Genomic DNA, 57,671 nt, shown 5'->3' with positions numbered 1-57,671 from the left:
TGAAAGGCTTCTAATGCGGTCTGGGATACCGTCTGTACAAATGTATCATTAATTTGCTGCTGTACGGCATTTGCGCCTTTTACGGTGACTTTTGGGGCAATTGCGTTTTCCTTTTCATTGATATAATATTTGATTTCAGGATGTGTTACATTGGATGTGAAAATACTCATCATGTCTTTACTGAAATCTTTTGGGATTACGATTGCTGCATAATATTTTCCGGATTTTACTCCTTCTTTCGCTTTCTTAGCACTTGTAAATGTCCAGTCAAGCTGCGAGTTACCTCTAAGAGTTGTAAGAACCTGATCTCCAAGGTTAAGGTTTACTGAGAGAAGTTCACCACTATAACCTTCATCAGAGCTTGCTACAGCAACTTTTAAGTTTCCTGTATTTCCGTATGGATCCCAGCTTGCAGCGATATTGAACCACGCGTAAAGAGTCGGAATAACAGTGATTCCCATAATAACGATCATGGCAATGACATTTTTATGGATCTTCATTAAATCATACTTAAAAATGCGAAGAATATTTTTCATGATTATTCCTCCTCCTTTCCACGGAATTTTTTCACCATCTCATCAAAAGACATACCAGCCAGCTGTTGTTGCTCGGCGAGTCTTGTGTGAATGAATTCTACAATAATAAGCCATGTTGCGATGGCAATGATAGATATGATCCAAAGAACCAAAAATACAATTTTCGATTCCAGACTGAACATCAGTATCAGGAAGATCAGCGGAATAATAGTGATCGCAAGGAAACCATAGCGAATCATTTTCCGATAATTCTGTTCAAAATTCTGAGCTTTCTCAGCGGTCTGTGTACGTAAGTCGTCTTGTGAAAGAGAGGCTTTTAAAAGCATAGACAACTGAGCGCTCCTGCTTAATTGATCATCTGGTTCTTCGCAGACCATAAATTCTGTTTCAGACAGCTTCAGGTCGAACAGGCGGTTCAGTCCTGCCAGAAGAGGTCTTATTCCCAGTCCGATTAAAAGTGCAATCGGAACGTAGCAGAGCAAGATGAAAAGGTTGTGGATATAAACACTTCCATACATACCTGCAATTGCTTCACGCATCGCAGCAACTCCATAAGTGAATGGAAGAAGCGGGTGTATTTTCTGGAAAAATACCGGTGTCATTTCAATCGGATAGGTTCCGGAAGATCCTGGAATCTGAAGAATGACAAAGATTACACATAACGCTTTTCCAATATGCTTAAATGTCAGTGACAGAGCATAAATAATGTTGACATATACAAAGGAGCATACAAGCCCGGTCAGTACCAGCGCAAATGGGTGACGGCACTGAACGCCTGGAAGAAATACATCTCCGACACATACGATCAGTCCCTGGACAAGACCTAGCAGCATGTATAAAAGCCAGCGCCCAAAATACATATTTGTGGCACTGTAAGAACGCATGGATCTGTCACGGTCTACTTCCATTTTGAAGATAGCAATCAGGACGATTCCTCCAACCCAGATTGCCAGGTTCGAATAGAATGGTGTCATGGAAGAACCGTAGTTTTTAACAGAATAGTAAGTTTCTGTATCCACATTTACCGGAGATGATACGAATTCAGCAATCGTATCGGAATCAATGCCTTCCAAAGAGGTAAGCTTCTGGAATGTCTCAGAACTTGTAATCGCATTGATGTCGGTACGGACGTTGTCCAGTCGGTTGATTACGGCATTCAGAGAGGACTGTGTTCCATTCAGTACGTTGTTCAGTTCTGTGAGGCTTGTGCCAAGCTGTGTCAGAATACTGTTTAACTGCTCAGTGGTAGCAGGTACACCGTTCAGTATTCCGTTCAGTTCACCTGTCAGACTGGAAAAAATATCCATAGTCTGATTCAACTGTGGAAATACGTTCTCATCAAGAGAGGTACGAAGACTCTGAATACCACTTAAGTTTGCTTTGTTGATTGTTTCCAACTGTGCAAGTGTATTGGTTGTTGTGGAAAGTGCGTTGCTGATACCATCGTTTCCGGCAGTCAGGCTGCTGATCAACTGTTGATTGCTCTGGTTCTGCTCAGAAAGTTTTGCGAGAGCAGAGTTGATTATATCGGACTGTGCCGGTAATTGTGAAGCAAGCTGCTGCAGTGTTGCAATAATTTCACCGTTTTTGGTATTGACTTCCTGGGCATTATTCAAAGCATTTCCCACTTTCTGATTAATATCAGAAGCCTGGCCAGACAGCTTGCCGAATCCTTCAGAAGCCTGGCCATAAGCCTGTTCAATAATACTCAGACCATTTGAAATAGACTGGGATAATGCGGAAGTGAAGTCTCCGGTAGCTGTTCGTGTCTCCTTTAATACGCTGTCTGCATCGGAAAGTGCATTTGCACCGGAAGTTGCTGCGTCGCCTAAAGCAGATGTGGCACTTTTTGCGTTATCGATCAAAGTCTGTGTACCACCGACACTGGAATTGAAGGAATCCAGAATCTTTTGGTACTCGGCAATATTATCATTTACTTTGTCAAGCATTGACACAAGATCAGAATTGACAGTATCGATAGTACCGGCCAGGTCAGTAACAGACTGCTTTAATACATTTGAAACCGATTCAGATGCAATGGATGAAAAGGTATTGTTGATTTGAAGCTGGATTGTGCTGGCACCACTGTCTGTGATTTTTGGTGCAATTGCATTGATTTTTTCATTAAGATAATAATCCAGTTTCGGAGTCTCCATCTTGCCGGAGAGGATACTCAGAAGAGAACTGCTAAAATCTTCCGGAATTACGATTGCCGCGTAATATTTTCCGGATTTGACTCCTTCAACAGCATTTTCTTCATCCGTAAAAGTCCATCCGAGTTGATCATTTTCTTTTAAATTTTTAATGATTTCATTCCCGGCATTGATTGTAAGATCATTGCTTGTTGCATCTTTGTCGTTATTGGCAATGGCTACTTTAATGCCGGAGGTGTTGCTGTATGGGTCAATATTGGCTGCAATATTGAACCAGGCATACAGAGAGGGGATAATACATACGCCGATCATGACCAGCACGGCAGCAGGACTGCGAAGCAGACGTTTCATGTCCCGGCGGAAAATCCGAAATGCGTTCCTCATAAGTAAAATGCTCCTTTTGTGTAAATATTTTTCTAGTAATAGATACGATGTTGATTATCTTATCAAAAAGTATTATATTAAGGAAGAAAGTGATTTACAACCGTTAAAAGGTTAAAAAGTGCTGATTAATAGACAGAAAATATTAAAAATGTTGCATTATATCAATATGTTATAAAAATTTAATATTATAATGAAAGAAAGAGCAGGAAACATATGCAGAAGAAGACAGACCGTCGGGTCCGCAAGACAAAGACCCAGCTTAGAAATGGGCTCGCCATGCTTATGAAGGAGAAAAGTGTAGGTGAGATTACAGTAAAAGAATTGGTAGATCAGGTAGATATTAACAGATCTACTTTTTATTTGCATTATCCAGATATATCAGGGCTGTTGCATGAGATTGAGAATGATCTGGCAGAGGAGATGGAACGTGCGATCAGAGAGCATCCAATTGAAAAGCGAGAGGATAATGGATTTTATTTTCTTCAGGACATATTTCAAGTGTTAGACAACAATCGAGAGATTGTTTCTGCTTTGGTCGGACCTTACGGAGATATGCGATTTATTCAGAAAGTGGAAGTTATTCTGGCAAGAAACAGCAGGGAGGTGTTAGAGCAGATGTTTCCGGAAAAAAGTAATCAGATGGATTACTTTTATGCATATTGCCTGAATGGCTGTCTTGGATTTGTAAAGACCTGGCTTGCCGATAAAAAGTCCTGTACACCAGAGTTCGCAGCAGATTTTATCTATCGAATGGTGGTCAGTTCTATGCGTGCTTTTTGTGAAACTCGTGAGGAAGTGTAGGAGTATGCCATGCACTCTTAGTGAAATGTAACAAAAGAGCTTTCCCTATTTTGGTACATTCTTTCATTGACGGGAAAGTGTCAAAAGGATATAATTAAACCATCTAATGTAAGAGCTTACAAGGACGGTAAATGCCTTACGGTTTTTTTTAAATTTAAAATGTAAGCGTTTACAATCCGTAAAGCATTTCAGTTCGAAAAGTTCTTCGTTGCGTTAGGAAGATGGCTGAAACAGGGGATCAGGAAAGCACAGGTTATCAGTCAGAGATCCTAGTTACAACAAAATATAGAAAGTGAGGACAAGCAATGAAAAAGAGGTTATTAGCAGTATTACTGACAGCGGCTATGGTACTCGGAATGACAGCTTGCGGATCTAAATCCAATAGCGGAAGCTCAGACAAAAAAGAAGAAGCTCAGTCAACCGATGATATCAAAGAGTGCACAATCAAGTTCCAGTATTGGGCAGATAACACAGATTATTCTTCCCTGATGCAGGACATCATCAAGAAGTTCAACGAGGAGAATGAGTACGGAATCACTGTTGAAGGTGAAGAAGTTCCTTGGGATGGTGGAGGATATTCCAACACACTGTTCAACGCAGCTATGGGTGGTGGAGCACCGGATGTAGCAACCTTTAAGCTTTCCGCAACACCGATGTTCACAAACAATAACCTGCTTGCAGACTTAACACCTTATGTTGATGCATGGGATAAGAAAGATGACATTTCTGACAACATCTACGACGTAATGAAAAAGGCAGGCGGATCTGACGATTCACTTTATCTGATGCCATGGAACATTCAGGTACTCTATGTATACTACAGACCATCAATCTTCAAAGAGGCTGGTATTACAGAGACACCTAAGACATACGATGAGTTCCTTGAGGACATTAAGAAATGTACAATGGATACAGATGGTGATGGAAAGACAGATGTATACGGATTTGGTATGCGTGGTGCTTCCGGTGGACAGGAGCCATGGGGAAGCTTCATCTATGGTGAAGGTGGAAGCTTTGATGATCTGACATCTGATGCATCTGTACAGGGTATGCAGGACTTCATCGATCTGTATAAGAACGGATATGTTCCAGAGTCAGCTACGAACGATGGATTCAACGAGACAGTTGCTAACTTCAAGTCTGGAAAGACAGCTATGTTCATACATCATATCGGATCTTCTAAAGGTATGGTAGAAGAACTTGGTGATGATGTTGATGCATTCATTATTCCGAAAGGAAAAGGACAGTGGACATCCATGGGAGATACAGAGACTGTAATGTTCGATTCTTGCGAGAACAAAGCAGCAGCATTCGAGTGGATGAAATATCTTGCAACAGAAGAAGGACAGGAAATGTGGTGCGAAGGAACAGGACAGGTTCCAGTAAGCCAGACTGTTCAGCAGGAAGACTACTTCCAGAATGACAAATTCATGAAAGTATCTATGGAAGGTGTTGATATCGCAGGTACAGTTCCGGTTAAAGATACAACAACTGAGTGGATCACAAACTGGCCGGCAACAATTTCTCAGGCTCTGACAGGCGAGATTACAGCGAAAGAGTGTATGGATAAGCTGGACAAAGCTCTTAATGAGTAGAAACTAGATTTTGTAACAACTAGATAATAATTGATTTATGAAACTGCCTTGTCAGGCAACTGGCAGGGCAGTATGATTGAAAGGGAAAGAACACGATGGTAAAAAAGAAAAGTATCTATCCATATTTATTGGTAGCACCTGCTCTGATTATCATTTTGTGCGTAGTATTCATTCCGGTTATTAATGCGATTGGAATGAGTTTCCAGAGTTATGATTTGAGAAGACCGAATGACATTGCGTTTGTCGGACTTGCAAATTACATCGCGGCATTTAAAGATGAGCTGTTCTGGAAAGCACTTTGGAAGACGATTCTCTGGGTGGTATTTGGCGTTGGATTTCAGTTTGTATTTGGTTTTATACTGGCATTGCTTCTTAACAAGAAGTTCAGAGGGCGCGGTGTTGTCCGTGCAGTCAGCCTGATTCCATGGGTCACACCTGGTATTTTGATCGGTCTTATGTGGAGATGGATGTATGACGGTAACTATGGTGTACTCAATGACATTCTTCAGAAATTACATATACTTAATAAGAGCATACCATTTTTAGCACAGACGAATACAGCATTTCCGGCAGTTGTAGTAACGATTATCTGGCAGGGAATTCCATTCTTTGCACTGATGATTCTTGCAGGGCTGCAGGGAATTCCAGGAGAACTTTATGAAGCAGCCGACATGGATGGCGCGACAGGATTCCAGAAGTTATTTAAGATTACAATTCCAAGTATTAAGAATACAATCTTTATCACAGGACTTCTGAGAATTATCTGGGTTGCAAACTCAGTCGATGTTATCTTCAACATGACGGAAGGTGGACCGGCTTATGCAACACAGACACTGAGTGTATATGTGTTTAATAAAGCTCAGGCATTGAACTTAGGATACTCATCAGCAATGGCAATCTTGCTTGCACTTGTACTTTGCCTGGTTGCAGTTCCGTATTTGATCTTTACATTTAGAGAGGAGGATAAGTAGTATGAAGAGGGAATCATTTTTAAAGAGATTTTTAACATTATATCTTCCACTGATCGTAATATTACTTTTCATCCTGTTCCCGTTTTATTGGACATTTATTACATCTATAAAACCGGACACAGAGTTATACGGAGCAGTTACATACTGGCCAAGACAAGTTCAATGGGAGAACTACACGAAACTGTTTACTACAACAGTAAATTTCCTGGCTGCCATGAAGAATAGCTTTATTGTTGCGGCAGTAACAACAGTTGTTTCTCTGACAGCATCAACATTAGCATCATATGCGTTTTCAAGATACAGATTTGCAGGACGTAGAGCGATGATGGCATTGTTTTTAAGCAATAATATGTTCCCTACGGTATTGCTTTTAATCCCATTATACTCTATAATGAGAAATCTGGGGTTACTTTATACTCCATGGGCTCTTGTACTCGCATATACAACGTTCACACTTCCATTTTCTGTATGGTTGCTGAATGGATTTTTTAACGACTTGCCACTATCACTTGAAGAAGCAGCATTGGTTGATGGATGTAATAGAAGGATGGCATTTTTCAAGATCATTTTACCTATATTAGGTCCTTGCCTTGTTGCCACCGGTGTATATATCTTCATGACATCATGGAACGAGTATACATTTGCGGTAATGTTTACGAACAATGCGACAAGAACAATACCTGTAGCACTGAAGAGTCTGATCGGTCAGCTTGGAGTTGACTGGGGTCTGTTAACAGCAGGTGGAATTATTACAATCATTCCAGTATGTATCATGTTCTTCTTTGCACAGAAGAGATTAGTTGAGGGATTAACAGCAGGAGCTGTTAAAGGTTAATATAAGGAGGAAGAAAAATGAATTACGAGAAAAAAGCAAAGGAATTGCGCCAAGAGATATTGAAGAGTTTATTTGCCTGCCAGTCAGGTCATCCGGGCGGATCATTATCATGTGTTGAGATTCTTATGGCTCTCTACTATGATGAGATGAAGAATCTTGATCCTAAGGATCCTAAGAAAGCAGACAGAGACCGTCTCGTATTAAGTAAGGGACATGCTTGCCCTACATTATATGCAATCCTGGCAGATCTGGGATATTTCCCGAAAGAGGATCTGGCACACCTTCGTCAGATTGACAGCCATCTTCAGGGACATCCGGACTGCAACAAGACTCCAGGTGTTGATATGAACACAGGATCTCTTGGACAGGGAATGTCTCTGGCAACAGGACTTGCTCTTGCAGCTAAGCATGCAAAAGCTGACTACAAAGTATATGCAGTAGTTGGTGATGGCGAGTGTCAGGAAGGTATTGTATGGGAGGCAGCTATGGCAGCAGCTCATTACAAACTTGATAACCTTTGCGTTTTACTTGACTATAACGGACTTCAGATCGATGGAACTAACGATCAGGTTATGGGACTTGGAAACATCGTTGAGAAGTTTAAAGCCTTCGGTTTCGAATGCTTTGAAGTAGATGGACATAACATTGAAGAAATTGACAAAGCAATTGAGGCTCCAGTATCTGGTAAGCCAAAATTCATTTGCTGCCACACAATCAAAGGTAAAGGTGTATCCTTCATGGAGAACCAGGTGGGATGGCACGGAAGACCGTTGAAACCAGAAGAGTTCGAGACAGCTATGAAAGAATTGGAGGCGTAAGAAGATGGGAAAATCATTAAGAGTTGCTTACGGAGAAGCATTAGTTAAATTAGGACAGAAGAACGATAAGATCGTTGCATTAGATGCAGACCTTGCACACGCAACAATGTCAGCTACATTTGCTGAGGCATTTCCAGATCGTTTCTTTAACGCAGGAATTGCAGAGTGTAATATGATGGGCATGGCAGCTGGATTTGCTCATACAGGATACATTCCATTTGCAAGCACATTTGCTCTTTTCGGATCAGGAAGAGCTTATGAGATCATTCGTAACTCTATTGCATACACAAACACAAATGTTAAATTTGGATTATCTCATTCCGGACTTTCAGTAGGAGAGGACGGAGGAAGTCATCAGTCTATCGAGGATGTTGCTCTTATGAGAGAGATGCCGAACATGACGGTATTTGTACCATGTGATCCTACAGAGATGGAGAAAGCTGTATTTGCAGCAGCAGAGATTGACGGACCAGTTTACATCCGTGTTGCAAGACCTGTTTGTGAGGATATCACAACAGAGGATACACCATTTATCCCGGGAAAAGCTAACATCTTAAAAGATGGTAACGATGTTTGCATCATCACAATGGGACTTATGGTACCAATCGCATTAAAAGCAGCTGAGATGCTTGAGGCAGAAGGAATTTCTGCAGCAGTTGTTAATATGCACACAGTAAAACCTATCGATGCTGAGACAATCCTTGCTATGAACGAGAAGTGCAAAGGTATCGTAACAGCTGAGGAGCATTCTGTGATCGGTGGACTTGGATCTGCTGTAGCAGAAGTTCTTGCAGGACATGCCGGAGCTAAATTCGAAAGAGTTGGTATCCAGGATAAATTCGGAAAATCCGGTAAACCAGCTGAACTGTTTGCAGCTTATGGACTTACAGCTGAGAATATCGTTGAAAAATGCAAAGCAACATTAGCATAAGAATCTGATTAAATTCATTTTATTATATAAAAGGGAGATAAGAATCATGGAAATTTTAAATTATTCATTTGACGGGGAAGGAATGCAGAGAGTCTTCGAGAACGAGAAATGGACAGTTGGTATCAAAAACTGGAAACCAGCTAACGACATCACAGGAATCAACAATCTGGAGCGTCACAACAAGACTGATGAGCTTTTCGTACTTGTTGCCGGATCTTGCACACTGATCTATGCAAATGAAGTAGAAGGCGGTCTTGATATCAAGGCAGTTAAGATGGAGCCAAACAAGGTTTACAATATCCCAGCTACACTGTGGCATAACACAGTAACATGCAAGGATACAAAGATGATCCTGATTGAGGACTCCAACACATCCATGGACAACAGCGATATTTTAGATCTGAATGAAGATCAGATTGCTGCTATCAAAGCTTTAGTATAGTATCTTACGTAATGCATTAGTTGCATCGCGACAATAAAACAGGCTCTCTACGACATAATTATGCGAGATTATGTGTTGAGAGCCTTTTTTGTAAAAAAATCCAGACAATTTTGCAATAAATAAGAATGTTTATGCATTTATCTGTATTTTATACAATAAGCTTGATGTGGACATTTACAGAAAATTATAAAGGAGGTCGGAAGAAGTGTACAATTTAAAATTTGGCTGTCAGTCCTATCCATGGAAGATGGGAAAACATTTTGGTCAGTTGCCGAGAATGCTTAAAGTGGCAGCAGAGGCAGGATTTCAGAGCATTGAGTGCGAAATAGACATGCTTGGAACATGGTTCCATGACCCGGAAGGTGTGAAAAAACAGCTTGAGAAATATAACATGGAATTTGCAGCACTTGTTCTTCATCAGGATTGGAATGGCATGGAGGAGACTGTGGAAGAAGCAGCGTTAAGCCGTGAAGCAATTGAATTCGTGAGACATTTTCCAAATGCCAAGATTATGCTGAGCCATCATGCAGGAAATGTACTTAGAGGCGAAGGCAGGGCACTGGCAGAAAGAAGAAAATGTCTGATCAGCTGCATGGCATCTGTAGCGGCTAAGGCAGCAGAGGCAGGAATCGTATGTTGTTTCCATCCGAACAGTGCAAAGAATTCGTTGTTTCGTACAGAAGAAGACTATGAAGCCATGTTTGAGTTGATTCAGCCGACTGCTATTGGCTGGGCTCCGGACGTAGGACATATTGAGAATGGTGGTATGAGTGCAATTGAACAGATGAAAGCACACAGAGATCTGATCCGCCACGTGCATTTTAAAGACCGTATTGCTCAGAATGAATGGGCTGTTATGGGAGAAGGAAAGATTGACTATCCTGCAATTATCAAATATCTGGCAGAGACAGGATACCTTGGCTGGATTATGGTGGAAGATGAAAGTCCGCGTGCAGAGACAGACAGTGACGGGGTTGTTGCTGAGGACGGAAAATATATGTGCCGGCAGATTCACAGGTAAGCAATCAGACAGAAGCAGACTTTGCTGGAAGAAGAGATATTTCAGTAAAGATACAAAAAAATTTTTTTCTCGGGAGGAAAAGAGGCTATGAGTATGCATACAGTTGCAGTAATGGGTCTCGGAGTCCGTGGTAAGATTCATCTTCACGGGCTTCTGGAAAATCCAGATTATTATAAAGTAGTAGGTCTTTGTGATATTGATGAGCCTAAGATGAAAGCAGTTGCTGAGGAATACCATCTGGACGATGTACCACTTTTTACAGATGCAGAAGAGATGTTAAAGGAGACAAGACCGGAAATATTTGTATTTGTTACATATCCAGATCTCCGGCTTTCTGTCATTCAATTGGCAGTAAAATACGGTGTAAAAGGAATTTCTTTTGAAAAACCGATGGCTGAGAGTCTTCAGGAGGCAAAGGAAATTGTAGAGTTGTGTCATGATAACGGAATCAAAGCAGTTGTTTGCCATCAACAGAAATATCTGTCCCAGATGCAGACACTAAAGAAACGTATCGAGGACGGCGAGATTGGCGAGATTACAAAGATACATGTAGAGTGTCAGGCCTGGTTCAGTCAGCTTGGAACACACTATGTGGACTATATTCTCTGGGCGAATGGCGGATATCGTGCAAAATGGGTATGTGGACATGTACACGGTCCGATTTGTCTGGATGATAACCATCCGGCACCGGATTACCTGCTTGGTACTATGGAACTGGAAAATGGAGTACATGCCTATGTAGAGTGTGGATATCTTGCAGAGGCTCACAACCCACCGGAGTATGGAAGCAGTGATAATCGTCTGACTGTTTATGGTAAAGAAGGTTATGTATATGCTGAGACAGACGGGTTCTGGGGAGCTTGCACAAAGGCTACAAATGGACGTCTGATAGAAGGAAAGGATTCAGGCTGGAGAAATCATCAGCAGATTCCGATTCAGACACCTTATTATACAGAGTTTGCAGAGTGGATGGAGGACGATTCAAAAGTTCACAGCTGCAATATTGATACAGCATATCACGGATATGAAATTCTGGAAGGAATGTGCCTGTCAGCACTGAACAATGTGCGTGTAGACCTGCCAATCCAGGATCTGGATTATGAGCCGGTATTTGACCGCATGAGAAAGGATCTTCCGGAGTGCGACAGCCGTAAGATGTACATTTATGATGGCAAGACACCACGTAAGGAGCGCGACTAGTCAAAAGGAGCATCCAAAGGTCGGTTAAAAGTAGAAAAAGCAGAAAGTGCAGAAAGTGCAGAAAGTGCAGGTTCATAAAAATGAATCAGAAAAAAGAATGTATGGATGTCCATGTAAATGGATTGAAATTTCATGTACAGACATTTGGCAGTGGTGTTCCTGTCATAATGATCATGGGACTTGGAGCACCGGGAGATAAATGGAAACATAATTATGAGCTTTTAAGTAGATGGTTTTGGTGTATTGTTCCAGATAACAGAGGAGCAGGCTTAAGTGACAAACCGGAAGTAGAGAGCTATACAACAGAGCAGATGGCAGATGATATTATCGGTATTATGGATGCATTAGACATCAAAAAAGCCCATGTTATAGGTGTCTCTATGGGAGGCGCCATTGCACAGCAGGTGGCACTGAAAGCGCCAAAACGGGTTATTAGTCTGATACTCACCAGTACATTTGCAAGTGTAAGTCCCGCATTTAAAAAGGCGCTGAATCTAATCTGTGACCTGAAAGAAGATACGGATCCGGCAGTATTAAAACAATTGAATCTTTGGATGACGTATGGACAATACACGCAGATACATCACCCTGAGAAGATTGAGAAATCTATTGAAGAAGATGCAGCGTACCCTTATCCAATGCCTGTATATGCCTATAAGGCGCAGTGTGGGGCATGCCTCAGCCACAATACGGCAGACAGGCTGCATGAGCTTAAAATGCCGGTACTGATCGCTGCAGGGGCAAAGGATTTGTTCATGAATATAGAGAAGACCATGGAATTAGTACATGGAATCCCACAGGCGGAATTCTATCTTGCACCAGAAGGCGGACATGTACATCAGTGGGAATATCCGGGGCCGTATGACAGTGTTGTAGTGGGATTTTTGATGAAACACACAGAGGAAACAAAATAATGTCTATAGATATGAATACGTTGATTAGTCAGATGATTATGTTTTTTGTCATTCTCGGTTGTGGTTTTATAGGAGCAAAATTAGGGCTTTTGAAAGCTGAAGTCATTCATGGGTTAAGCAGTCTGCTCATGGGCGTGATTTGTCCGTTGATGCTGATTGCAGTTTTTCCGTCAGCAGTGCAGGAGGAAAATGCATGGGATATTGCAAAATCTGTAATTCCCTATGCACTGATTACATATCCGCTGCTTACAGGGGCTGGATTCCTGACAGGAACGTTATTACATTTTCGGGGAGATAAAAGAAAAATCTTTACTGCCCAATGTCTTTTCGGAAATATGGCGTTCTTCGGACTGCCTCTTGTAAAAGAGATATTTGATCCGGTTGCAGTTGTAGCATTTTCTTTCTGCGTTGTAATAGATAATCTGTTCCTCTGGACAGAGGGAGTATTGCTTACTTCAAAGTCAGAAGGAGGACAGAAGCTGTCCTTGAAGCTGGTCATAAAGAAGCTGTCCAATCCAGTCATTGTAGGTGTGCTGATCGGACTGGTACTGATGATCTTGAAAGTGCCATCAGATTTACTGATTCTTCGGAGTTTTGATACAATAGGAAGCTGTGCGAAGCCACTGGCACTTTTGTATATCGGAGGAACGATTGCATTGATGGAGTCGGGGGCATTAAAGAAAGCCTGGCCGGTGGTATTTGTCATAATCATTAAGCTGATAGTTATGCCGGTTGTCATCTTCCATGTGATGACGTGGCTTGGTGTGAATGATCTTGCGAGAAATATATGGACGCTGATTATTGCGCTTCCAAGTATGGCAAGCATTCCGATTATGGCAGAGAGCTTTGGGTCAACAGAAGCTGACTATGCGGCACAGGGTGTATTTATTATTACACTGGCAAGTCTGGTAACAATACCGCTTGTGGTGATGCTTTGCAGGTAAGTAATAAGACCTTGCATTTAGAATACATAAGGTGAAAGCTTTTATGTATAAAGGAGAGCTTAAAAACATTAAATAAAAGAGCAATGATTTAATTACATTAGAAACAAAAATATTTCTAATTCGATATGAAAGGAGAAATTAAAATGGTAGATCAGAATTGTGCATATTGTGTAGAGGGAGAATTATTGGCAAAGTTTGGAATTAAGATTTGCGAACTGGAGAATTCTAAAGTATATCTTTTTAAGGAGCAGAGTCATCCAGGAAGAGTTGTAGTTGCTCATAAGAAACATGTCAGTGAGATTCTGGAGCTGACACCGCAGGAGAGAGCAGCATACTTAGAGGAGATTGCAAAGGTATCTGAGGCAATCCACAAAATCTTCAAACCTGCAAAAGTGAACTATGGTGCATATGGAGACACAGGACATCATCTGCATTTCCATCTTGTACCAAAATACACAGATGAGTATGAGTGGGGTGGCACATTTGAGATGAATCCGGGAAAGAAATTCTTAAGCGATGAAGAATATGCTCAGATGATTGAGAAGATTAAGGCTGAGCTGGTTTAGAAATCCCTGGAGATACTGATTCTCTAAGTAGATTCACACTCCCAGTGCAGAACATTACGATGAGCTATATAAGACGAGAAAAGTGTACGCATAGGCGTGCACTTTTCTTGATTGCCATGTATGTGGTAAAAGGTCTGATGGACTTTTTAGTTTGTGTATTCGGGGAAAGGCTGGGAGATGTCAGACCTTTAAGAACAAGAAGGAATCAAATCACCTGGCTTTAGTTTTATATACGAAAGAGATAATTTATAATCGGGTTTTTCGATTGGTCTTGAGGTATCATGGGATTATTGAATCTGTCTGAACGTAAAAATGCTGTATAATATTCGGTATAAAATATATTGAAAGAAGGAAAGAGGTCATGAAAAAAAACATGAAAAAATTGTATTCCTTATTGCTTGTATTGACATTGACTGTTTCAATGGCTGCAGGATGTGGAAAGACAGAAAAAAGTACAGCCAATAGTGACACAAAGAAAGAGGAAGAAGTAAAAAAAGAAGAGGAAAAAATTCCAGAGACAACGTATCCGCTGACAATAAAGGATCAGATTGGTAATGAAGTTACCATTAAGGAACAGCCAAAACGAATTGTTTCTGGATACTATATTTCTTCATCAACATGCCTTGCATTAGGATTGAAGGACAAACTTGTTGCGGTAGAAGAGAAGATTGACCAGAGGCCTATTTACAAGTATGCAGCAGCAGACATTATGGATTCAGTAGGAAATGTTGGATCAGCAAAGGCATTTGATCTGGAAGCATGTCTGGCGGCAGAGCCTGATTTAGTTATTTTGCCAAAGAAAGCACAGGATTATGCAAAGACTCTTACAGACATGGATATTCCAACAATTGTTGTTAGCCCGGAAAGTCATGATGAATTAGTAGAAATGATTAAATTAATAGGTGAAGTTACAAATAGTAATGATAAGGCAACTGCAATGACAGATAAGTATGATGAAATTTTAGACAAAATCAATGGTATGACCAAGAAGTTAAGTGATGATAAGAAACCAGTTGTCTATATGTGTGGAACAAACTCTTATTTGACAACGGCTCCAAAGGATATGTATCAGGCATCTTTAATTGCAACTGCAGGAGGAAAGAATGCAGGAGATGTATTGGATGGCGATTCATGGGTAGACGTTTCTTATGAGCAGATATTAGATATGAATCCGGATTATATTATTATTCCAACGAACAATATGGCAAACGGACAGCCGGATTATACAGCCGAAGATGTTATGGCTGATGCAAATCTTGCAGAGGTAACAGCGGTAAAGAATGGTGATGTTTACAATATGCCGGCGGGGTATGAGGCATGGGATTCACCGGTGCCATCAGGAGTATTAGGTATGCTTTGGATGACAGCTACATTACATCCGGATTTATATTCTATGGATGAATTTGCAGATGATGCGGCAGATTTTTATAAAACATTTTATAACTTTGACATTGATAAATCATCTATTACAAAATAAGATAGTAATATGAAGAATAAGGAACGAAGAAAATTAATAAGGTTATTTAGTGGAATTATTGTGGCGATTTTTATTGCCACAATAATTTCTATATGCATAGGGAAATATTCTATAGCTTTAACTGATATATGGAATATTATCTGTGGAAACGAAAACGTGTCACTTCTGAGCAGAAAAGTATTTTTTACATTGCGCCTTCCGAGAACATTTATGGCGATTATGGCAGGAGCCGGACTTGGACTTGCCGGAAGTGTATATCAGATTATTTTCAAAAATCCATTGGCCTCACCAGATATTATAGGAATAGCAGGAGGTGCAAATTTAGGAGCAGCATTGGCAATTGTAGTTTTGACTTCGTCAGGAATGATGGAAATTGCGATGGGATCTTTTATTGGAGGATTTCTTGCAGTTCTTGCAGTAATGTTTCTGGTACGGGCAACTCGGTCTCGTGCCACAGCGACTTATGTACTTGCGGGAATTGTAATAAATGCAGTTTCCAAAGCTGTCATTATGGGGCTGAAATATTTTGCAGATCCGGAAAATGAACTAGCGGCAATGGAATATTGGGAAATGGGTACATTAGGTAACACAACAGCTGCAAAAGTTATGACTGTGTTTCCGCTGTTTTGTGTCGGAGTAATTGGAATTATCCTGTTACGCAGACAAATAGAAATGCTAGCATTGAGTGATAACGAATGCCGGGCATTGGGGATGCGTATTGGAATTGTGCGTACCATTATATTATTATTATCAACACTTCTTGTTGCATCTATTATATGTGTTACAGGACTTATTTCATTTGTAGGACTGATCGCACCACATATCGCGAAATTAATATTGAAAAGAAATAATTTTAATACCATGGTATTAAGTGGATTTATTGGGGCAATTGTGATATTAGTGGCAGACATATTTGCAAGATTACTATATAGTGTCGAACTTCCGATTTCCATATTAACAACAGTGATTGGTGTTCCTATGCTGATATATTTTCTGTGTGAAAAAGGAAAGGAACAGCTGATATGATGACGGGGCTTAGATTACGGAACATTTCTATAAACTATGGAGAACGCAAGATTTTGAAGAACTTAAATCTTGATATTCCAAGAGGAGAGTTTTGCGGTCTTTTAGGTTTGAATGGAAGTGGAAAAACTACATTACTCCATGTAGCATGTGGGTTTTTACCCATGCAGGGGGAATGTTATGTAGATGGCGAAAATTGTAAAAATCTTAATGAACGACAGCGTGCAAGAAAAATCGCATTTATACCTCAGATTTGCAGCCTTGCCGGAGGCCGAGATGCTATAGATGTGGTATTGATGGGATATAATCCCTGGTTGAACATATTGGAATCACCGTCTGTAGAACAAAAAAAGCAGGCACGAGAAATAATGGATAAATTAGGGTGTCTGCATTTGGCAGATAAGGATTTTGGAGAACTTAGCCAGGGGCAAAAACAAATGGTTATACTAGCACGGTGTATTGCACAAAATGCACCTGTTATGCTTATGGATGAACCTGACAGTGCGCTGGATTTTCTGAATAAGCATATCGTACTTGAGAAAATCCGGACCGTAGTCAGAGATGGAAATAAGGCCGGTCTTATCACAATGCACGATCCCAATTTTGCAATGGAATATTGTGACAGACTGTTTTTGCTCAAAGATGGAAAAATCGTTACACAGATACATATGAAGACAGATTCGAAAGAAAAAATAAAAGAAAGTCTGTCCATGATTTATGGGGAAATTGAATTATTGAAAAACGGAAAAGAATATTTGATGGGGAAAAGGCAGAATGTATAAAAAGGATTTCGCAAAAGAAATCTGGAAGCTTGCGTATCCAGTTGCATTATTGACACTGACGCAGAGAATAGGCTCCATTTTTGAAGGAATTCTTCTCAGTGTACATAGTACAGAAGAACTTACCATATCTTCTATCTGTGGTCCATACATTTCGATTATTACAACAGTAAGTTATGGATTGGCAATTTCAGTTAATGTCGTCATGGCGAAGATTTTTAAGAATCCGGATAGAAAAAAGGATGCGGGGGATATATTCAAAGGGATATTATTGCTGACCTTTATATTGGGAATTTTGATATCTGTAGTTGTCAGCACGCGGCTGTATTTTGAGTTCGCGGATATGACAAATTTACGCAAAACAGCATATCTATATATGGTTCCGTATCTTCTTGGAAATCCTGTAATCCTTTTATACAGTATTCTGATTGCAGCATTCAGAGGACTGGGAGATTCTAAAACGGGAATGTGGATGACATTTATTGCAGTACCAATACAAGTAGGTACAGCATATTTATTGTATAAACTATTTGGTTTCATAGTTCTGGGATATGGAATGATTTTGTCCCGAATCACAGGGTGTGTGTATGGGATACTGCAATACAACAGATATAATTTAACTGTTTTTACTCATTCAAAAGTGAAGATATCCAGAGCCTTAATTCAGGAATTTGTAAAGCTGGCTGCGCCCATAAGCTTATCAAAAGTAATCAGTCCAATAGCAAATGTAGTATTGAATCAGATTATGCTGGCAATGGGAACTAATCTTGTGGCTGTTGCAGGATTAGGGAATCGATTGTCTTTGTTGTTTTATCTTCCGGCAACAGCTGTAGGAAGTGCTGCAGTAACTTTGATTGCCGGAAATAATGATTATAAGGAACGAAGACAGCTGATAAAGCAGTTGTGTGTGACGAGTGTATTGCCGACAATTGTCATTATCATTGTTGCATTTTTCGTGAGGGGGCAGCTTTCGCAAATGTTAACTGCGGATGCTGCAATGCAGCAGGCTGGAAAAGTATATTGGACAATTAGTCTTTGGGCATATCCGTTTGTAGCAATAGAAATGACAATGACTTCTGTTTTACAGGCACTTGGCTATGGATTCCCGACACTGGCAATTACAATAGTCAGACTGTTAGGTGTGCAGATACCATTGACATATTTGGCGAGGCATGCCAATCTGGGAGCAAAAGGAGTATGGGGAGCTTATGTAATCAGTAATGTAGTATCTATGAGTGTAAGTGTAGTTTGGGGAATCAAGAAAATGAAAGGAAGAAAATAAAATGAATGCAATAGATATTGTAAAAGAACAAGTAAAGGCATATGAAAAGGGAATTGCACATGCAGTTGTTACTATTGTACATTCCGATGGTTCTACACCACGTACAAATGGTAAAATGCTTGTATACTCAAATGGGGCAACGAAGGGAACCATTGGAGGCGGGAATGTAGAATGTATAGCAACATCAGATGCATTGCAATGCATTCGAGAAGGGTGTAACCGATTGAAGCAATATGATATGACTTCGGAAGCGTCAGAGACTGGAATGACCTGTGGGGGAAATATCAGTGTTATGATAGAAGTGTTTACGGTACGTCCTGTTTTGGTTATGTGTGGAGCGGGACATATAGGAGAAGCAGTTTTGCGTCTGGCTTCGTTTGTCGGGTTTGATACGATATTGGTGGACAATCGAGAAGAAAAAGATATTGCTGAAAAAATTGTTCTGGCAGACAGGTTTGTTAAGGTTCATGACTACGAAGAGGACTTAAAAAATGTTGACATACCTGATGGAGCGCATTATGTAATAGCGACACAGGGACATAGCTTTGACGGAGATGCATTAGTGGCTGTGCTGACAAAGAAATATGCATATGTGGGAATGATTGGAAGTTCTTTGAAGATTAAAGCTTTATTTGAAAAGATGGAAGAGAAAGGCATTTCGAAAGAGGAATTAAATAAGGTGTATACTCCGATTGGGCTGGATTTAGGAGGCGAGTCTCCAGAAGAAATTGCAGTATCTATTATCGCAGAAATTCTTATGATAAAAAATGGCCGTACAGGAACACACTGGACGGGAAAGGAAAAATAGTATGAATAAAATAGTGATTCTCGATACTGCGACTCAATCTGTACAATATCAGGATGATGATGGAACGGAATATGGACGTGGACTTGCGGTGAAATTGCTGAAGCAATATATGGCTGATAATGTGTTTGTGATAACTCCGGGGCTTTTGACAGGTACACCTGTGCCTTGTGCTACGAGGGCAACAATTGTTGGGAAAAGTAAAGAAGAACGGGAGATTTATGTCAGCAACATTTCAGGAGATTTTCCACAAAAACTGGCTTCTATGCATTTATCAGGTATTGTGATTAAAGGAAGCTGTAAAGATAAAAATACAATTATTCACATAGAAGAACAAAAAATTTCATTTTTTGATTTTCCAGAATTACAGGGGAAAAGTTGTAAAGAGATGGTATCCTGTATTCGTGAAAAATGGGGGAGGGAGTGTGCCATTATCGGGAGAGGACCAGCTTCTGATCACTATTATCCTATAAGTAGTCTGTTTGTTACTTATCCGTATGGGAAACCAGAATACAGTTGTCCTCGAAGTAGTACAGGGGCAGGACTTGCAAAAATAGGAATCCGGGCAATTGTGCTGGAACGGAATCAGTATTTTCGGGGAGCCTGTGAAAACAGGGAAGGACTTCAAAGCAGCGGTAAGCGGTTGGCAAAATATATTTTGGACGATCCAATCTGTGGAGGAGCATTGCCCGGACTGGGTTCTATTACATTGCTTCACCTTTTAAAAAATGAGAAGAATCTGGAAGAACTCTTACAGGAGAAGAGAAAAGAAGAGAAGGCAGAAATAGAAAAAAGTGGGGAAAGAATCAATTATTGCTGTGCGCCTATGTGTGTTATCGGATGTCTGAATCGACACAGCAAAGGGAATGGAAACATTTATTCATCACCAGAGGAATCCGAAATTAAGGCAGCAATTGAGCAATGTTTTGCACAGGATATGGAAAAGGAACAGTTAGAGTCATGTACTACATATTTATCTCAGAAAGCTATGGAATCAGGCTTGAATATGATAGAACTCGTATTTGCTATGAGGTTATATTTTGACGCTGAAAAAGAAAAACCTTCTTTGGAACAGATTCTTCAATTAGTTAGAGAAGTTGAGGCAGCTACTGTGTTGGGACGAGTTCTTGCAGGGGGAACCAGACGCGTGTGTGAAGTGTTTTCCGATGAAACACAAATCCAGGGAAGAGCGACGAAAAAAGCAGTGACGAAGGAACGAGATTATCAGTTAAAAATAGATCTGGAATTGTTGTACCAGGAAATATTTTTGTTTGAGAATCTGGGTATATGTATATTTAGCTCTTTTGCATTACTGAATAAAGAGGAACCATTACGGTTGCTGGCAGAACTATATAAGGACAAAACAGGCAGAGAGATTACAGTAGAAGAAATGCTTCAATATTCTGCGCAATGTTTAAAACAGGAAGAGGAACTATGGAAAGAACTTAATATAGGAAATAATATCAAAGCAATACCAGAATTTGTTAAGGTATTATATAATTATTTTGAAAATACAAAAAATTAGTGCCTGAATATGAATGAAATAGGATTAACATGAATAATTTAAATTTGAAACAATTGGAAACATTTGTAACAGTTGCGGAAAAAGGAAGCTTTACAAAGGCGGCAAATGCTCTTTATATGGCGCAGTCTACAGTCAGTAATCATATACAGCAATTAGAAGAATCGTTAGGATTGATTCTTTTTGTTCGAGATATGAAAAGAAATATAAGTCTGACTCCCGATGGGAATCGAATTTATCAATTTGCAAAAGAAATATTACTGCGCTGCTCTGAATTGGAAGAAACAATACTGGAAAATAAAAAAAGTCAGTTGATTATTGGAGCGTCCACAGTGCCAACAGAAAGTATATTGCCAGAATTAATACATAAATTTATAAAAACACATCCTAATTGTCGATTTGTTGTAAAAAACGGGGACAGTGACCAGATTCAGAGAATGTTGACTGATGGAGAAATATCAATAGGGTTTGTAGGGACATCTGATAATCGCCAGGAAATTATTTATGAAAAGATTACGGAGGACAGATTTGTAATGATTACTCCGAATACACCAGGTTATGTGAAAATGCATGAACAAGGTGTGTATGGAAAAGAATTATTAAATAAACCTTTGATATTTAGAGAAAATGGTTCGGGAACACAGAAACTTATTGATAATTATCTGGGGAGTATGGATGTGACAGAAGATAATTTAAATATTGTAGCATACGTATCCAGTTCTCAATTACAGAAAGATCTGGTGAAAATGGGGACAGGAGTGGCTATTCTTTCCGAATATTCTGCGAGAGATCTGGTGTCGTCAGGAAGAGTACTCAGATTTGAAATGGAGCGAAACTGCCTGAGCAGAAATATTTATATGGCAAAGGATAAAAAGGGAATCCTGAATTCTCTCGCATTGGAATTTGATAAATTTGTAAAATCTATTTTTAAATTAAATTAATAATGGCTATTGCTACTATTGGTTCACACATAATAGGAGTGGAATAAGTTTAGTTTAATTCAACACTTCTTTCAGGAAAGACAATTTACAGATATGGTATCAATGGTATTATAGAGGAAAGGATGAAAACAGATTGTGTGGAAGATGTAAAAGATATAGCAGGATTGAATGAAAAAATAGTCATAAAAAAATAAATATTATACTAAGAGAGGGTGCTATGGTTGTGTTACCAACTATAGCACCCTCTCTTCAGGGGGATTCAAGAATGCTAAAGCATTCTTGCAGCGAGGTGTGCGTCATGCATTGCATGACATATTTCTATTGTGCACCTCTGCAATCTTGCCGAGGCTATATCAGATGGAATGTGCATATACCGATAGTGGTGGGAGTCCAGTTTCCATCCGATATATAAAGTTATCGGCTATATTTTACAGGCAGGAAGCGTAAGCTGCTTCTGCACCTTCTTCGCGGATCTTCTTAAGATCAGCAACAATCAGTTCTTCCAGTCCTTTAATTTCTGTCAGATCCTGATCCCACATATCTTTGTTGGAAAGTACAGCTTTTACAAGTTCTTCTGCACTGTCATCTTTGTGTGCGTAGTAGAAGTCAAGTGCCCATGCATCGTCCTGCACTTTGTACTCATTTCCTTTTGGTCTCTTGCATACCAAAGCTGCATCTTCACGTCTCTGAATATCATTTGAGTAGAATGCAATGTAAGCTGCAAGGCTCATTGCCAGGCAAGCAGGAATCTCACCTTTTTCGTTGATATACTCAAGGAATGAAGGCATGTTACGAGCTTTCCACTTAGATGTTGAGTTCAGAGAAATACTCATAAGCTCATGATTTACAAATGGGTTGTTAAATCTGTCTGATACAGCAGCTGCAAAGTCAAGCAGATCCTGTTTGTCCAGTGGAAGCGTAGGGATGATCTCATCGTAAAGCATTTTGTTCATGAAGCCTTTGATTGTCTCATTGTGCATGCAGTCACGAACGATGTCCTGTCCGGAGAGGTAAGCACCAAGAACGAAACCTGTATGAGCACCGTTCAGGATACGAACTTTTCTCTTTTTGTATGGAGTAACATCCTCTACAACATGTACATTTAATCCGGCTTTCTTGAATGGAAGCTTATCTTCAAGACCTGCAGGTCCTTCGATGATCCATACACCAAAGATCTCGCCGACATCGATCAATTCATCGTGATATCCGTTTGCTTCTTCCATTTTCTTAACTTCTTCTGCATCACGTACACGTCCTGGAACGATACGGTCTACCAGTGTAGAACAGAATGTGTTCTTCTCATTGATCCATGTTTTGAATTCTTCTTCAAGTCCCCAGTCATCAATGTACTCGTTGACACATTTCTGGAGTTCTTTACCATTGTTGTCGATCAGCTCACAGCTTAAAACTACAACTCCATCTTTACCTGCTTTGTAACGCTCATAAAGTACACGTGTCAGTTTGGCAGGGAAGCTGATTGGAGGACACTGGTCAAATTTGCTTTCTGACTCGTGTACGATACCGGCTTCTGTTGTGTTGGATACGATATACTCAAGGTCGTCACTCTTGGCAAGCTCAAGAACTGCGTCGAAATCATCATATGGATTGATACATCTGCTTACAGAAGAGATGACACGTTTTAAGTCAACTTTCTCCCCTTTTTCACTTCCGCGAAGGTACAGTGTGTAAAGTCCTTCCTGGTCGTTGATGAGTTTTGTAAGTCCCTGTGCGATTGGCTGAACTAATACAACTTTTCCGTTCCAGTCAGCTTTTTCATTTGCACAGTCAAAGAAATAATCTACAAATGCACGAAGGAAGTTTCCTTCTCCGAACTGCATAACTTTCTCTGGTGCGGATTCTTTGATATATCCGTTATAACCTGATTTCTTAAGAACTTCGTAATTTAATGTTTCCATGATTGAGTTTCTTCCTTTCTTAATTGATGAGATATGATTTTTACAATGTTACACCCTGTTTAAAGATTGCCATATCGTGGAATCCGGCGATTTCGGATTTTACTTCTTTACCGGAAGCAACTGCGATAACTTCATCGAACAGTTTTTCTGCCAGTTCAGGAAGAGTATCCCCTTCTACCAGGGTTCCACAGTTAAAGTCGATCCAATTCTGTTTTCTGTTATTTAATGAAGAATTGGTAGAAATCTTCATAGTTGGTACAGGACATGCGAACGGTGTTCCACGACCTGTAGTAAACAGCACAATGTGTGCACCGGAAGCAGCCAGTGCAGTAGAAGCAACCAAGTCATTTCCAGGAGCACTTAAGAGGTTCAGACCTTTTGTCTGAACCTGTTCTGCATAAGACAGTACGTCCATGACCGGAGCGCTTCCGGATTTCTGAGTACAGCCAAGAGACTTGTCCTCAAGAGTGGAGATACCACCTTTTTTATTTCCAGGAGACGGGTTTTCATAAATTGTCTGATTGTGACTCTGGAAATATTGTTTAAAGTTATTGATCAGATCAACTGTCTTTTCAAATAATACTTCGTCTTCACAACGGTTCATTAGCTGAGTCTCAGCACCGAACATCTCAGGTACTTCTGTAAGAACAGTACTTCCGCCTTTGGAGATAAGAAGATCGGAAAATGCTCCTACGACCGGGTTGGCTGTGATACCGGAAAGTCCGTCAGAGCCACCGCATTTCATACCAATGACCAGTTCGCTGCAGTCAATGTCTTCACGTTCAAAGCTTCCAACATAAGCGGACAAATCTTCGAGAATGTTAAGTGCATCAGCAATCTCATCTTCACTTTCCTGAGCAACAAGGAAACGGACACGTTTCGGATCATAGTCGCCGATGTAATTCTTCAGTACATCAATATTACTGTTCTCGCAGCCGAGTCCAAGAACAAGGACACCGCCGGCATTCGGATGATTGATCAGATCAGACAGAATCTTGCGGGTATTCTCCTGATCATCTCCCATCTGAGAGCATCCATAAGGATGTGGGAATGCAAAAATTCCTTCTACAGATCCCTGTACATACTTCTGAGCCTTGCGTTCGATCGCAGTAGCAACGTTATTTACACAGCCTACAGTCGGAATGATCCAGATTTCATTACGGATGCCGACTTTTCCGTTCGGTCTGCGGTATCCTCTGAAAGTGCGAGGAGCTGTCGGGGTAAGTTCTGTAACAGAACGATCATAGGTGTAAGTAAGCAGATCTCCAAGTCCAGTCCGAATATTATGTGTGTGAATCCAGCTTCCGCAGCTGATGTTCTCCTTTGCAATACCAATTGGACAGCCATACTTGATAACCTGAGCATCAGCAGGAATATCAGTCAGAGCAAACTTGTGTCCCTGGGGAATGTCCTCACGGAGAGGAACCTCTGTACCGTCCACATCTAATGTACGATTTGCAGATAAAGGAGTAAGTGCAACTGCAACGTTATCATTCTGGTGAATTTTGATAAATTCTTTCATGATCAAATCCTTTCTCTTAAAAAATGATGTTAGTACTAGTAAATGATGAAGGAGACATTAAAAATTCTAATCATCATGAACTCACGATGAAAGGTATATCTCCGACATCTGAATTTGTTATAAAATAAACGTGTAAGCGCTTACACTAAAAATACATCATTTTGATGTTTAGGTCAATAAAAATGACAAATCAATTTTGCCCAAAAAGCATTTTTGGAAAAATGCACAAAAACAAGATAACAAATTTGTCGAAAAGATTGCTTAAAAACCATTGATTTCATATGTGTAGTTGGGGTAAAATGTAATAAATGTAAGCGTTTACAATACAGACGATGCAAGCATAGAACACAGGAGGAAAGAAAAATGAAGAAATTTATGGACGAGGATTTTCTATTAACAAGTGATGCGGCAAAAAAACTTTATCATGATTATGCAGAGAACATGCCGATTGTAGATTATCATTGCCATATTAACCCACAGGAGATCTGTGAAGATAGAAAGTTTGAAAATATCACACAGGTATGGCTCGGAGGAGACCACTACAAGTGGCGTCAGATGCGTTCCAATGGTGTAGATGAGAAATATATCACAGGTGATGCTACAGATCGTGAAAAATTCCAGAAATGGGCTGAGACTCTTGAAAAACTGATCGGTAATCCACTGTATCACTGGAGTCATCTGGAGTTAAAGAGATACTTCGGATATGAAGGATACTTAAACGGTGAGACAGCAGAGGAAGTATGGAATCTTTGCAATGAGAAGCTTGCACAGGATGATATGACCGTAAGAAATATCATTAAAAAGTCAAATGTAAAATTAATCTGTACAACAGATGATCCGATTGACACTCTTGAATATCATGAGAAACTTGCAAAAGACGATACATTTGATGTAAAGGTACTTCCGGCATGGAGACCAGATAAGGCTATGAATCTGGAGAAACCAGAGTATCTTGATTACCTTAAAAAGTTAAGTGAAGTCAGTGGAATTGAAGTAAAGAGCTTCAAGACTCTGATCGAGGCGCTTGTAAAACGTATGGACTATTTCCAGGAGAGAGGCTGCTCTGTATCAGATCATGCTCTTGAGTATGTAATGTACGCACCGGCTTCCGAGGAAGAAATCGAGGCAATCTACAGCAAACGTCTTGCAGGTGGAGAAATCACAAAAGAAGAGGAACGGAAAGTAAAGACAGCCTTTATTCTTGCAGTTGGAAAAGAGTATCATAAACGTGACTGGGTAATGCAGCTTCATTATGGTTGCAAACGTGACAATAATGTAGTACGTTATAAACAGCTTGGACCAGATACAGGATATGACTGCATCAACAACTATGCACCATCTTCAGAAATGGCAGATATGTTAAATGCACTGTCTGATACAGATGCACTTCCAAAGACAATTCTGTACTCTCTGAATCCGAACGACAATGAGTCTATCGGAACAATCATCGGATGCTTCCAGAATGAGAAGACCGTTGGAAGAATCCAGCAGGGTAGTGCATGGTGGTTCAATGATCACAAAGTTGGAATGACAGCTCAGATGACATCACTTGCAAACCTTGGTATTTTAAGTAACTTTGTAGGAATGCTTACAGATTCCAGAAGTTTCTTATCTTACACACGTCATGAATATTTCAGACGTATCCTTTGCGAGCTGATTGGAGGATGGGTAGATAATGGAGAGTATCCGGATGATTACAAGACACTGGAGAAGATTGTAAAGGGAATTTCTTACAACAATGCAGTGGAGTACTTTAAATTTGACGTATAGGAATTAGAAGCTTAGTAGGAGTTTTTGCATATGGCAGTGAATATTTATGATGTCGCAAAATTATCGGGAGTGTCCATTGCGACTGTTTCAAGAGTGGTAAATGGAAGTACAAAGGTCAGTGAGAAGACCAGAAGAAAGGTTCTTGATGTGATGGAACAGTGTGGCTATACGCCAAATGTGTTTGCAAGGGGACTTGGACTGGATTCTATGAAGACCATCGGGATTTTGTGCCCGGATATATCGGATGCATTTATTGCACAGGCAGTGGCATTCCTTGAAGAACGTCTGCATCAGTATGAATATGACTGTATTTTGGGATGCAGTGGTTATGACCTGGAAGCGAAAGAGACACATACGAAAATGTTACTGTCGAAACGGATTGATGCGCTTATTCTGGTAAGTTCTACTTATGCAGGTCGGGAAGGACACCCGGAAGATGTGGAATACATAAAAGAAGCTGCAAAGCAGACACCGGTATTTCTGATCAATGGATTCGTAGAAGGAAAGAATATCTACTGTTCTTTTTGTGATGATTTTAAGGCAACATATGATGTGACGAGTGGATTTATCCGTCGAGGAAAGAAGAAAATCTTATTCTTGTGTGATTCCTATTCATACAGCGCATCGAAGAAGATGGCGGGGTATGAGGCCGCTCTTCGCGATGCCGGATATCCGATTCGCGGAGAATTAAAGTTCTATACAAAGAACAGGATTCATCATGTCAGGGATATGCTTCTTTCACATAAGAATCTGGAGTTTGACAGTGTTGTTGCAACGGATGACGGACTCGCGATTGGAGCACTTAAGTATGCGAATGTGAAAGGACTTAAAGTACCAGATGATATTGAAATTGCAGGATATAATAATTCGCAGCTTTCGGTAGGCTGTGAACCGGAATTAACTTCTGTGGACAATCATCTGGAGAAGATGTGTAATGACACTGTAGATTATATGTTACGGGTTCTGCAGGGAGATACTGATGTGCCACCGCAGAATGAAGTTGTATGCGAAATCAAAAAGAGATGTACGACGGATTTTTAAAGCGTGAAACTTAAAAATTAATTAGGAAAGTTTTTAAATTAAAAAGAAATAAAATAATTGCCAGATAACGATTCTAGGAAATAGATCGTTATCTGGCATTTCTTATTCTCTACAATGATTCATGATAAAAAGCTATTTATAATTCGCTCTGTTCAATTAAAATGTTACTGTCCCAATTCAGCAAGTAACTGCTTTTTAGTATTTAATAGAAGCTTTTTATATTGGGTAATTTGCTTATCTTTCATGCGGTCCTTTGGAGCAGAGATGCTGATAGCATATGGCAATTTGTGGTGTACACAGCCAAGGGATACAGCAATGCACCGGACTCCGATTTCCATCTCCTCATTATCCATGGAATATCCGTTGTTACGAATTGCAGCGATGACCTCTAAAAAGGTATTGTAGTCAGTAACAGTATTGGCTGTATAAGTGTGTAATTCGCTCTGTTCCCAAATCTGACGGATCTGGTCATCATCCATATCAGCAAGAATTGCCTTACCGACACCGGAACAGTAAAGAGGGATTGTTTTTCCGACCATAGATACCATACGAACAGAATTATGTGGTGCTTCTACTTTATCGATATATACAGCGTTGATTCCTTCCATCTGTACGAGGTGAACAGTTTCGCCGGTCTGTTCAGCAAGATCCTGAATGTAAGGCCTTGCAATATCAATGAGACTGTTATGTGAAAGGACCTGATTAGAAAGACTGCAGATCTTAAAGGTAAGACTGTACTTGGAAGTATCCGGATCTTGTTTTACATAGTCCATGCAAATTAAGGAATTTAAAATGCGATGGACAGTACTTTTATTTAATTCCAGTTCATTACTGATATCAAGAAGACCGGAAGGTCCGGATCTGGCAAGCAGTTCAATAGTCCGGAAAATTCGGTCAGAGACCTGGATTGGATTTTTCTCACTCAATGTTATAACTCCTTAGATAAAACTATTTACAGTGGGATAACAGAGTTCCTCACTGTCTGTCATCTATTGTAGCATGATATAGAAGAAAGAGCAAAAAAAACTTGACTTTTTTATGAGTTCGTGTATAATTCATAGTAAAGAAAGGTTCACGATATGAAAATAGATTTCATAATGTGAAACCAAACATATAACCCCATAAGTAATTATATATCATCATCAGAACAGGCAGTCCAAAAGGACTGCCTGTTCACTTTCAAGAATGCTGTTTATTCAAAATAAGACTGCTTAAATTGCCTTCATGGGTTGTTATCTGTCAGTGTTCTGCATAGATAAAATCTGGTCGATAATGTGGAATGCAACCTCTTCTTTGTTCATAATTGGAAGTTTCAGAACTTCTGTATCTGTAATCATTGTGACAACATTGGTGTCCGTCTCAAATCCAGCTCCGGCAACTTTCAGATTATTTGCAACAACCATGTCAAGGTTCTTTTTTGCCAGCTTCTTTCTGGAATTCTCCAGCATATTTTCCGTTTCCATAGAGAAGCCGCAGAGGAATTGGCCGGGAACTTTATGTTCTCCAAGATATTTTAAAATATCATCTGTACGTTCCAGCTCAATGGAAGTGGAAGAATTCGATTTTTTGATTTTCTCATCAGCTATGTGGACTGGCCGGTAATCAGCAACAGCGGCAGCTTTGAAGATCATGTCCATACCGGCACTTCTTGCAGTAACCTCTTCGTACATATCTTTAGCAGAGATGACAGGGACGGTCGTTATAAATGGCGGTGGAGTAAGAGCAGTTTTACCTGTGACTAAAGTTACATCTGCACCGCGAAGCATACACGCTTTCGCGAGGCTGTAGCCCATTTTCCCGGAGGAATGGTTGGTGATATAACGCACTGGATCGATTGCCTCCTGAGTAGGACCGGCGGTGACCAGTACTTTTTTCCCACGCAAGTCTTTTTTACATGCTATACATTTTAAAATATATTCGAATAAATCTTCTGGTTCCGGCATCTTTCCGGCACCGACATCACCACAGGCAAGCCAGCCATTAGCCGGAGTGATGACCTCCATACCATATTTTTTAAGAAGCTTTAGATTGTCCTGAGTGACAGGATTCTCATACATTCCTGTATTCATGGCAGGAGCAATGATCTTAGGAGCTTTGCTTGCGAGAATAGTTGTAGTGAGCATATCATCAGCCAGTCCGTGTGCAAGTTTTGCAATTACATTTGCAGTTGCCGGAGCAACCATGATGACGTCTGCTTTCTGAGCAAGAGCAACGTGTTCTACTTTGAATTCAAAATTGCGGTCGAAAGTATCTACAATACATTTATTGCGCGTCAACGTTTCAAATGTGATTGGATTAATAAAATTAGTGGCATTCTGGGTCATAATAACATGAACACAGGCACCGGTCTTTACAAGACGGCTGGCAAGCATGGCACTTTTATATGCAGCAATCCCACCGGTAACACCTAATAGAATGGTTTTATCTTTTAACATCATAGAAATAAACCTCTTTCTCTTTGTATGATTTATATTGATGTTGGGGGCAAAAGCCCCAACTATGATGCCTACGGATTGTTCCGTGCTTTGCACTCCCACAATCCTCCCAATTATTCGCATATCGTGGGATTGCCATCCCACTTTTAGGCTCATATTGGGGCGGGTCCCAAGGTCTTTCATCCACTTATGAGCAAGCTCATGTGGATTTAGACCTTTTGACCCTGGCATCTTTATATTTCAACTATAGCGTGTTTGGCAGTCTCTTGCAAGATGAGGAGACACAAAGGGATGACTTTTTTTTGAGAAAATGTTAAAATTAGTGAAACAGTTCTGGAATATCAGGATATTTAGAGAGAGGAGAAAAGAATATGAAAAAAGCAGCGGTATTTTTGATGATATTAACGATAAGTGTTTCTAGCGCAGCGTGTGGCAATAAAGAAAAGGATGATAATCAGGCAGATGCGAAGACGGAACGAAGCCAGAATGCAGACAATTCTAAAGATAATGATAAAAGTGATACTCAGACGAAAGCGGCAGACAATAAGATGTACGAGTTATCTTCGGAGGACGATGTATGGACTATAAAAGTATCTGCACCAAAAGGATGTTCAGAGACAGACTTTTCTTCGGACACGGCAAGAGCATTTGAACGTATTGGAAATGTAGATGGAAGCAGTCTGCAATATGTGATGACTCTTAGGAATGCAGATATTTCCACTGTAGAAAGTGATATGAAGGAAGAAGTACAATATCTGTATACTGCAAATTCTGATGATACGATTCCGGCAATGGATACACAGAGCAGTGAATACAATGGGAAAAGGTGGAATTATTTTTCCTATAATATGGAAGAGTTGAGTGGTTATCGTGTTTGGGTAGAATTGTCAGATGGTGATGTGTTTGCCTGTACAGTTGAGTGGATTGGAGAAGAGGAGACACCGGATGATATTGATACGGTCATCAAGACATTGTCTTCCTGTATTGCCGACTATGATGTATAGATTCTTCTTGAAAAGAAATGTACTTAATTTAATACTTGTATCTATAGTAGAACAGATGTTATAATTACTCGGTAATTGTATTGTATCCTGCATGGCAGGAATGATAACAAGGAGGTAATTGAATAATGAAAACAAAAAAACACGACACTCAGTGGATGGTCAGTGTTGCACTTATGGCAGCAATTGTCATTCTTCTGGCGAACACACCGCTTGGAATGATCCAGCTTCCAATTATTAAGGCGACAACCGTACACATCCCGGTAATCATCGGAGCAATTCTGTTGGGACCGTCAGCAGGGGCAATTCTTGGATTTGTGTTTGGTGTATGTTCATTGGTGAGCAACACAATGGCACCAACCCTTTTGTCTTTTGCGTTTTCTCCGTTCATGAGCACTACTGGAATTCCGGGAGCAATCAAGGCAATCTGGATTTCTGTAGGATGCCGTATGTTGATTGGAATCGCAGCCGGATGGTTATGGATTCTCTTTAACAAACTGAAAGTGAATCAGATCATTGCACTTCCAATCGTTGGATTCGTCGGATCTATGGTGAATACGATCACAGTTATGGGAAGTATTTATCTGTTATTTGCACAGCAGTATGCACAGGCAAAGGATGTAGCAATAAGCGCTGTATGGGGACTTGTTATGGGAACTGTTACAGCATCTGGTATTCCGGAAGCAATTGCAGCAGCAGTACTGGTGCTTGCAATCGGAAAAGTGCTGATCCAGGTATTAAAAAGAATGAATTTTTCATTTATTGACGCACAGACAGCAAAATAAACACTTAAATAGGCACGAATACGCCCCGCGGAAATTACCGTGGGGCGTTTGTATAATTTTCAATATTGTTAGAATTACGGATCTGGTAATGGTCTGTGATGGTATTACAGGAAGGGATATTCAAAATATTGCACAAAAAAATTAAAAAAGAGGACAGGACAATGGATAGTTTGGCTTTATAAATAAAAGCTATAACTATCCATTGTCTATCTGTATAATTTAAAGTGTTGACGAAAGTATCATCTTTTGGTAATATCCTACTTAACCGATAGGAAAGAGAGGATATAAAGGAGAGAAGATATGAGTAGTATAACAATGAATCAGAATGTAAAGAAAACTGTACATAATGAAGTATTTGTATCAGAAGGAAAAACAAAGCTATCAGATTTATGGAAGAAAGAAGACTGGCTTGCGGTATGGATTGGATTTATTTTAATTTCAGTCAGTGCGGTTTCCATTCTGATAGGAGGATTTGATTTTTCGGCAGCAAAATTTGATACATGGGGAAATGGAATCAGTGTGTTTGACCAGCTTTCAAAAATAGGCTTCTGGGCTGCACTGGTTAGAACATTTCTTGTACTGGGTATTTTGTTTACTGTTGGTGTAAAGCTTAGAGGCGAATCGGTGAATCAATATGTTCCTGCATATATCGGATTATTTATTTTATCTGTATTTGTAAGATTTATCAGCGCACAGTTTACCTTAAACAGATATCTGGAATGGGCTTTTTGGGCATTGATCGTAGGTCTTGTTGTATCGAATACAGTAGGGGTTCCAAAATGGTTAAAACCTGCCGTACAGACAGAGTATTATATAAAAGCAGGACTGGTTGTTATGGGATTTTCGGTACTTTTTAGCAACATTGTTAATTTTGGATTATATGGACTTGGAATTGCCTGGATTGTCACACCGATCGTTATTATTTTTATGTGGTTCTTTGGAACAAGAGTTTTAAAAATGGATAACAAGCCATTGGTTATTACAGTTGCAACGGCAACATCTGTATGTGGTACATCAGCTGCAATCGCAACAGGAGCAGCTTCAAAAGCAAAGAAGACAGATCTTTCACTTGCTGTTTCAATTTCTATTATTTTTACAGTGATCATGATGGTATTTGAGCCAATTATTATTAAAGCAACAGGAATGAGTGAATTAATGGGAGGTGCTCTGATTGGAGGAACAGTTGATTCTACAGGAGCAGTTACTATAGCAGGTACAGCACTTGGGGCAACTGCACAGACATCAGCAGTCCTTGTTAAATCAATTCAGAATATTCTGATTGGATTTATTGCATTTGCAGTAGCAGTATTTTTTACCACTCGTGTGGAATCAGATGCAAGTGGTAAAGCAACAGAAAATCATGTGACTGCAGCAGAAATCTGGTATAGACTTCCGAAGTTCATTCTTGGATTTTTTGCCGCATCCTTAGCTGCATCATTCATCTTTGTGCCATTGGCAGGGGCAGAGACAGTTTCACAGATTAATACTGTATTGGATCAGTATAAGAACTGGGTTTTTGTACTTGCATTTGTAAGCATTGGTCTGGATACGAATTTTAAAGAGATTAAAGAACAGTTCCAGGGAGGAAAGCCATTAGTTCTTTATGTTGTAGGGCAGCTGTTTAATATAGTACTTACATTTGCTGCAGTATATATTTTATTATCAGGAAAATTCTTCCCACTGCCACATCTTGTATAGAAAGAAGGAATTGCAATGATCAGACATACCGCAAAATTTATATTTCAAATAGTTTTTTATGCTGCACTTGCAGCAGTCGTTATATATATTATGGGAAATGGGCTTGGACTGGTGAATGGACTGGACTTCGGGGCAGGGGCATACTATTATGCCGATATTCCGCAGTTTGGAAAATATGTAAATGGAAGCCATTTTCATACACAGTTTCCAATGTGGTTTCATATAGCACTGTTTCTGATATGGGGCGGTGTTATGTATAAATTTTGGATATGGCTGGATAAAAAATTAAAATAAAGAACAGGAAACGTCTGGAAATCTGGAAAAAATATTTGAAAATAAAGCACCGGGATTTTGTTACACAAGAGTTGCGAACCCGACAGTCACAGCATTTGAGAACAGAATTACAAAGCTGGAAGGTGGAATTGCTTCGGTCGCATGTGCCTCCGGTATGGCAGCGCTTACGAATGCATTTTTAAATATTTTGCAAAGTGGTGATGAGATTGTATCAAGTGCCGGATTTTACGGAGGGAGTATTGATCTGTTCCGTGATCTGGAAACTTTTGGAATTACAACAAAAATGGACCGATGGCTTTTGTAGCAAAACTTCGGAATGGGATTTTTAGAAATACAGGGGCATGCCTTTCTCCGGTCAATGCATATCTGAATCTGATCGGTATTGAAACACTTGGACTTAGAATGGAACGTGAGTGCCAAAATGCACTGGAACTTGCACACTGGATTGCAGAGAATTATTCTGATATAATAGTAAATTATCCGGGACTGGAAAGTAGTTCCTGGCATCATGTTGCAAAAGAACAGTTTGAACATGGATATGGCGCAATTCTTACACTTCGCGTAGGAAGTAAAGAAAAGGCATTTAAATTTATTGACAGTCTTACAATCCCGTATATCATTTCCAACATAGGAGATACAAAGACGCTTAAAAATCAGAGACTAATCAGGAACAAGGTACAGGAGGAGAATGAAAATGGCAGAAAAGGTTGATTATGCTGCATTAAAAAAAGGTGGATTTATGAGACAAAAGCAGAAAGGTTGTTTTTCCTTAAGACTTGCAGTTGTGGGAGGAAATCTGACTGCTGAAAATATAAAGACAGTTGCAGAGGTGGCTGAAAAGTATGGACATGGATATGTGCATATGACTTCCAGGCAGGGAATTGAGATTCCATTTATAAAAGTAGAAGATATCAATGAAGTAAAAGAAGAGCTTGCAAAAGGAGGAGTCGGAACAGGTGTCTGTGGACCGAGAGTCCGTACGATCACAGCCTGTCAGGGCGCAGCTATCTGTCCAAGTGGCTGCATTGATACTTATACACTGGCAAAGGAATTAGATGCAAGATATTTTGGAAGAGAACTTCCTCATAAATTCAAATTTGGTGTTACAGGCTGCCAGAACAACTGCTTGAAAGCAGAGGAGAACGATGTTGGAATCAAAGGAGGCATGACAGTTGAGTGCAATCATGATGACTGTATCCAGTGTGGCGTGTGTGTAAAAGCCTGTCGCGAAGGAGCACTTCGCATGGAAGATGGAAAAATCGTCATCGATAGAGAAAAATGTAATAACTGTGCACGATGTGTAAAGAGCTGTCCAACAGACGCGTGGGTCGGCGAGCCGGGTTATATTGTTTCCTTTGGTGGATTGTTTGGAAATAAGATTTATAAAGGTGAACAGATTGTTCCGATCATCCGTGATAAAGAAACTCTTTTCAGAGTCACAGATGCGGCTATTTCATTTTTTGAAAAGCATGCAAATGCAGGTGAGCGTTTCCGACTGACACTTGAGAGAATCGGAAAGGAAGAATTCAAAAAAGAGGTTCGGGCTGCTTACGAAGGCAGATAGGTGTACTGACAAACAAAATGAAGATAAGAATCGAAAAGGAGAGAAAGAGCATGGCAGAAATACAATTTGACGACCAGGTAGATATTACAGATAAGGTTTGCCCACTCACATTTGTAAAAGCTAAAGTAGCAATTGAAGAGCTGGATGATGGTGAAGTCCTTGCAATTCGAATGAATGACGGAGAGCCTGTTCAGAATGTTCCAAGAAGTATGAAAGAAGAAGGACATAAAATCTTAAAGCTTGAGGATAATGCGGACGGAACTTATACACTGTATGTCAGAAAGGTAGAAGAATAATATGGCAGTACGGATCAACAAGGCTGATTTTGAAGAGAAAGTTTTAAAGAGCGATCTTCCGGTCATCGTAGATTTTTATTCTGATTCTTGCATAGCGTGTAAAAAGCTTGCGCCGGTATTGGGAGATGTAGAAGATGATTATGAAGGAAAATTATATGTATATAAGGTGAATACCAATTTTGATAAAGAGCTGGCAAAAGAATATCAGATAGCAGCGAATCCAACCCTTCTCTTTGTAAAAAATGCAGAAGTATTAGATCGAAAAATAGGAGCACACACTCTGGCAGAGCTTAAGACCTGGGTGGAAGCTTTACTGTAATAATATGGGTCAGGAGGAAGACATTATGATAATCGTAGTTTCAGGAGAAAAGAAAGAAGTAAAGGATAATCTGACATTACCGGAGTTGATCGAGCAGGAAAATGTAGAGATGCCAGAGTATGTAACGGTATCTATTAATGAAGAGTTTGTTCCTTCAGATGAGAAAGAGACAACCGTATTAAAAGAAGGAGACGTTGTAGAATTTCTTTATTTCATGGGAGGTGGATGTTAATGGCAATGACAGATGAACAGATTGAACGTTATTCCCGCCATATTATTCTAAAAGAAGTAGGCGCAAAAGGTCAGAAGAAGTTGCTGAAAGGGAAAGTTCTGATTATTGGAGCCGGTGGTCTTGGGGCTCCGGCAGCTATGTACCTTGCAGCAGCAGGAGTTGGAACAATCGGAATTGTAGATGCAGATGAAGTTGATCTGTCCAATCTTCAGAGACAGATTATCCATACAACAGCAGATGTAGGAAAAGCAAAGGTCAGATCGGCAAAAGAGACAATGAATGCCATGAATCCGGACGTTACAGTCAATACATACCGCATGTTCGTGGATTCTGCGAATATCAGGGAACTGATCCGGGATTATGATTTTATTATTGACGGAACAGATAATTTTCCGGCAAAATTCCTGATCAACGATGCATGTGTACTGGAGAAGAAACCATTTTCACATGCAGGAATTATCCGTTTTAAAGGTCAGCTTATGACATATGTTCCGGGAGAAGGGCCATGTTACAGATGTGTATTTAAAAATCCACCACCGAAGGATGCAGTTCCAACCTGCAAGCAGGCAGGTGTCATTGGAGCTATGGGTGGAGTCATTGGTTCCCTTCAAGCTATGGAAGCAATCAAATATTTGCTGGGAGTTGGAGATTTATTGACAGGTGCGCTGCTTACTTTTGACGCTCTGACGATGGAATTTCATAAAATTAAGCTTCCAAAAGATACTCATAACTGTGCAGTGTGCGGAGATCACCCGACAATTCTTGAGCCGATTGATTACGAACAGGAAGTATGTGAGGAGACAGCAGGCAGATTTGATGCACCAAGAAAAGAAGAGTAATTTGTAATCAGTGAAGAGGTATAAGTATGGCAATTATAAGAATGAAATATACACTTCTTGATGAAATTGCCCGGTATGCAACCGGGCATCTTCCAGAAGAAGCCTGCGGACTGATCGCAGGAAGCGAAGATGAAAATGGTCGTTTAATTGAAAAAGTTTATTACCTGACAAATGTTGATCATGCAGAGGATCATTTTACACTGGATCCGAAAGAACAACTGTCAGCAATCAAAGATATGAGGGCGAATGGATTAAAACCACTTGGTAACTGGCATTCACATCCATCCAGTCCGTCCAGACCGTCGCAGGAGGATATCAAACTTGCATTTGATTCCAATGCCAGCTATATGATCATATCATTTATGGCAGAAAATCCAGTGTTGAATTCTTTCCATATAGAAAAGGGTCAGGTGGAAAAAGAGGATTTGCGAATTTATTCAGATGAATATTATTTCTAAGTATAGTAAAAAGGAATAAAAAATGAAATTAAAAACGAAAGAATTGACAACCTGTGCACTGTTTGCAGCTTTGATCGCAATCGGTGCATTTATAAAAGTTGATATACCATTGCCAATGTACACCATGCACTTTACATTTCAATGGTTTTTTGTGTTGATGGCAGGTTTTCTGCTTGGTGCAAAACTTGCAACGGTTAGTGTGATCGTGTATCTTAGCATTGGCCTTGTCGGAGTTCCGGTATTTGCTGCCGGAGGTGGACCTGCATACATTTTCAGACCAGGATTTGGATTCTTACTTGGTTTTGTATTGGCAGCATTTGTCATTGGTACTATTACAGAAAAAGTAGGAAAAAATCATAAGGGAATGTTCTTAATGGCATCAGTTGCGGGACTGGTGACTTATTATACGATTGGAGCAATTTACTTTTATTGTATAAATAATTTTTATGCAGCAACTCCTGTGAGCTGGAGCGTTGTAGTTGTGGAATATTGTCTGATTACGATTGCACCGGATTTTATATTATGTGTATTGGCGACAGCATTTTCCTTAAAGCTCCGTCCAGTATTTCTTGGGATGATGCATGAGTATAGTATGGATCGGAAAGTGGTGTAATATGGCGTATTTTCCTATGTTTGTGAACTTGAAGGATCAGCCGTGCCTGGTGGTCGGCGGAGGGATGGTGGCATACCGGAAAGTGAAAGTACTTCTGGATTTTGAAGCCAGAGTGGTTGTAGTCGGAGAGAATATCTGCGATAAAATCAATGAAATTGTAAAAAAAAGTAATCAGTTAGAATTACAAAAAAAGTGTTTTGAAGATGCAGATTGTGATAATATGTTTATGGTGATCGCTGCAACAGATGATAAAGAATTGAATCACCATATTGCGGGAATCTGTAATTCAAAAGGAATTATGGTAAATGCTGTGGACCAGAAAGAGGACTGCAGCTTTATCTTTTCTTCATATATAAAAGAAAAAAATCTTATTGCAGCATTTTCGAGTGGTGGAAACAGCCCTGTGCTGGCACAATATTTAAAAAGTCAGGAAAAGGAGATCCTGACACCATTTCTTGGAGAATTGAATGAATATATGGGGAAGATCAGAAAGCGTGTGATAGAAAAGTATGACACAGAAGAAAAACGAAAAGAAATATTTAAAGAAATAGTAAATACAGCCATTGAAAATGGAGAATTGCCACAGGAGTAGATATGAGATACCGGGTAGGAACAAGAGGATCAAAGCTGGCGCTTGCCCAGACAAAGCAGGTTATTGAAAAATTAAAAAGTGCATTTCCGGAAGATGAATTTGATGTAGTAATCATAAAAACGACCGGAGATATGGATCAGAAAAGCCAGCTTGACCAGATTGGATCAAAGGGCATATTTGTAAAAGAAATTGAGGAAGAACTTTTGGAAGAGAAGATTCATCTTGCAGTACACTCTATGAAAGACATGCCAGATACAACGGCAGATGGACTAATATTTACAAAGGCATGGAAGCGGGAAGATCCAAGAGATGTTCTGATCTTGAGAGAGGCAGTGTCTGTGGACGACCTTCCGAAAGGAGCTGTGATCGGAACGGGAAGCAAGCGTAGAAAGTATCAGCTTCTGAAAATCCGCCCTGATCTTAACATAGTTGGGATCCGTGGAAATGTAGATACAAGGATTCGAAAAATGCAGGAAGAAGAGATGGATGGAATTGTACTTGCCGCAGCAGGTATTAACAGACTAGGAAGAGAGCAAGAGATTACCTGCTATCTTGAGCCGGATCAGATGATTCCGGCCCCGGCCCAGGGGACACTTGCTCTGGAAGTAAAAGCAGATAATATACAATTAATCAGAAAACTAAATAGATTGTCTGATCAGGAAACAGATATATGTGTAAAAGCAGAAAGACAATTTTTGAAACAAATTGGAGGAAGCTGTCATCTTCCGGTAGGAGCATATTGCAAGATACAGGATGAAAAACTAGTATTAAGAGCAATGTTTGGAACGGAGAATGGAAAAAAAATGGCATATACAAAGGTGGAATCTGCAGTTTTAAATAAAATAGAGGATTCATCACAGATAGATGAAATCTGCAGACAGATTGCCAGAGAAGCAGTAGAAAAAATTCAAATACAATTAAGTCATGAAGAATAAAATGGGTAAAGTTATATTAGTTGGAGCAGGGGCAGGAGATACCGGTCTGCTCACGATAAAAGGGAAAAAATATATAGAAGAGGCAGACTGTATCATCTATGACAGACTTGCATCGCCGGAACTGCTTGGAATGGCAAAGCATGGCTGTGAGTGCATTTATGTCGGAAAAGAAAATCACAAGCATATCATGAAGCAAGATACGATCAATGAATTATTATATAAAAAATCCAGAGAATACAGTCTGGTCGTACGGCTAAAAGGTGGTGATCCCTACGTCTTTGGAAGAGGCGGTGAAGAAGCATTATATCTTCGGAAAAAAAAGATTGATGTAGAAGTCGTACCAGGAGTTAGTTCTGTCGTTGCAGCATTGGCAGACGCAGGAATTCCAATTACGCACAGAGGGATTGCAAAAGGGTTTCAGGTCATTACAGCTCACAGTAAAAAAGACGAAGAAGCGCAGATTGATTATACGCTGCTTACCGATGAATCCATGACTTGTGTATTTCTGATGGGACTTGCACATGTAGAACATATTGCAGAAGAACTGATAAGAGCTGGAAGAAGACCGGATACTCCGGCAGCAGTGATATCCAACGGAACACTGGCTACGCAGAAAAAATGTATCGGAACATTGGAGAGTATCGGATATAAAGTAAAATGTGCAAAACTGGAATCTCCGGCAATCATCGTTGTGGGGAATGTTGTTTCATTGAATGACCAATTGGATTTTTTTGAAAAACGTCCATTATTCGGGAGAAAAATAACCGTACCATATATTGAAGCTATGGGAGAACGAACACATTTCAATAAGCTGATTACAGATTTGCAACAGCTCGGAGCAGATGTTGATACAATCATGGTTGGAAAGATTCTACCAATCCCAATTTCAGATTTTGAAAAAGAAATTAGCAGCTCCGACTGGATTCTCTTTACAAGCAGAAATGGTGTCAGGGCTTTTTTTTATAATATGAAATTCAATGACACAGATATCCGATGCCTTGCAAAAATTCGTTTTGGAGTTGTAGGAAAAGCAACAGAGCAGGAGTTAAAGAACTATCAGATAAAAGCAGATTTAGTTCCAGATGAGCAGACAGGAGCAGGGCTTGCCAAAGCTTTAAAAAAACAGATCAGTGACCAGACGAAAGTCTGTATATTTTCTGCAAAAGAGGCCTCCGAAGACTTGGAGAGAGAACTTCAGAAATTTTGCCATGTCATAAAAACAGATGCATATGAAAATGTAAATGTATCAGAGCAAGATTATATATTAAAGCCTGTAGATACAGTTATTTCAGAAGCTGTATTTACAAGTGCGTCCAATGTGGAACGTTTTTTTCAGATGCTGCCAGAGGAGATAATGGTAGAACGAGCTTATTCTATTGGCAAAAAGACGACAGAAGCACTTAAGAAAAAGAATGTAATGAATATTTGCGAGTCGGAAGAAAGTACTTATGAGTCAGTTGTTTCTTTGATAACAAAAAATAAGTCGGTTGTTTCTTTCATACAATTGGGGTATAATGGTAGCCAAAATAAATAGAGATGAAGGAGACAGATGAATGGAACTTGTAAAATCAATCATCATTCTTGTGATAGGATTTACACTTTTGATGAAAGGAGCAGATTATTTCGTAGAAGGAAGTTCATCAGTGGCAAAACGACTCTACATTCCTTCCATGATTATCGGTATGACAATTGTAGCAATGGGAACGAGCCTTCCGGAATGTGCGGTCAGTGTAACAGCATCACTTGCCGGGAATAATACACTTGCGGTCAGCAATGTTGTCGGATCGAACATTTTTAATCTTATGGTCGTATGTGGAGCATGTGCTTTATTTGCCCCACTTACAATAAAAAAAGATACGCTTGTAAAAGAATTTCCATTATCGATTATCTGTTCAGTTTTGCTGATCGCACTAGGATATGTGGGAATGAAGTTGGGACACATCGATGGAATTGCCTTTTTAATTCTTTTCGCAGGTTACCTTGTCTGGATGATCAATTCCGTAAAGAAAGCAAGATCAGTGCACAAAGAGGACGAGCTGATGAAAGAATCCGGAGAGTATGTAGAAGATGAAATCAGAATTATTCCAATGTGGAAAAGCATACTCTTTATTGTTGGAGGGATGATCGCAATTAAATTCGGAGGTGATTTTGTTGTTGACAGTGCATCAGATATTGCATTGTCATTCGGACTTAGCCAGACACTGATCGGACTTACAATCGTTGCACTTGGAACAAGTCTTCCAGAGCTTGTGACCTCCATTGTTGCAGCGAGAAAGAACGAAGTTGATATGGCGCTTGGAAATGTAATAGGTTCTAACATTTTTAACATTTTACTTGTGCTTGGAATTGCAGCAGCAATCAGTCCGGTAGGATTTCTGATGGACAATATTGTGGACACTCTTATACTGATCATAATGAGTAGTGCAGTTCTTGTATTTGCGTGGACTTCAAAAGTCATTAACCGAAAAGAAGGCATTGCTATGTTATGCATGTATGCAGTATATATGGTATATATATGTATGCGATAAAACTTGCAGGTAAAGTTGCAAAGAGAAGAATCAAGCAGAATTAAAAGGTTAACAGAATAAATGAATGGCAGATGTCTCAGATGTGTGAATGTCTGGGACATTTTCTCTATAAACTAGAAAGCATACAGAAAGTACAGAAAGAATAATATTTTTTACAGATAGGGCTGTGATTGAAAAATCGTGTTGTAGAGCAGGCAGAATTTATGATCGTAAAGAGGAGTGAAAATGTATGAATATTTATCATGTACATGATTTTAAAGAAGATGAGTACAGTTGGAATGAAGTGGGGAGAAGAAAGGCGAAAAAGAACAGCTATATCCGATGGCTGATTATGATAGTGAGCTTCGTAATTCTTTTTATAGCAGCATATCTGGAGTTTCGTTATGATTTGCTGGAAATAAATGGATTTTTGTGCTGGTTACTGGCAATTTTGGTTTTTTCCTGGGGTTTTACCATATGCTATGCGTCTTATGTCAGAAAGCACGCATGTAAAATGTCTCTGGAAGAACGACATGACTTTAACCTGTATCTGTACCATCACAAATACTGGAAAAATCCGATTCTGGCAAATCAGGCGCTTCTGAATAATGCAATTATTCTTGTCAAGATGAAGCAGTATGAACAAGCAGCACAGGCATTAGATGCAATGCATATCGAAAAATGTAAAGCGAAAGAAATGAAACTAATTTATTTCTTAAGAATCATTATAGCTTCTTTTAAAGACGATGAAGAGGAAATAGAAAAAGCAAAGATACGGTATACAGGCATCAAAGATGATGCAGGAAATTACCCGGCTTCCGAATTGGTGGAAAACTGGATTCAGATGAATGATCTGGAGCAGATGACAGCGTGTCTGGAACAAATGAAACCTGTCAAAAAAGAATACCCAGGTCTTGCTTTCGTAGTTACGATCTTCCTGGCATACACATTTTGGTTCTTAGGAACTGCATATGGAATTAACCGGGGTGCAGGATATGAAATTCGATATGTATTTTCTGCAATTTCGCTTATAGTTGTAAATATGGGACTGTTTGTAATGTTAATTTTGGGAATTATCTGGCTGCACAGACACCTGAATATTACATCGCCTGTATGGATCCAAAAAGTTGTGAAATTTATCATATGTGCAGTAATTGCAATTGCAGGGCTGATATTGCTATTTATTAATTTTCTGGATGTATTTCTGGGACTGGATGATAAGGAAACCGTCACGAGAAAAGAAAATGGATACACCTATCTGGAAGTCAGCTGGAGTAATATGGGGTATAATGTTTATACAGCAGAGTATGTAACGAATAATCCATTCATTATGAAAAAAATATATGTACCGACAAAAGATGATACATTTACAAATGAACAGCCAGACGCTTCCAATCCGGAAAATACAGAAAATAATGACCAGACAGACAACGATGCAGACAGCGCGGATTCTGATACAGGAAATAGTGATTCACAGGATAATGCAGAACCATATGAAAGTGATGAATGGTTAAGAATGAGAAATGGAATGCAGGCAGTCTATAATTATCTGATTGAGACAAATGCATTAGAAAATCCGGAATTCACTTACAGCAGTAATGCAAAAGGAGAGACGTATGTTATTGTCAGTACAGGACAGGAGACGAAGGATGGAAATCAGGTAAGTGTCGAATACGGTCTGTATTACAATAGAGAAAAGACAGATGACAACGGAACATACTGTGACGAGTATGTTTTGGAGAAAAAGTATCCGGGTGGAACATACGATACACAGTTAGTTGATTTTTATCTGGTAAATCCTGATACACTGGAAGTGACAGATGAACACAAGACGACTTGGTAAGTGTGAGAGGATAAAAGATAATAGAAAAGAAGGAGATTAGAATGATGAGTAGTATTTTCCTTATTTGCGATGGGATATCCGGCAGAGGAAAGATCACAGCAGGATAGATTTGATCCGGAGCGAATACATTTTATGACACCAGAGAAAGTCTAAGAGAATGGTATGACGGGTATCATACAGCAGCAGGAGAACGGTTATATAATCCACGTTCAGTTGTGTGTGCATTGACAGATAATCAATTGTTGAATTACTGGGTGAGTTCCGGAAAGTATGATTCCATTTTTACTTATATTCAGTATAATGTGGATCAGATTCAGAATGATCTTACGCTGATGTTTGCCGGAGAAAGGATACCGTCCGGTATACAGGAGTATGCAGCCACAGCACAGGAATTAAAGACGAAAGAAGAGATTTATTCAGCAATGGTTGTATATGAACTTTTAACATATGATAATGGAATGGTTTTTATTCCGAATAAAGAACTCATGGAAGTCTTGAAGTGGGAATTAGTTATGATAAAGAAACAAAAGAACACTCCTGTAAAGTAGAAGAGTTATAGAGTGAATAAAATGATGAGGGTCTGGCGAAAGCCATATCCTTTATTAAAAATCATCAGAGAATAGGATTTAAGGTGAATAGAATGATTTTTACAAGCGCTTCAGCATCAGGATATGATGAAAATATTACTCTTATAGGGATTACTGCAGAAAAGGGAGAAGTCATAAGAGTTGGGGATACTATTACGATTCCAATGAACGACCACACTTTTGAACAACGTGAGATTATTGACATGTATAGAGATTGGAAGAAGTGGAAAAAGGGCAAGGACTTATTTTCTGAAATAAAAGAAGGGGAATGGGCAGAATGTGTCATTCATAATATTCCTGCCGGACGTATTCATACAATCAATTCCCCTTACGATGAAGAAATATTGGAACATTTAGAAGATTGGGTTTGTTCGTAAGGATATTTATTTCCCAATATGTTCATTTGTGTGGATATAATAGTTGCAAAATGGGAGATAAAGGATTCGTAGATTGACAAAGCAGTCTGTTTTCCCTATGCTGAGACTATAAAAACGCTTTGCACACCTTAAAATAGCGGAGCGGGAACAGCAGGAGGAAGTGACAAGACGTGGAGGCGAAACAGTTCGGGCAGTTCATTGCCGGGATAAGAAAAGAGAAAAAAATGACGCAGGCGGAGCTTGCAGAAAAGATTCATGTGACGGATAAAGCAATCAGCCGGTGGGAGCGTGGACTTGGATTTCCGGATATCCAGACATTAGAACCACTGGCACAGGTACTTGGAATTTCGGTACTGGAATTGATGCGTTCTGAAAAAAAGAAACCGACAGGTGATATGGATACGACAGAAACTCAGTATACCCAGAAGGAGGTGGCTGAGATGCTTCAAAATGCAGATGACATTTCAAAGCAACTGAAAAAGCAGGATAAGAACGCTAATATCATTGCCGGAATTCTGGTGATTGGCGTGGGTACATTAGCGTGGGCAACAAAAATTGCCAGTCTTGGAGGCGGTCTTGTGCTCGGCGGACTCTCAGCAGCCGTGTTTGTTTCTCTGTGGTATTTTTTTCAGAATATTGATGATGAAGAAAGCCGGAGAATTTATGGTGTGGCATCGATTTTGTCTATTGGAATATTGGTATCACTGGTTAATTATATTTGGGGTGACCGTATTGCAGAATGGATTCCGGGTGGAATAGAACGAACAGAACAGATTTTCTGGACATTGTGGTATCTGTTCATGATTGCGATGATGATGGTTGGAACAATCCGGTGTGTCCGTCGGCAAAGACAGAAAAAAGAAAAGAAGTATAAAACGGTTCTTTTTACAGGAATTATGGCAGCTATTATGTTTGCTGCACTCTGGCAGTATCAGAATACCATGCAGGGACAGCGCCGGAATATGGGAATCTGGAGCGGGGCACAGCAATATGCTGAGACATTACTGAAAAAGGATAAAAATCTTGAAAACGACTGGCTGATCGGTGATGAATCATGGCGGGACGGGAAAAATACGTATCAGGTCCGTCTTACCTACTATGCCGATGCTGATGCCGAAAAAGAAGGTAGAGAGAGTGAATATCAGTACACCATTCATTTTGATGAAATAGAAGGGTATCTAATCAAATCTGAAGGTGTGCCGGAGAAAGAATAGAAAAAGTAGCTTTTATTTGGGAGAAATGATAATATAATAACAAAGGAGTTTAAATACATATATGAAGGAGAGATAAATGATGTACCAGGCAGACGAAAAACGATATGAAACTATGCAGTATAATCGATGTGGGAAAAGTGGGTTATTATTACCAAAAGTTTCGTTGGGACTTTGGCATAACTTTGGATCAAATGGTGATTATGATAATATGAAAGCAATGTGCTTTACAGCATTTGATCACGGGATCACACACTTTGACCTTGCCAATAACTATGGTCCGGAGCCGGGAAGTGCAGAGATTAATTTTGGGAGAATCCTAAAAGAGGATCTCGGAGCTTATCGTGATGAGATGTTGATAAGTACAAAAGCCGGTTTTGATATGTGGGATGGTCCTTATGGAAACTGGGGAAGTAAAAAATATCTAACAGCAAGTCTGGATCAGAGTCTGAAAAGAATGGGACTGGAGTATGTCGATATCTTCTATCATCACCGTATGGATTCGGAAACTCCATTAGAGGAAACAATGGAAACACTGGCGCAGATTGTCCGAAGCGGAAAAGCACTGTATGTTGGGATTTCTAATTATGATGGAGTACATATGGAGAAGGCAGCTACAATTCTGAAAGAGCTGCATTGTCCATTTATAATTAATCAGAACCGCTATTCTATTTTTGACCGCACAATCGAAAAAAATGGATTGAAGGAAGCGGCAGTAGAGTCTGGAAAAGGAATCATTGCATTCAGCCCACTGGCACAGGGAACATTAACAAACCGCTATCTGAACGGAATTCCGTCAGACAGCCGTATTGCAACAGATGGACGATTCCTTAAGGCAAGTCAGTTGACAGAAGAAAAAATCACAAGTATCCGTGGTTTAAATGAAATTGCCAAAGGAAGAGGTGAAAGCCTGGCGCAGATGGCATTGAACTGGGTATTAAAAGATGGCATAGTGACAAGTGTTCTGGTAGGAGCATCAAAACCAGAGCAGATTCTCGATAATCTGAAGGTTCTTGAAAGTGCACCTTTTACAGATGAAGAGCTGAAAAAAATTGATGCATTGAGTCTTGTGCACGCAAAATAATTAGCAAGTCAGGTGTGGACAGAAACGATAATTCATAAGTGAAGAAAGTGATAGACAAAGCTTCGGTTTTGTCTATTTTTTCTGGGAAGAAATGGGGGTAAGATAAAAATAAATAAGTAAACAGCGTTCATACAATAAATAGTATAGAATGAAATGTGGAGTGATGATTATGAATCAGAGAGATAAGTGGAAAAAATTTATTCCGGTTATGGCAATTCTAGCAATAGCGGTGATACTTGTTTTGATCGTGAAAATATCAGGGGAACCATTATCCGTTGATACAATTGTAAAATATACACCGAAAAATGTGGTGCTTGCGGTGATAATGCTACTTCTGTTATTTGGATTAAAGAGCTTGACGATAGTTCTGCCGCTTTCTATTTTATATCTTGCCAGTGGAATATTGTTTTCGCCGGTGGCAGCTGTGTTCATTAGTACAGTTGGTCTGTCTGTCTCCATTACAATTCCGTATTGTCTTGGAAAATGTAGTGGAAAACAGATTACAGAAGAAATATTTCAGAAATATCCGAAGGCAAAGAAGTTATCAGAATATCAAAAACAAAATACATTTTTTACTTGCTTTATAACGAGAATCGTTGGGTTCCTGCCAGGAGATATTGTCAGCTTGTATTTTGGTGCATGTGATGTGAATTATCTGATTTATCTTGTGGCAGGAATCAGTGGTTCATTACTTAGCATTGTGACGACGACCTTATTAGGAGAAAAGCTAAATAATCCGTTTTCAATAGAATTTGTTTTAGTAGCTTTTTGTAGACTTCTAGTATCTATAGGTTCCATAATGTTAAAAATATTATTTACAAAGAAACAAAAAAATATCTAAACAAAATTACCAAAGGTGCATAATATGTTGCATAGTCAGACTGACAATGGTGATTCCAATCCAGCAGGAAGCACCGAGAAGAAGTGGCTTTCCGCCAGATTTTATTAATTTTATAACATTACTGTTCAGACCAATGGCAGCCATAGCCATAATGATGAAGAATTTGGACAGTTCTTTCAGCGGTGCGAATACATCAGCACTAATTCCCATACTCATACATGCAGTAGTGATAATTGCTGCAATGATGAAGTATAAAATAAACATCGGAAATGCTCTCTTTATGCTAAAATTCCCTGTTTTTTCACCATTTACAGATGCGGATTTTGCGTGGATCAGAGACAATACAAGTGTAATTGGAATGATTGCAAGTGTACGAGTCAGCTTAACGGTAACAGCATTATTCAATGTTTCATTTCCAAGATTCCACATGCTGTCCCAGGTGGATGCAGCTGCGGTTACAGAAGAAGTGTCGTTAATTGCTGTTCCGGCGAACAGTCCGAAGGAAGAACCGCTCGTTGTGTCAAAGCCGAGGACATGCCCAAGTACAGGGAATAGTACAGCAGCAATGACGTTGAAGAAAAAGATTACAGAAATTGCCTGGGCAACTTCCGTATCGTCGGCGTCAATAACCGGAGCAGTAGCTGCGATAGCAGAACCTCCACAGATGGAAGAACCAACACCAACCAGAATCGCAGTGTTGGACGGAACATTGATAATCCTGCGAAGCAGCCATGCGATGATTAGGGAAGTACTGATTGTACAGATAATAATTGGCAGTGATTGTTTCCCGGTCTGCAGGATTACACCGAGGTTCATTCCGAATCCTAATAGTACGACAGCAGTCTGGAGAATAATTTTGGAAGTCCATTTAATGCCAGATTCTGCTTTCCCTTTATCTGTCCAAATCAATGTGATGAGCATTCCGGCGAGAATTGCAATGACCGGACCGCCGATGACCGGAAAAGCTTTTCCAAGAAGCCAGGCAGGTACAGCAATTATAAAACAAACCAAAATACCAGATAAGTTCTTTTTGATAAAATCCATAATTTTTTTACCTCTCGTTTAAATTTAATAATTTTTATTTTTCTAATTGATTATAACACTGGAAAACAATAATAAAAAATTATATAATATTATTGAAATATAAGAAATCCTTATTGATAAAATAGCAAACCAGAAGGGAAAAATACTATGTTAGATTTTAGGACGAATACCTTTCTCACAGTGTGTGAAACCATGAATTTTACAGAGGCAGCAAAGAGATTAAATATTACACAACCGGCTGTTTCGCAACATATTCGTTTCCTTGAAAACGAATATAATACCCAGCTATTCTTGTATCACAATAAACAATTGTACATTACCCAGACCGGAAAGATACTTAAAAAGCGTCTGATGACTATGAGAAATGATCAGCTCTCGATTTTAGAAGAAATGAAAAGTGTCAGTGGAGATATCGAATTATTATCTATCGGAGTTACAATGACGATTGGAGAATATGCAGTTGTTGACAGGATTGCGGATTTTATGAATCATCATCCAGATATGAATTTACATATTCATTTTGGGAATACGTCACAGTTGCTTTTGTTATTAGATGAAGGGAAGATTAATCTTGCTTTAGTGGAAGGAAATTATCCGAAAGATAGTTACGGACACATGAATTATAGTACAGAAGATTACATTGGGGTCTGCGAGGTTTCCCATACATTTCTGAAAAAGAATCCAAAGACTATGAATGATCTGAAAAACGAACGTTTGATTGTACGGGAGAGTGGCTCGGGGACAAGGAATATACTGGAAGAGTTGCTTTTGGCACGAGGAATGGAAATTTCTGACTTTGAGCGTTATATAGAAGTGGAAAATATGCACACGATTATAGGTCTGTTAAAACGGGATTGTGGAATTTCATTTATGTATAAGATTGCAGTCGCGGATGAATTAGAGTCGGGAGTGTTGAAAGAAATAAAGCTTTCGGATTTTAAGATGCAGCATGATTTTGATTTTATCTGGGAAAAAGACAGTATTTATACGGATAAATATGTAGAAATATGTAAGGAGCTATCCATTTTTAAATAGAACTTCAATACACAAATAAGGTAAATCTAAATAAACGTTAAGTCATGCTAAATAAATGAGCAACAGTATTTGCCATAATATTCATCTACCATTATAATAATGATGTTGGGGCGGATCCCAAGGTCTTTCATCCACTTATGAGCAAGCTCATGTGGATTTAGACTTTTTGACCCTGGCATCATAATAATATTATTAATGACTGAAAAGCTGATTGTAAAAGTAGTAAGGAGCTTGTTAAGAAGAGAATGATTGACAGAGAAGATATGCTGGCGCTTACAAGGCGCATGACAGTTAAGCGAACATCAATGACAAGGATAGCCGGGGGATACATGAATTCAGACGGTTGCATTGACGGGACATTTAATATTGCATTTTTGAAATTAAGTCCGTCGGATCGAGAGAAAAACTTGCAGATTGCAAAGAAAGTTCCGTTTGCAGAAACGAATCAAAACTTGCAAGAATACAAATTTTTGCAGGAAAATATGCAAAATGACAGCTTGTGGAAGCTTTTGATGGGAATGCGGGCATGCGGACTGAAAAATGACGCATTAATGGAGACATTTTATGAGATTGTAGGAGCAAATTATAAATCAAAAGGTGATTATGCTGTTTACGTGTTTCACGACCGTTATGATATTCCGATGAAGGGAACGGATCATGAGCGTCAGGGAGAATCCGAGAAAATGTATGAATATCTAATCTGCGTGATTTGCCCGGTGAGTGGTGATTATGAACCGGGAGAACCCGAGTGTGGATTTTTGTTTCCGGCATTTATGGATGAAAGCGCGGCATTAAATTATATAGATATATATCAGGCTGACATGAACCATCCTCATATAGAATTGCTGGAAATGCTTGGAATATGATGAACAAAAGAAAAAAGCTATAATTAAGAAAGACAAGAATGTGGGGGATAGCCTCACATAGAAGAAAGAGAGGAAAATGTATGAACGAATTATACGAAGCAATTGAGAAAAAAATTAAGGATGCAGGATATCCAAGAAATATTTCCGGAGCAGATGTGTATGATGATATCTGTGATCAGATTGACGGAAAGGATAATGGAGAGTATATTCTGTTGTCTAAATTTGAAGATGACGTAGTTTTTGAATATCACATTACAATTCAAGAAGAGGATTTTAATCTTGGAATCCTAAAAATGAAAACACCGGAAGGTGAATTTGTGGCTGATTTTGATGCATAGGCCTTTTAACAAAAATGTAGCAATAATATATAGCAGATGGTTCCTCCTGCAATTGATACCAGCATGCCGAAAACTGCGGATGGAAGAAAATTTCCAACATATTGAATGAACTTAGGAGTTTCCCGGTTTTCACGAAATACAAGAAAAGGCAGGAAACGTGTAGTCATTGTACCAAGTACACAAAGTTCGATAGTGATGATTTGTTGAGCTAATGTCATGTTAGCAAACCTCCTGTGTTTTTTATCGCTACTTCATTTTTTCAGAAGCACATTTGTCGAAATGATGTCGCGAGTAGTTTTTTTGATCCGGGATATCAAGCTTTTTGCGTAATAATGTCAATGAGACGATAATCAAAATCATGGTCGGAATCATAAAAGAGTCCGGTCCGAATACAAGGAGACAGAGAAAAGAAATTCCAAGTCCAAGTAATGAAGATGTATGATTCTTTTCTTTCAGCCACTGATCCATGAAGATAACGACAAACATAGCAGTCATGACAAAGCTGATGCCTTCTGTATTAATGGGGAGTAAAGAACCGATGACGCCACCGAAAGTTACAGAAGCGCCCCAGTAAATATGAAAGAAAATCCAGATGCATTCATATATATTCATATATATTCCGTAAGCCATTCCTAAAAACATAAATCCTGTCATAATTGGAATTGTATGTGGAAAAGGCCGATAAAAATTGAATATTTGCCATAATTTAAAGTTATAACAAACAGATATTTTTAGCTATTATACAAAACATTTGAAATAAATTACAATAAATCTATCGCAACACAAGTTTAAAATTACGATAGGTTTATTAAAATTTGGGAGATAATAATTATGAAGACACCATTTCGATATGATTTTGTAGGAAGTTTTTTAAGACCACAGAGATTAAAAAATGCAAGAAAAGATTTTGAAGAGGGAAAAATTACACAGGCTGATCTGACAAAAGTAGAAGACGAGTGTATCGTTGATTTAGTAAATAAAATCAAGGGACTTGGCTACCATGTTATCACAGACGGAGAGTTCAGAAGATCCACTTGGCATCTTGACTTTATGTGGGGATTTGAAGGTATCGAGCATCAGAAGACAGTAGAGGGAAATACAACATTTGACGCAGAAGCAGCCATGATTGATGATACCTATATGACAGGAAAGATTTCTGTAAAGAATCACCCGTTTGTAGAACATTTTAAATATGTAAAAGCATTGGAAGATGAAAATACAGTTGCAAAACAGACCATCCCTTCACCGGGACAGTTCTATGCTTACTTCACCGGAGCGCAGCTTCTTGCTACGACTTTAAAAATCTATGGCTCAGAAGAAGCATTTGCAGATGATGTCATCAAAGCTTATGGAGAATTCGTTCAGGAGATTTATGCGGCAGGATGCAGAAATCTTCAGTTCGATGATTGTGTATGGGGCGGTATGGTAGATGCAAAAATGGCGACAGCTCTGACCGGAAGAAACGGACAGGCTTTGGAAGATTATAAGAAGCGTCTGCTGAAACTGAATAACCAGGTTGTTGCACAGGCACCGGAAGACCTTGTAATCAATACACATGTGTGCAGAGGGAACTATCATTCTACGTTCTTCAGCTCCGGTGCATATGATTCCGTTGCAGACCTTCTGTTTGGAGAGGAAAATGTAAATGCCTACTATTTGGAGTATGATGACAAGAGATCAGGAGGTTTCGCACCACTTGCAAAAGTATCTGGAGATAAGAAGGTCGTACTTGGACTCATTACGACAAAGATACCACAGTTAGAGGATAAAGGAAAAGTCATTGCCAGAATCCATGAAGCAGAGAAATACGTTCCACTGGATCGCCTGTACTTAAGTCCACAATGTGGATTCGCATCTTGCGAGATCGGTAACAAGCTGACCGAAGAAGAGCAGTGGGAAAAATTAAAACTTGTAAAAGAAATTGCAGAAGAAGTCTGGGGAGATAGATAAAAGTCAGATATAAGGTAAAATAAAATCAGGTAACTTCCGGTTGTAAATCGTACAGTCCGGAAGTTATTTTTATATAATATGAAATTAAAAGCAATTTCCTTAAAAGTAATTATGAGCTTTTTTTAAAATCACCTATTGACAACCCACCAATAAATATGGTATAAATATCTAGTGTTACGGAGACAGACACACAATTTACTTAAATAGGGGATTGGTCAAGTGGTATGATAGGGGTCTCCAAAACCTTTGGCGGGAGTTCGATTCTCTCATCCCCTGTTGACTAAGGTCTTACAAAGCCTATAAACACGGGCTTTGTGAGACTTTTTTATTTTCTTGATTCTTGAGAGTAATCACCATAGTAATCACCTGATAATTCATTGCCTGTTCAATCTGTTTTTTTTGCTCAGCTTTTTGTTGAATGTCAAATTGATAATAACCTTTGGTTGTTTATATAACTTTTCTTTTTGGCAGTGCTTGTATCTTGAGTGAATGCCCTAGTCTCAATACGCTGAATATGAAGTGTTCCATTTTCCCAATCAATATCTTCCCATTTCAGAGCTGCAAGTTCACCAACACGAACACCTGTTTGAAAGCATAAATGTATGGCTAAATTTCGAATGTCAGGTTTTTTATCTACTAATTTCAAAATGCGAATTCGTTCTTCATCAGTAAAACATTTTTGCGCATCAGTTTTCTCACTCTTTTTCAAAATATTTTTCCAACTCGAAAATCACCGAAAAAGTTTGAGATATTAATAAAGGTATATTTTTTCTCGAACCTTGCATATCGAATCATTCCCTGCAATACAGTTTTTACATGGAATTTGCTCCACATTTGCAGTCTTGATAATTCAATATATCTGTAGTAACATAAATGAAAAGTCCAGATGAGAGAAGGTGTGCTTATGAATGAGCAGTTGCTAAAAATGAATGGTTCATCTGTGAAAATTTTAGACATGTTATCATTTGAATCACACTTGGGAATGGGATATGAATTTACAACAGAAAATATACAGACATATCTCAATGATGTAGCAGGCGTTCGAATAGTTTGTGCGTTTATTGACGATATTTATATGATATCAGATTTGATTACCCAACAGGATGATATTAAAGTTATTGAAATAAAAGATTATATAAAAAATCCAAAATCGAATGGTTATCGAAGCTATCATATGATTGTTGAAATACCAGTATTTTTTGCTAAGGGTAAAACACCTATGCGTGTAGAATTACAGATTCGAACCAATGGTATGGATTTCTGGGCAACATTGGAACATCAACTTCGCTATAAAAAAGGAATTGAAGAAATGCCTGGCTATGATGAGATAAGTGAAGAATTACTTCATTCTGCAAGAGCTATCATTGAAGCAGATAATGAAATACAGAGAATAAAAGACAAAATTGGTATGTTCCACGAAATTTATGGAGAAAACTGAGCAAGTAGGAAGGTGGAATATATATGAAACAAGATACTTTAGAGGGCAAAGCAAAAACAAAAAATGGGGTAAAACGGCTGTGTTTTTCCATAATCTGCATTCTTCTGGAAGTGATTTTTATTATTACTATCGTAACACGCTTGAATGAATATGCAGAAATCATAAATTTATTTACAAGGATTTTGAGTGGGATCTTGGTTTTGGGATTGTACGCATCAAATAAGACATCCTCTATGAAAATGCCTTGGGTCATCTTAATTCTAATTTTCCCAATTATGGGTGTAGGCCTGTATTTGTTGATTGGTTTGAATGGTGGCACACATAAAATGCGTGAGCGATATGCAGAAATTGATAGCAAATTGTTACCAATGCTTCCGGACAGTCAGGAGTGTTTGAGCAAAATAAAAGAAACAATCCCGAAAGCAGGAAATATAGCAAGTTACATACAAAGAAATTCGCAGTATCCAATCTATCAGAATACGGATATTGTGTATTTTGATGAAGCAGTGAAAGGATTAGAGGCACAGCTTAAGGATTTGGAGAAAGCACAGAAGTTTATCTTTATGGAATATCATGCGATAGAAGATGCTGAAGCATGGCATAAGATTCAAGATGTTCTGGAAGAGCGAGTAAAAGCAGGTGTGAAAGTTAGAATATTCTACGATGATATGGGTTCTATAGGCTTTATTAACACAGATTTTGTGAAAAAGATGGAGGCAATAGGAATTCATTGCCGTGTATTCAATCCGTTTGTGCCAGGTTTAAATCTGTTTTTGAACAATCGTGATCATAGAAAAATAACAGTTATTGATGGAAAAGTCGGATTTACAGGTGGATATAATCTAGCAAACGAATATTTTAATTACACACACCCGTATGGACAGTGGAAAGATACAGGTATTCGTTTAGAAGGAGATGCTGTTCAGTCGCTTACGGTGACATTTTTGGAAATGTGGAATGCAGTAAGTGATAAGGATGCTAATGATTCTGATTTTAGTAAATACCTTTTCCACTATGATTATGCGGCACAGCAAACTGGGTTTGTTCAACCTTATGCAGACAGCCCTATGGATAATGAGCAAGTAGGAGAAGAAGTTTATATCAGTATGATAAATAAAGCTGAAAAATATTGTTGGTTTATGACTCCATATCTAATCATAACAGATGAAATGACGCATGCGTTATGTCTGGCTGCTAAGCGAGGGGTAGACGTAAGAATTATCACACCTGGTATCCCTGATAAAAAATTCATTTATAATATAACTCGTTCTTTTTATCATGGATTAGTTAAACATGGTGTTCGTGTTTATGAGTGGACTCCTGGTTTCTGTCATGCAAAAATGAGTGTGGCAGATGACTGTATGGCAACTTGTGGAACAATTAATCTGGATTATCGAAGTTTATATCACCATTTTGAAAACGGCTGTTTTATGGCAGATTGTCAGGCAGTTGTGGAAATAAAAAATGATCTGATAAGAACGATGGGAGAATGTCGTGATGTGACAGACCAATATCAAACCGGACGAAGTGCATATTTGCGACTGGGACAATTATTTATGAGATTATTTGCTGGATTGCTATAAGAATCTGATGAAACGACCTTTCAAAAAACAGTTGATTTAGAAGTTAACTGTTTTTGAAAGGCCGTTTTTGCTATATCTAACAGTCTGTTGTACAAAGAAGATTTTGCATGGATGAAAAAACAAACCTTGTTGAGGTTAAATTGAGTTTGACTTTGTATTGTATAAGTATGAAATAAAAAGGAATCAGGTGATGTACAATGAAAAAGCATAAAATATGTAAAATCCTTCTTGTTATACTGGCAATTTTTTTATGTGTGGCTTTTTATGAATTGCTCGGAATCTGCGTTGCATATAAAAAGCAGCCGGAAGTGTCCAATACAACCAAAAAAGAAACAAAAAATGGGTCATGGAACGAATGCAGTGAAAATCCAGAACGGGCAGTAATCATAGAAAAGAATCCAGAAGCGCTTTTACAAAGAGTGCGTTTGATCAAGAATGCAAAAAAGGAAATTATTCTTTCTACTTTTGCATTTCAATCCGATGAAAGTGGAAAATTGATTTTAGGAGCACTGCATGATGCGGCAGACAGAGGTGTACATATTCGTCTGTTAGTAGATGGAATGGAGAGCTGGATTGATATGGAAGGAAATCCGTATTTCTATGGATTATCTTCCCATGAGAATGTTGAAATTAAACTGTATAATAAGGCCAATCCGTTGAAACCGTGGAAAATGATGGGTAGAATGCATGATAAATATTTGATTGCAGATGGAAAGA

The 57,671-nt window shown here is 39.2% G+C and carries 60 protein-coding genes, 1 tRNA gene and 1 pseudogene (2 of these 62 cut by a window edge); 52 read left to right on the top strand and 10 right to left on the bottom strand.

Annotation, left to right across the window (positions count from 1 at the left end):
* Both C7E02_RS09425 and C7E02_RS09420 read right to left on the bottom strand, forming a co-directional pair.
* Nucleotides 1-536 carry the 5' end (the start) of a YhgE/Pip domain-containing protein gene (locus C7E02_RS09425; protein ID WP_105309416.1) on the bottom strand. 1,648 nt of this gene lie to the left of the window's left edge, so the window shows 536 of its 2,184 coding nt (coding positions 1-536); it begins with the start codon at nucleotides 534-536; its stop codon lies beyond the left edge, outside the window.
* A 2-nt stretch (nucleotides 537-538) separates the two neighbouring features.
* Nucleotides 539-3,073 carry a YhgE/Pip domain-containing protein gene (locus tag C7E02_RS09420; RefSeq protein ID WP_105309415.1) on the bottom strand — a complete coding sequence of 845 codons (2,535 nt, stop codon included), beginning with the start codon at nucleotides 3,071-3,073 and terminating at the stop codon, nucleotides 539-541.
* Nucleotides 3,074-3,286: 213 nt separating this feature from the next.
* Here C7E02_RS09420 and C7E02_RS09415 point away from each other — a divergent pair, with 213 nt between their 5' ends.
* From C7E02_RS09415 to C7E02_RS09325, 19 genes are all read left to right on the top strand, one after another.
* On the top strand, nucleotides 3,287-3,874 hold the full coding sequence (locus tag C7E02_RS09415) for a TetR/AcrR family transcriptional regulator (protein ID WP_005340860.1): 588 nt from the start codon (nucleotides 3,287-3,289) through the stop codon (nucleotides 3,872-3,874).
* Nucleotides 3,875-4,179: 305 nt separating this feature from the next.
* Nucleotides 4,180-5,469: an ABC transporter substrate-binding protein gene (locus tag C7E02_RS09410; protein WP_105309414.1), complete on the top strand. Its 1,290-nt coding sequence runs from the start codon at nucleotides 4,180-4,182 to the stop codon at nucleotides 5,467-5,469.
* A gap of 95 nt (nucleotides 5,470-5,564) precedes the next feature.
* On the top strand, nucleotides 5,565-6,440 hold the full coding sequence (locus C7E02_RS09405; RefSeq protein WP_005340857.1) for a carbohydrate ABC transporter permease: 876 nt from the start codon (nucleotides 5,565-5,567) through the stop codon (nucleotides 6,438-6,440).
* A gap of 1 nt (nucleotide 6,441) precedes the next feature.
* On the top strand, nucleotides 6,442-7,275 hold the full coding sequence (locus C7E02_RS09400) for a carbohydrate ABC transporter permease (protein WP_005340855.1): 834 nt from the start codon (nucleotides 6,442-6,444) through the stop codon (nucleotides 7,273-7,275).
* A gap of 17 nt (nucleotides 7,276-7,292) precedes the next feature.
* Nucleotides 7,293-8,093: a transketolase gene (locus C7E02_RS09395; RefSeq protein ID WP_005335319.1), complete on the top strand. Its 801-nt coding sequence runs from the start codon at nucleotides 7,293-7,295 to the stop codon at nucleotides 8,091-8,093.
* A gap of 4 nt (nucleotides 8,094-8,097) precedes the next feature.
* Nucleotides 8,098-9,024 (top strand): transketolase family protein, encoded by a 927-nt coding sequence (locus tag C7E02_RS09390; RefSeq protein ID WP_022278555.1) that lies wholly within the window; start codon nucleotides 8,098-8,100, stop codon nucleotides 9,022-9,024.
* Between the two features lie 46 nt (nucleotides 9,025-9,070).
* Nucleotides 9,071-9,466, top strand: coding sequence for a hypothetical protein (locus C7E02_RS09385; RefSeq protein WP_005340851.1), 396 nt, complete (start codon nucleotides 9,071-9,073; stop codon nucleotides 9,464-9,466).
* Between the two features lie 205 nt (nucleotides 9,467-9,671).
* A complete protein-coding gene (locus C7E02_RS09380) occupies nucleotides 9,672-10,487 on the top strand; it encodes a sugar phosphate isomerase/epimerase family protein (protein ID WP_105309413.1) in 816 nt (271 codons plus the stop codon).
* Between the two features lie 87 nt (nucleotides 10,488-10,574).
* A complete protein-coding gene (locus C7E02_RS09375; RefSeq protein ID WP_105309412.1) occupies nucleotides 10,575-11,687 on the top strand; it encodes a Gfo/Idh/MocA family protein in 1,113 nt (370 codons plus the stop codon).
* An 80-nt stretch (nucleotides 11,688-11,767) separates the two neighbouring features.
* Nucleotides 11,768-12,601: an alpha/beta fold hydrolase gene (locus tag C7E02_RS09370; protein WP_105309411.1), complete on the top strand. Its 834-nt coding sequence runs from the start codon at nucleotides 11,768-11,770 to the stop codon at nucleotides 12,599-12,601.
* Entirely contained in the window at nucleotides 12,601-13,545 is a 945-nt protein-coding gene (locus tag C7E02_RS09365) for an AEC family transporter (protein ID WP_105309410.1), read from the top strand. Before C7E02_RS09370 ends, C7E02_RS09365 begins: the two co-directional genes overlap by 1 nt.
* A 143-nt stretch (nucleotides 13,546-13,688) precedes the next feature.
* Nucleotides 13,689-14,111 (top strand): HIT family protein, encoded by a 423-nt coding sequence (locus C7E02_RS09360; protein WP_022278560.1) that lies wholly within the window; start codon nucleotides 13,689-13,691, stop codon nucleotides 14,109-14,111.
* Between the two features lie 361 nt (nucleotides 14,112-14,472).
* Nucleotides 14,473-15,588 carry an ABC transporter substrate-binding protein gene (locus tag C7E02_RS09355; RefSeq protein ID WP_105309409.1) on the top strand — a complete coding sequence of 372 codons (1,116 nt, stop codon included), beginning with the start codon at nucleotides 14,473-14,475 and terminating at the stop codon, nucleotides 15,586-15,588.
* A gap of 9 nt (nucleotides 15,589-15,597) precedes the next feature.
* A complete protein-coding gene (locus C7E02_RS09350; RefSeq protein WP_105309408.1) occupies nucleotides 15,598-16,614 on the top strand; it encodes a FecCD family ABC transporter permease in 1,017 nt (338 codons plus the stop codon).
* Between the two features lie 53 nt (nucleotides 16,615-16,667).
* Entirely contained in the window at nucleotides 16,668-17,393 is a 726-nt protein-coding gene (locus C7E02_RS09345) for an ABC transporter ATP-binding protein (protein ID WP_158683007.1), read from the top strand.
* Nucleotides 17,386-18,672: an MATE family efflux transporter gene (locus C7E02_RS09340; RefSeq protein WP_105309406.1), complete on the top strand. Its 1,287-nt coding sequence runs from the start codon at nucleotides 17,386-17,388 to the stop codon at nucleotides 18,670-18,672. Before C7E02_RS09345 ends, C7E02_RS09340 begins: the two co-directional genes overlap by 8 nt.
* A 1-nt stretch (nucleotide 18,673) precedes the next feature.
* On the top strand, nucleotides 18,674-19,480 hold the full coding sequence (locus tag C7E02_RS09335) for an XdhC family protein (RefSeq protein WP_105309405.1): 807 nt from the start codon (nucleotides 18,674-18,676) through the stop codon (nucleotides 19,478-19,480).
* A 1-nt stretch (nucleotide 19,481) separates the two neighbouring features.
* Nucleotides 19,482-21,002 (top strand): aldehyde ferredoxin oxidoreductase N-terminal domain-containing protein, encoded by a 1,521-nt coding sequence (locus C7E02_RS09330; RefSeq protein ID WP_158683005.1) that lies wholly within the window; start codon nucleotides 19,482-19,484, stop codon nucleotides 21,000-21,002.
* Nucleotides 21,003-21,031: 29 nt separating this feature from the next.
* The gene (locus C7E02_RS09325; protein WP_105309403.1) at nucleotides 21,032-21,940 is read left to right on the top strand and encodes a selenium metabolism-associated LysR family transcriptional regulator; all 909 of its coding nucleotides are present in this window, start codon (nucleotides 21,032-21,034) and stop codon (nucleotides 21,938-21,940) included.
* A 428-nt stretch (nucleotides 21,941-22,368) separates the two neighbouring features.
* Here the strand turns inward: C7E02_RS09325 and C7E02_RS09320 are convergent, their stop codons facing one another.
* Both C7E02_RS09320 and C7E02_RS09315 read right to left on the bottom strand, forming a co-directional pair.
* Complete coding sequence (locus C7E02_RS09320) at nucleotides 22,369-23,856, bottom strand: tagaturonate reductase (RefSeq protein WP_105309402.1); 1,488 nt, start codon at nucleotides 23,854-23,856, stop codon at nucleotides 22,369-22,371.
* A 40-nt stretch (nucleotides 23,857-23,896) separates the two neighbouring features.
* Nucleotides 23,897-25,378 (bottom strand): UxaA family hydrolase, encoded by a 1,482-nt coding sequence (locus C7E02_RS09315; protein WP_105309401.1) that lies wholly within the window; start codon nucleotides 25,376-25,378, stop codon nucleotides 23,897-23,899.
* Between the two features lie 363 nt (nucleotides 25,379-25,741).
* On the opposite strand from C7E02_RS09315, the gene uxaC reads away from it, so the two are divergent.
* Complete coding sequence (gene uxaC, locus C7E02_RS09310) at nucleotides 25,742-27,148, top strand: glucuronate isomerase (protein ID WP_005340837.1); 1,407 nt, start codon at nucleotides 25,742-25,744, stop codon at nucleotides 27,146-27,148.
* A 30-nt stretch (nucleotides 27,149-27,178) separates the two neighbouring features.
* Entirely contained in the window at nucleotides 27,179-28,189 is a 1,011-nt protein-coding gene (locus tag C7E02_RS09305; RefSeq protein ID WP_105309400.1) for a LacI family DNA-binding transcriptional regulator, read from the top strand.
* A 164-nt stretch (nucleotides 28,190-28,353) separates the two neighbouring features.
* Here the strand turns inward: C7E02_RS09305 and C7E02_RS09300 are convergent, their stop codons facing one another.
* Nucleotides 28,354-29,115, bottom strand: a complete 762-nt coding sequence (locus C7E02_RS09300; protein ID WP_005340833.1) for an IclR family transcriptional regulator — start codon at nucleotides 29,113-29,115, stop codon at nucleotides 28,354-28,356.
* A 306-nt stretch (nucleotides 29,116-29,421) separates the two neighbouring features.
* On the bottom strand, nucleotides 29,422-30,627 hold the full coding sequence (gene coaBC, locus C7E02_RS09295; RefSeq protein WP_105309399.1) for a bifunctional phosphopantothenoylcysteine decarboxylase/phosphopantothenate--cysteine ligase CoaBC: 1,206 nt from the start codon (nucleotides 30,625-30,627) through the stop codon (nucleotides 29,422-29,424).
* Between the two features lie 368 nt (nucleotides 30,628-30,995).
* Between coaBC and C7E02_RS09290 the strand changes: the two genes are divergently transcribed.
* From C7E02_RS09290 to C7E02_RS09175, 23 genes and pseudogenes are all read left to right on the top strand, one after another.
* Nucleotides 30,996-31,628: a hypothetical protein gene (locus C7E02_RS09290; RefSeq protein WP_105309398.1), complete on the top strand. Its 633-nt coding sequence runs from the start codon at nucleotides 30,996-30,998 to the stop codon at nucleotides 31,626-31,628.
* A 125-nt stretch (nucleotides 31,629-31,753) separates the two neighbouring features.
* On the top strand, nucleotides 31,754-32,410 hold the full coding sequence (locus C7E02_RS09285; RefSeq protein ID WP_005335357.1) for an ECF transporter S component: 657 nt from the start codon (nucleotides 31,754-31,756) through the stop codon (nucleotides 32,408-32,410).
* 300 nt (nucleotides 32,411-32,710) lie between these two features.
* Entirely contained in the window at nucleotides 32,711-34,108 is a 1,398-nt protein-coding gene (locus tag C7E02_RS09280) for a YeiH family protein (RefSeq protein ID WP_105309397.1), read from the top strand.
* A gap of 15 nt (nucleotides 34,109-34,123) precedes the next feature.
* The gene (locus C7E02_RS09275) at nucleotides 34,124-34,402 is read left to right on the top strand and encodes a hypothetical protein (RefSeq protein WP_005340825.1); all 279 of its coding nucleotides are present in this window, start codon (nucleotides 34,124-34,126) and stop codon (nucleotides 34,400-34,402) included.
* A gap of 22 nt (nucleotides 34,403-34,424) precedes the next feature.
* The gene (locus C7E02_RS09270; protein ID WP_105309396.1) at nucleotides 34,425-34,706 is read left to right on the top strand and encodes a PLP-dependent transferase; all 282 of its coding nucleotides are present in this window, start codon (nucleotides 34,425-34,427) and stop codon (nucleotides 34,704-34,706) included.
* A complete protein-coding gene (locus tag C7E02_RS09265; protein ID WP_005340822.1) occupies nucleotides 34,694-35,113 on the top strand; it encodes a PLP-dependent transferase in 420 nt (139 codons plus the stop codon). Before C7E02_RS09270 ends, C7E02_RS09265 begins: the two co-directional genes overlap by 13 nt.
* Entirely contained in the window at nucleotides 35,097-35,966 is an 870-nt protein-coding gene (locus C7E02_RS09260; RefSeq protein WP_029732106.1) for a 4Fe-4S binding protein, read from the top strand. The genes C7E02_RS09265 and C7E02_RS09260 overlap by 17 nt, the downstream gene beginning before the upstream one ends.
* A gap of 50 nt (nucleotides 35,967-36,016) precedes the next feature.
* Nucleotides 36,017-36,262 carry a sulfurtransferase TusA family protein gene (locus tag C7E02_RS09255; protein ID WP_005340819.1) on the top strand — a complete coding sequence of 82 codons (246 nt, stop codon included), beginning with the start codon at nucleotides 36,017-36,019 and terminating at the stop codon, nucleotides 36,260-36,262.
* A 1-nt stretch (nucleotide 36,263) separates the two neighbouring features.
* Nucleotides 36,264-36,581 (top strand): thioredoxin family protein, encoded by a 318-nt coding sequence (locus C7E02_RS09250; RefSeq protein WP_105309395.1) that lies wholly within the window; start codon nucleotides 36,264-36,266, stop codon nucleotides 36,579-36,581.
* A gap of 25 nt (nucleotides 36,582-36,606) precedes the next feature.
* Nucleotides 36,607-36,813, top strand: coding sequence for a sulfur carrier protein ThiS (gene thiS, locus C7E02_RS09245; RefSeq protein ID WP_005340813.1), 207 nt, complete (start codon nucleotides 36,607-36,609; stop codon nucleotides 36,811-36,813).
* Complete coding sequence (locus C7E02_RS09240; RefSeq protein ID WP_005340812.1) at nucleotides 36,813-37,652, top strand: HesA/MoeB/ThiF family protein; 840 nt, start codon at nucleotides 36,813-36,815, stop codon at nucleotides 37,650-37,652. The genes thiS and C7E02_RS09240 overlap by 1 nt, the downstream gene beginning before the upstream one ends.
* A 26-nt stretch (nucleotides 37,653-37,678) precedes the next feature.
* Nucleotides 37,679-38,110 (top strand): M67 family metallopeptidase, encoded by a 432-nt coding sequence (locus tag C7E02_RS09235; protein WP_005340810.1) that lies wholly within the window; start codon nucleotides 37,679-37,681, stop codon nucleotides 38,108-38,110.
* 22 nt (nucleotides 38,111-38,132) lie between these two features.
* Nucleotides 38,133-38,723, top strand: a complete 591-nt coding sequence (locus tag C7E02_RS09230) for a biotin transporter BioY (RefSeq protein ID WP_005340808.1) — start codon at nucleotides 38,133-38,135, stop codon at nucleotides 38,721-38,723.
* A complete protein-coding gene (locus tag C7E02_RS09225) occupies nucleotides 38,692-39,315 on the top strand; it encodes a precorrin-2 dehydrogenase/sirohydrochlorin ferrochelatase family protein (RefSeq protein WP_242827100.1) in 624 nt (207 codons plus the stop codon). The genes C7E02_RS09230 and C7E02_RS09225 overlap by 32 nt, the downstream gene beginning before the upstream one ends.
* A 2-nt stretch (nucleotides 39,316-39,317) precedes the next feature.
* Nucleotides 39,318-40,250 carry a hydroxymethylbilane synthase gene (gene hemC, locus C7E02_RS09220; protein ID WP_105309394.1) on the top strand — a complete coding sequence of 311 codons (933 nt, stop codon included), beginning with the start codon at nucleotides 39,318-39,320 and terminating at the stop codon, nucleotides 40,248-40,250.
* A gap of 1 nt (nucleotide 40,251) precedes the next feature.
* Nucleotides 40,252-41,784, top strand: coding sequence for a uroporphyrinogen-III C-methyltransferase (gene cobA / locus C7E02_RS09215; protein WP_242978784.1), 1,533 nt, complete (start codon nucleotides 40,252-40,254; stop codon nucleotides 41,782-41,784).
* A gap of 19 nt (nucleotides 41,785-41,803) precedes the next feature.
* Nucleotides 41,804-42,778, top strand: coding sequence for a calcium/sodium antiporter (locus C7E02_RS09210; RefSeq protein ID WP_005340800.1), 975 nt, complete (start codon nucleotides 41,804-41,806; stop codon nucleotides 42,776-42,778).
* A 229-nt stretch (nucleotides 42,779-43,007) separates the two neighbouring features.
* Nucleotides 43,008-44,600, top strand: a complete 1,593-nt coding sequence (locus C7E02_RS09205; RefSeq protein WP_105309392.1) for a hypothetical protein — start codon at nucleotides 43,008-43,010, stop codon at nucleotides 44,598-44,600.
* Between the two features lie 137 nt (nucleotides 44,601-44,737).
* Nucleotides 44,738-45,091, top strand: a pseudogene (locus tag C7E02_RS09195) (AAA family ATPase); the annotation flags it as partial.
* 149 nt (nucleotides 45,092-45,240) lie between these two features.
* The gene (locus tag C7E02_RS09190; RefSeq protein ID WP_105309391.1) at nucleotides 45,241-45,564 is read left to right on the top strand and encodes a hypothetical protein; all 324 of its coding nucleotides are present in this window, start codon (nucleotides 45,241-45,243) and stop codon (nucleotides 45,562-45,564) included.
* 170 nt (nucleotides 45,565-45,734) lie between these two features.
* Complete coding sequence (locus C7E02_RS09185) at nucleotides 45,735-46,778, top strand: helix-turn-helix domain-containing protein (RefSeq protein WP_029732116.1); 1,044 nt, start codon at nucleotides 45,735-45,737, stop codon at nucleotides 46,776-46,778.
* Nucleotides 46,779-46,857: 79 nt separating this feature from the next.
* The gene (locus C7E02_RS09180; RefSeq protein ID WP_278336557.1) at nucleotides 46,858-47,859 is read left to right on the top strand and encodes an aldo/keto reductase; all 1,002 of its coding nucleotides are present in this window, start codon (nucleotides 46,858-46,860) and stop codon (nucleotides 47,857-47,859) included.
* A gap of 169 nt (nucleotides 47,860-48,028) precedes the next feature.
* A complete protein-coding gene (locus tag C7E02_RS09175) occupies nucleotides 48,029-48,700 on the top strand; it encodes a TVP38/TMEM64 family protein (RefSeq protein WP_005340793.1) in 672 nt (223 codons plus the stop codon).
* Nucleotides 48,701-48,706: 6 nt separating this feature from the next.
* Here C7E02_RS09175 and C7E02_RS09170 read toward each other — a convergent pair whose 3' ends face one another.
* Nucleotides 48,707-49,744 carry a YeiH family protein gene (locus C7E02_RS09170; RefSeq protein ID WP_022278588.1) on the bottom strand — a complete coding sequence of 346 codons (1,038 nt, stop codon included), beginning with the start codon at nucleotides 49,742-49,744 and terminating at the stop codon, nucleotides 48,707-48,709.
* 147 nt (nucleotides 49,745-49,891) lie between these two features.
* On the opposite strand from C7E02_RS09170, the gene C7E02_RS09165 reads away from it, so the two are divergent.
* From C7E02_RS09165 to C7E02_RS09155, 3 genes are all read left to right on the top strand, one after another.
* Nucleotides 49,892-50,779: a LysR substrate-binding domain-containing protein gene (locus C7E02_RS09165; protein WP_022278589.1), complete on the top strand. Its 888-nt coding sequence runs from the start codon at nucleotides 49,892-49,894 to the stop codon at nucleotides 50,777-50,779.
* 245 nt (nucleotides 50,780-51,024) lie between these two features.
* A complete protein-coding gene (locus C7E02_RS09160; RefSeq protein ID WP_029732119.1) occupies nucleotides 51,025-51,645 on the top strand; it encodes a DUF4317 family protein in 621 nt (206 codons plus the stop codon).
* A gap of 80 nt (nucleotides 51,646-51,725) precedes the next feature.
* Nucleotides 51,726-51,983 carry a hypothetical protein gene (locus tag C7E02_RS09155; protein WP_005340787.1) on the top strand — a complete coding sequence of 86 codons (258 nt, stop codon included), beginning with the start codon at nucleotides 51,726-51,728 and terminating at the stop codon, nucleotides 51,981-51,983.
* A gap of 5 nt (nucleotides 51,984-51,988) precedes the next feature.
* Here the strand turns inward: C7E02_RS09155 and C7E02_RS09150 are convergent, their stop codons facing one another.
* Both C7E02_RS09150 and C7E02_RS19740 read right to left on the bottom strand, forming a co-directional pair.
* On the bottom strand, nucleotides 51,989-52,201 hold the full coding sequence (locus C7E02_RS09150; protein WP_081646566.1) for an AzlD domain-containing protein: 213 nt from the start codon (nucleotides 52,199-52,201) through the stop codon (nucleotides 51,989-51,991).
* 28 nt (nucleotides 52,202-52,229) lie between these two features.
* On the bottom strand, nucleotides 52,230-52,613 hold the full coding sequence (locus C7E02_RS19740) for a hypothetical protein (protein ID WP_242978783.1): 384 nt from the start codon (nucleotides 52,611-52,613) through the stop codon (nucleotides 52,230-52,232).
* Nucleotides 52,614-52,814: 201 nt separating this feature from the next.
* Between C7E02_RS19740 and C7E02_RS09140 the strand changes: the two genes are divergently transcribed.
* On the top strand, nucleotides 52,815-53,933 hold the full coding sequence (locus tag C7E02_RS09140) for a 5-methyltetrahydropteroyltriglutamate--homocysteine S-methyltransferase (RefSeq protein WP_105309389.1): 1,119 nt from the start codon (nucleotides 52,815-52,817) through the stop codon (nucleotides 53,931-53,933).
* A gap of 205 nt (nucleotides 53,934-54,138) precedes the next feature.
* Nucleotides 54,139-54,209, top strand: a tRNA-Trp gene (locus C7E02_RS09135).
* 145 nt (nucleotides 54,210-54,354) lie between these two features.
* Here C7E02_RS09135 and C7E02_RS09130 read toward each other — a convergent pair.
* On the bottom strand, nucleotides 54,355-54,642 hold the full coding sequence (locus C7E02_RS09130) for a tyrosine-type recombinase/integrase (protein ID WP_005340781.1): 288 nt from the start codon (nucleotides 54,640-54,642) through the stop codon (nucleotides 54,355-54,357).
* 216 nt (nucleotides 54,643-54,858) lie between these two features.
* Between C7E02_RS09130 and C7E02_RS09125 the strand changes: the two genes are divergently transcribed.
* The 3 genes from C7E02_RS09125 to C7E02_RS09115 all read left to right on the top strand — a co-directional run.
* Entirely contained in the window at nucleotides 54,859-55,371 is a 513-nt protein-coding gene (locus tag C7E02_RS09125) for a GTP pyrophosphokinase (protein WP_334293806.1), read from the top strand.
* A 23-nt stretch (nucleotides 55,372-55,394) separates the two neighbouring features.
* Entirely contained in the window at nucleotides 55,395-56,954 is a 1,560-nt protein-coding gene (gene cls, locus C7E02_RS09120; RefSeq protein WP_005340777.1) for a cardiolipin synthase, read from the top strand.
* A 197-nt stretch (nucleotides 56,955-57,151) separates the two neighbouring features.
* On the top strand, nucleotides 57,152-57,671 hold the 5' end (the start) of the coding sequence (locus C7E02_RS09115; protein ID WP_005340775.1) for a phospholipase D family protein. 914 nt of this gene lie beyond the right edge of the window; the window shows 520 of its 1,434 coding nt (coding positions 1-520); its start codon is at nucleotides 57,152-57,154; its stop codon lies beyond the right edge, outside the window.

It is taken from the genome of Dorea sp. Marseille-P4042 (genome assembly GCF_900290215.1).
In the GTDB taxonomy this organism is placed as follows: Bacteria; Bacillota; Clostridia; order Lachnospirales; family Lachnospiraceae; genus Dorea; species Dorea formicigenerans.
Note: the sequence above shows the minus strand (reverse complement) of the source record. Positions and strands in the feature narration are given on the sequence as shown.

Bases quoted from the DNA above. Each gene is read 5' to 3' on its own strand.
- C7E02_RS09420 (WP_105309415.1), bottom strand. From the start codon at position 3,073: ATGAGGAACGCATTTCGGATTTTCCGCCGGGACATGAAACGTCTGCTT.
- thiS (WP_005340813.1), top strand. From the start codon at position 36,607: ATGATAATCGTAGTTTCAGGAGAAAAGAAAGAAGTAAAGGATAATCTG.
- C7E02_RS09255 (WP_005340819.1), top strand. From the start codon at position 36,017: ATGGCAGAAATACAATTTGACGACCAGGTAGATATTACAGATAAGGTT.
- C7E02_RS09335 (WP_105309405.1), top strand. From the start codon at position 18,674: ATGAATGCAATAGATATTGTAAAAGAACAAGTAAAGGCATATGAAAAG.
- C7E02_RS09410 (WP_105309414.1), top strand. From the start codon at position 4,180: ATGAAAAAGAGGTTATTAGCAGTATTACTGACAGCGGCTATGGTACTC.
- C7E02_RS09170 (WP_022278588.1), bottom strand. From the start codon at position 49,744: ATGGATTTTATCAAAAAGAACTTATCTGGTATTTTGGTTTGTTTTATA.
- C7E02_RS09180 (WP_278336557.1), top strand. From the start codon at position 46,858: ATGTACCAGGCAGACGAAAAACGATATGAAACTATGCAGTATAATCGA.
- C7E02_RS09325 (WP_105309403.1), top strand. From the start codon at position 21,032: ATGAATAATTTAAATTTGAAACAATTGGAAACATTTGTAACAGTTGCG.
- C7E02_RS09355 (WP_105309409.1), top strand. From the start codon at position 14,473: ATGAAAAAAAACATGAAAAAATTGTATTCCTTATTGCTTGTATTGACA.
- C7E02_RS09365 (WP_105309410.1), top strand. From the start codon at position 12,601: ATGTCTATAGATATGAATACGTTGATTAGTCAGATGATTATGTTTTTT.
- cls (WP_005340777.1), top strand. From the start codon at position 55,395: ATGAAACAAGATACTTTAGAGGGCAAAGCAAAAACAAAAAATGGGGTA.
- C7E02_RS09235 (WP_005340810.1), top strand. From the start codon at position 37,679: ATGGCAATTATAAGAATGAAATATACACTTCTTGATGAAATTGCCCGG.
- C7E02_RS09400 (WP_005340855.1), top strand. From the start codon at position 6,442: ATGAAGAGGGAATCATTTTTAAAGAGATTTTTAACATTATATCTTCCA.
- C7E02_RS09190 (WP_105309391.1), top strand. From the start codon at position 45,241: ATGATTTTTACAAGCGCTTCAGCATCAGGATATGATGAAAATATTACT.
- C7E02_RS09390 (WP_022278555.1), top strand. From the start codon at position 8,098: ATGGGAAAATCATTAAGAGTTGCTTACGGAGAAGCATTAGTTAAATTA.
- C7E02_RS09330 (WP_158683005.1), top strand. From the start codon at position 19,482: ATGAATAAAATAGTGATTCTCGATACTGCGACTCAATCTGTACAATAT.
- C7E02_RS19740 (WP_242978783.1), bottom strand. From the start codon at position 52,613: ATGGCTTACGGAATATATATGAATATATATGAATGCATCTGGATTTTC.
- C7E02_RS09210 (WP_005340800.1), top strand. From the start codon at position 41,804: ATGGAACTTGTAAAATCAATCATCATTCTTGTGATAGGATTTACACTT.
- C7E02_RS09340 (WP_105309406.1), top strand. From the start codon at position 17,386: ATGTATAAAAAGGATTTCGCAAAAGAAATCTGGAAGCTTGCGTATCCA.
- C7E02_RS09165 (WP_022278589.1), top strand. From the start codon at position 49,892: ATGTTAGATTTTAGGACGAATACCTTTCTCACAGTGTGTGAAACCATG.
- C7E02_RS09405 (WP_005340857.1), top strand. From the start codon at position 5,565: ATGGTAAAAAAGAAAAGTATCTATCCATATTTATTGGTAGCACCTGCT.
- C7E02_RS09285 (WP_005335357.1), top strand. From the start codon at position 31,754: ATGAAAACAAAAAAACACGACACTCAGTGGATGGTCAGTGTTGCACTT.
- C7E02_RS09150 (WP_081646566.1), bottom strand. From the start codon at position 52,201: ATGACATTAGCTCAACAAATCATCACTATCGAACTTTGTGTACTTGGT.
- hemC (WP_105309394.1), top strand. From the start codon at position 39,318: ATGAGATACCGGGTAGGAACAAGAGGATCAAAGCTGGCGCTTGCCCAG.
- C7E02_RS09415 (WP_005340860.1), top strand. From the start codon at position 3,287: ATGCAGAAGAAGACAGACCGTCGGGTCCGCAAGACAAAGACCCAGCTT.
- C7E02_RS09160 (WP_029732119.1), top strand. From the start codon at position 51,025: ATGATTGACAGAGAAGATATGCTGGCGCTTACAAGGCGCATGACAGTT.
- C7E02_RS09140 (WP_105309389.1), top strand. From the start codon at position 52,815: ATGAAGACACCATTTCGATATGATTTTGTAGGAAGTTTTTTAAGACCA.
- C7E02_RS09290 (WP_105309398.1), top strand. From the start codon at position 30,996: ATGAAAAAAGCAGCGGTATTTTTGATGATATTAACGATAAGTGTTTCT.
- C7E02_RS09125 (WP_334293806.1), top strand. From the start codon at position 54,859: ATGAATGGTTCATCTGTGAAAATTTTAGACATGTTATCATTTGAATCA.
- C7E02_RS09280 (WP_105309397.1), top strand. From the start codon at position 32,711: ATGAGTAGTATAACAATGAATCAGAATGTAAAGAAAACTGTACATAAT.
- C7E02_RS09305 (WP_105309400.1), top strand. From the start codon at position 27,179: ATGGCAGTGAATATTTATGATGTCGCAAAATTATCGGGAGTGTCCATT.
- C7E02_RS09360 (WP_022278560.1), top strand. From the start codon at position 13,689: ATGGTAGATCAGAATTGTGCATATTGTGTAGAGGGAGAATTATTGGCA.
- C7E02_RS09395 (WP_005335319.1), top strand. From the start codon at position 7,293: ATGAATTACGAGAAAAAAGCAAAGGAATTGCGCCAAGAGATATTGAAG.
- C7E02_RS09225 (WP_242827100.1), top strand. From the start codon at position 38,692: ATGAGTATAGTATGGATCGGAAAGTGGTGTAATATGGCGTATTTTCCT.
- C7E02_RS09265 (WP_005340822.1), top strand. From the start codon at position 34,694: ATGGCTTTTGTAGCAAAACTTCGGAATGGGATTTTTAGAAATACAGGG.
- C7E02_RS09375 (WP_105309412.1), top strand. From the start codon at position 10,575: ATGAGTATGCATACAGTTGCAGTAATGGGTCTCGGAGTCCGTGGTAAG.
- C7E02_RS09385 (WP_005340851.1), top strand. From the start codon at position 9,071: ATGGAAATTTTAAATTATTCATTTGACGGGGAAGGAATGCAGAGAGTC.
- C7E02_RS09370 (WP_105309411.1), top strand. From the start codon at position 11,768: ATGAATCAGAAAAAAGAATGTATGGATGTCCATGTAAATGGATTGAAA.
- C7E02_RS09205 (WP_105309392.1), top strand. From the start codon at position 43,008: ATGAATATTTATCATGTACATGATTTTAAAGAAGATGAGTACAGTTGG.
- coaBC (WP_105309399.1), bottom strand. From the start codon at position 30,627: ATGATGTTAAAAGATAAAACCATTCTATTAGGTGTTACCGGTGGGATT.
- C7E02_RS09175 (WP_005340793.1), top strand. From the start codon at position 48,029: ATGAATCAGAGAGATAAGTGGAAAAAATTTATTCCGGTTATGGCAATT.
- uxaC (WP_005340837.1), top strand. From the start codon at position 25,742: ATGAAGAAATTTATGGACGAGGATTTTCTATTAACAAGTGATGCGGCA.
- C7E02_RS09230 (WP_005340808.1), top strand. From the start codon at position 38,133: ATGAAATTAAAAACGAAAGAATTGACAACCTGTGCACTGTTTGCAGCT.
- C7E02_RS09260 (WP_029732106.1), top strand. From the start codon at position 35,097: ATGGCAGAAAAGGTTGATTATGCTGCATTAAAAAAAGGTGGATTTATG.
- C7E02_RS09155 (WP_005340787.1), top strand. From the start codon at position 51,726: ATGAACGAATTATACGAAGCAATTGAGAAAAAAATTAAGGATGCAGGA.
- C7E02_RS09275 (WP_005340825.1), top strand. From the start codon at position 34,124: ATGATCAGACATACCGCAAAATTTATATTTCAAATAGTTTTTTATGCT.
- C7E02_RS09315 (WP_105309401.1), bottom strand. From the start codon at position 25,378: ATGAAAGAATTTATCAAAATTCACCAGAATGATAACGTTGCAGTTGCA.
- cobA (WP_242978784.1), top strand. From the start codon at position 40,252: ATGGGTAAAGTTATATTAGTTGGAGCAGGGGCAGGAGATACCGGTCTG.
- C7E02_RS09320 (WP_105309402.1), bottom strand. From the start codon at position 23,856: ATGGAAACATTAAATTACGAAGTTCTTAAGAAATCAGGTTATAACGGA.
- C7E02_RS09250 (WP_105309395.1), top strand. From the start codon at position 36,264: ATGGCAGTACGGATCAACAAGGCTGATTTTGAAGAGAAAGTTTTAAAG.
- C7E02_RS09350 (WP_105309408.1), top strand. From the start codon at position 15,598: ATGAAGAATAAGGAACGAAGAAAATTAATAAGGTTATTTAGTGGAATT.
- C7E02_RS09240 (WP_005340812.1), top strand. From the start codon at position 36,813: ATGGCAATGACAGATGAACAGATTGAACGTTATTCCCGCCATATTATT.